This window comes from Arthrobacter sp. TMP15 (assembly GCF_039529835.1).
In the GTDB taxonomy this organism is placed as follows: Bacteria; Actinomycetota; Actinomycetes; order Actinomycetales; family Micrococcaceae; genus Specibacter.
Genome location: NZ_CP154262.1, coordinates 2,703,263 through 2,760,933, shown reverse-complemented (window position 1 = coordinate 2,760,933; position 57,671 = coordinate 2,703,263). Strand labels below are relative to the sequence as shown.

General features: G+C 57.6%; 50 protein-coding genes (2 of these 50 running past the window's edge). 29 read left to right on the top strand and 21 right to left on the bottom strand.

From position 1 onward, the window contains the following. On the top strand, positions 1 to 1,048 hold the 3' portion of the coding sequence (locus tag AAFM46_RS12345; protein WP_343318081.1) for a trypsin-like peptidase domain-containing protein. The gene continues 563 nt to the left of window position 1, outside the view; the window shows 1,048 of its 1,611 coding nt (coding positions 564-1,611); its start codon lies beyond the left edge, outside the window; it ends in the stop codon at positions 1,046 to 1,048. A gap of 101 nt (positions 1,049 to 1,149) precedes the next feature. Here the strand turns inward: AAFM46_RS12345 and AAFM46_RS12340 are convergent, their stop codons facing one another. Together AAFM46_RS12340 and AAFM46_RS12335 are read right to left on the bottom strand one after the other, a co-directional pair. Beyond that, positions 1,150 to 2,499: a permease gene (locus AAFM46_RS12340; protein WP_343318080.1), complete on the bottom strand. Its 1,350-nt coding sequence runs from the start codon at positions 2,497 to 2,499 to the stop codon at positions 1,150 to 1,152. Continuing rightward, the gene (locus tag AAFM46_RS12335; protein ID WP_343318079.1) at positions 2,496 to 3,218 is read right to left on the bottom strand and encodes an ABC transporter ATP-binding protein; all 723 of its coding nucleotides are present in this window, start codon (positions 3,216 to 3,218) and stop codon (positions 2,496 to 2,498) included. The genes AAFM46_RS12340 and AAFM46_RS12335 overlap by 4 nt, the downstream gene beginning before the upstream one ends. Positions 3,219 to 3,466: 248 nt before the next feature. On the opposite strand from AAFM46_RS12335, the gene AAFM46_RS12330 reads away from it, so the two are divergent. Next, positions 3,467 to 4,291, top strand: coding sequence for an electron transfer flavoprotein subunit beta/FixA family protein (locus tag AAFM46_RS12330; protein WP_283528503.1), 825 nt, complete (start codon positions 3,467 to 3,469; stop codon positions 4,289 to 4,291). Positions 4,292 to 4,301: 10 nt separating this feature from the next. After that, the gene (locus AAFM46_RS12325; RefSeq protein ID WP_343318077.1) at positions 4,302 to 5,270 is read left to right on the top strand and encodes an electron transfer flavoprotein subunit alpha/FixB family protein; all 969 of its coding nucleotides are present in this window, start codon (positions 4,302 to 4,304) and stop codon (positions 5,268 to 5,270) included. A 126-nt stretch (positions 5,271 to 5,396) separates the two neighbouring features. Here the strand turns inward: AAFM46_RS12325 and AAFM46_RS12320 are convergent, their stop codons facing one another. The 3 genes from AAFM46_RS12320 to AAFM46_RS12310 all read right to left on the bottom strand — a co-directional run bounded on the left by AAFM46_RS12320 (position 5,397) and on the right by AAFM46_RS12310 (position 7,889). Continuing rightward, the gene (locus AAFM46_RS12320) at positions 5,397 to 6,200 is read right to left on the bottom strand and encodes a methyltransferase domain-containing protein (protein ID WP_343318076.1); all 804 of its coding nucleotides are present in this window, start codon (positions 6,198 to 6,200) and stop codon (positions 5,397 to 5,399) included. 87 nt (positions 6,201 to 6,287) lie between these two features. After that, a complete protein-coding gene (locus tag AAFM46_RS12315) occupies positions 6,288 to 6,755 on the bottom strand; it encodes a tRNA (cytidine(34)-2'-O)-methyltransferase (RefSeq protein WP_283528496.1) in 468 nt (155 codons plus the stop codon). 105 nt (positions 6,756 to 6,860) lie between these two features. Then, on the bottom strand, positions 6,861 to 7,889 hold the full coding sequence (locus AAFM46_RS12310; RefSeq protein ID WP_343318074.1) for a DnaJ domain-containing protein: 1,029 nt from the start codon (positions 7,887 to 7,889) through the stop codon (positions 6,861 to 6,863). A 171-nt stretch (positions 7,890 to 8,060) separates the two neighbouring features. Between AAFM46_RS12310 and AAFM46_RS12305 the strand changes: the two genes are divergently transcribed. Beyond that, positions 8,061 to 8,783: a hypothetical protein gene (locus AAFM46_RS12305; RefSeq protein WP_343318071.1), complete on the top strand. Its 723-nt coding sequence runs from the start codon at positions 8,061 to 8,063 to the stop codon at positions 8,781 to 8,783. 54 nt (positions 8,784 to 8,837) lie between these two features. On the opposite strand, the gene AAFM46_RS12300 is transcribed toward AAFM46_RS12305, so the two are convergent. The 4 genes from AAFM46_RS12300 to folE all read right to left on the bottom strand — a co-directional run bounded on the left by AAFM46_RS12300 (position 8,838) and on the right by folE (position 12,689). After that, entirely contained in the window at positions 8,838 to 9,656 is an 819-nt protein-coding gene (locus AAFM46_RS12300) for a pyrimidine reductase family protein (RefSeq protein ID WP_343318070.1), read from the bottom strand. A 70-nt stretch (positions 9,657 to 9,726) separates the two neighbouring features. Next, positions 9,727 to 10,698, bottom strand: a complete 972-nt coding sequence (gene folP / locus AAFM46_RS12295; RefSeq protein WP_343318068.1) for a dihydropteroate synthase — start codon at positions 10,696 to 10,698, stop codon at positions 9,727 to 9,729. Next, positions 10,698 to 11,978: an FAD-dependent oxidoreductase gene (locus AAFM46_RS12290; protein ID WP_343318065.1), complete on the bottom strand. Its 1,281-nt coding sequence runs from the start codon at positions 11,976 to 11,978 to the stop codon at positions 10,698 to 10,700. Before AAFM46_RS12290 ends, folP begins: the two co-directional genes overlap by 1 nt. A 102-nt stretch (positions 11,979 to 12,080) precedes the next feature. Then, positions 12,081 to 12,689 (bottom strand): GTP cyclohydrolase I, encoded by a 609-nt coding sequence (gene folE / locus AAFM46_RS12285; protein ID WP_343318064.1) that lies wholly within the window; start codon positions 12,687 to 12,689, stop codon positions 12,081 to 12,083. 131 nt (positions 12,690 to 12,820) lie between these two features. Here folE and AAFM46_RS12280 point away from each other — a divergent pair, with 131 nt between their 5' ends. The 13 genes from AAFM46_RS12280 to AAFM46_RS12220 all read left to right on the top strand — a co-directional run bounded on the left by AAFM46_RS12280 (position 12,821) and on the right by AAFM46_RS12220 (position 25,910). After that, positions 12,821 to 13,567 carry a transcriptional regulator gene (locus AAFM46_RS12280; protein WP_343318063.1) on the top strand — a complete coding sequence of 249 codons (747 nt, stop codon included), beginning with the start codon at positions 12,821 to 12,823 and terminating at the stop codon, positions 13,565 to 13,567. A gap of 108 nt (positions 13,568 to 13,675) precedes the next feature. Continuing rightward, entirely contained in the window at positions 13,676 to 14,017 is a 342-nt protein-coding gene (locus AAFM46_RS12275; RefSeq protein ID WP_343318061.1) for a hypothetical protein, read from the top strand. Between the two features lie 23 nt (positions 14,018 to 14,040). Beyond that, positions 14,041 to 14,319, top strand: coding sequence for a hypothetical protein (locus AAFM46_RS12270; RefSeq protein ID WP_343318060.1), 279 nt, complete (start codon positions 14,041 to 14,043; stop codon positions 14,317 to 14,319). Between the two features lie 88 nt (positions 14,320 to 14,407). Further along, entirely contained in the window at positions 14,408 to 15,628 is a 1,221-nt protein-coding gene (locus tag AAFM46_RS12265) for a cysteine desulfurase family protein (protein WP_343318059.1), read from the top strand. Positions 15,629 to 15,715: 87 nt separating this feature from the next. After that, positions 15,716 to 16,855, top strand: a complete 1,140-nt coding sequence (gene mnmA, locus AAFM46_RS12260) for a tRNA 2-thiouridine(34) synthase MnmA (protein ID WP_343318058.1) — start codon at positions 15,716 to 15,718, stop codon at positions 16,853 to 16,855. Positions 16,856 to 16,926: 71 nt separating this feature from the next. Next, the gene (locus AAFM46_RS12255) at positions 16,927 to 17,544 is read left to right on the top strand and encodes a TIGR03086 family metal-binding protein (RefSeq protein ID WP_343318057.1); all 618 of its coding nucleotides are present in this window, start codon (positions 16,927 to 16,929) and stop codon (positions 17,542 to 17,544) included. Positions 17,545 to 17,679: 135 nt separating this feature from the next. Next, the gene (locus tag AAFM46_RS12250) at positions 17,680 to 19,320 is read left to right on the top strand and encodes an ABC transporter substrate-binding protein (protein WP_343318055.1); all 1,641 of its coding nucleotides are present in this window, start codon (positions 17,680 to 17,682) and stop codon (positions 19,318 to 19,320) included. Positions 19,321 to 19,456: 136 nt separating this feature from the next. After that, positions 19,457 to 20,545, top strand: a complete 1,089-nt coding sequence (locus AAFM46_RS12245) for an ABC transporter permease (RefSeq protein WP_283528466.1) — start codon at positions 19,457 to 19,459, stop codon at positions 20,543 to 20,545. Positions 20,546 to 20,548: 3 nt separating this feature from the next. Further along, a complete protein-coding gene (locus tag AAFM46_RS12240; RefSeq protein ID WP_283528464.1) occupies positions 20,549 to 21,511 on the top strand; it encodes an ABC transporter permease in 963 nt (320 codons plus the stop codon). Further along, entirely contained in the window at positions 21,508 to 23,217 is a 1,710-nt protein-coding gene (locus AAFM46_RS12235) for an ABC transporter ATP-binding protein (RefSeq protein WP_343318052.1), read from the top strand. Before AAFM46_RS12240 ends, AAFM46_RS12235 begins: the two co-directional genes overlap by 4 nt. 91 nt (positions 23,218 to 23,308) lie before the next feature. After that, on the top strand, positions 23,309 to 23,785 hold the full coding sequence (locus AAFM46_RS12230) for a chorismate mutase (RefSeq protein WP_283528459.1): 477 nt from the start codon (positions 23,309 to 23,311) through the stop codon (positions 23,783 to 23,785). After that, on the top strand, positions 23,782 to 24,924 hold the full coding sequence (locus tag AAFM46_RS12225) for a hypothetical protein (RefSeq protein ID WP_343318051.1): 1,143 nt from the start codon (positions 23,782 to 23,784) through the stop codon (positions 24,922 to 24,924). The genes AAFM46_RS12230 and AAFM46_RS12225 overlap by 4 nt, the downstream gene beginning before the upstream one ends. A gap of 68 nt (positions 24,925 to 24,992) precedes the next feature. Then, positions 24,993 to 25,910 (top strand): SGNH/GDSL hydrolase family protein, encoded by a 918-nt coding sequence (locus tag AAFM46_RS12220; protein WP_283528455.1) that lies wholly within the window; start codon positions 24,993 to 24,995, stop codon positions 25,908 to 25,910. Positions 25,911 to 25,953: 43 nt separating this feature from the next. Here the strand turns inward: AAFM46_RS12220 and AAFM46_RS12215 are convergent, their stop codons facing one another. From AAFM46_RS12215 to AAFM46_RS12195, 5 genes are all read right to left on the bottom strand, one after another. After that, the gene (locus AAFM46_RS12215) at positions 25,954 to 27,246 is read right to left on the bottom strand and encodes a DUF58 domain-containing protein (protein ID WP_343318050.1); all 1,293 of its coding nucleotides are present in this window, start codon (positions 27,244 to 27,246) and stop codon (positions 25,954 to 25,956) included. An 18-nt stretch (positions 27,247 to 27,264) separates the two neighbouring features. Continuing rightward, entirely contained in the window at positions 27,265 to 28,215 is a 951-nt protein-coding gene (locus tag AAFM46_RS12210; RefSeq protein WP_283528656.1) for a MoxR family ATPase, read from the bottom strand. A 128-nt stretch (positions 28,216 to 28,343) separates the two neighbouring features. Beyond that, complete coding sequence (locus AAFM46_RS12205) at positions 28,344 to 29,651, bottom strand: DUF4350 domain-containing protein (RefSeq protein ID WP_343318049.1); 1,308 nt, start codon at positions 29,649 to 29,651, stop codon at positions 28,344 to 28,346. Then, positions 29,648 to 30,322 carry a DUF4129 domain-containing protein gene (locus AAFM46_RS12200; RefSeq protein WP_283528449.1) on the bottom strand — a complete coding sequence of 225 codons (675 nt, stop codon included), beginning with the start codon at positions 30,320 to 30,322 and terminating at the stop codon, positions 29,648 to 29,650. The genes AAFM46_RS12205 and AAFM46_RS12200 overlap by 4 nt, the downstream gene beginning before the upstream one ends. 12 nt (positions 30,323 to 30,334) lie before the next feature. After that, positions 30,335 to 31,459, bottom strand: a complete 1,125-nt coding sequence (locus tag AAFM46_RS12195; RefSeq protein WP_343318047.1) for a hypothetical protein — start codon at positions 31,457 to 31,459, stop codon at positions 30,335 to 30,337. 919 nt (positions 31,460 to 32,378) lie between these two features. Between AAFM46_RS12195 and mtrA the strand changes: the two genes are divergently transcribed. From mtrA to raiA, 5 genes are all read left to right on the top strand, one after another. Beyond that, positions 32,379 to 33,053 carry an MtrAB system response regulator MtrA gene (gene mtrA, locus AAFM46_RS12190; protein WP_283528444.1) on the top strand — a complete coding sequence of 225 codons (675 nt, stop codon included), beginning with the start codon at positions 32,379 to 32,381 and terminating at the stop codon, positions 33,051 to 33,053. Between the two features lie 34 nt (positions 33,054 to 33,087). Beyond that, positions 33,088 to 35,049 (top strand): MtrAB system histidine kinase MtrB, encoded by a 1,962-nt coding sequence (gene mtrB / locus AAFM46_RS12185; RefSeq protein WP_343318046.1) that lies wholly within the window; start codon positions 33,088 to 33,090, stop codon positions 35,047 to 35,049. Further along, complete coding sequence (locus AAFM46_RS12180) at positions 35,049 to 36,824, top strand: LpqB family beta-propeller domain-containing protein (RefSeq protein ID WP_343318045.1); 1,776 nt, start codon at positions 35,049 to 35,051, stop codon at positions 36,822 to 36,824. Before mtrB ends, AAFM46_RS12180 begins: the two co-directional genes overlap by 1 nt. A gap of 221 nt (positions 36,825 to 37,045) precedes the next feature. Further along, positions 37,046 to 37,981 (top strand): phosphoribosyltransferase family protein, encoded by a 936-nt coding sequence (locus AAFM46_RS12175; RefSeq protein WP_343318043.1) that lies wholly within the window; start codon positions 37,046 to 37,048, stop codon positions 37,979 to 37,981. Between the two features lie 125 nt (positions 37,982 to 38,106). Then, a complete protein-coding gene (gene raiA, locus AAFM46_RS12170; protein ID WP_283528435.1) occupies positions 38,107 to 38,796 on the top strand; it encodes a ribosome-associated translation inhibitor RaiA in 690 nt (229 codons plus the stop codon). Between the two features lie 135 nt (positions 38,797 to 38,931). On the opposite strand, the gene AAFM46_RS12165 is transcribed toward raiA, so the two are convergent. Continuing rightward, a complete protein-coding gene (locus AAFM46_RS12165; RefSeq protein ID WP_343318040.1) occupies positions 38,932 to 40,161 on the bottom strand; it encodes an MFS transporter in 1,230 nt (409 codons plus the stop codon). 97 nt (positions 40,162 to 40,258) lie between these two features. Further along, on the bottom strand, positions 40,259 to 40,693 hold the full coding sequence (locus AAFM46_RS12160; RefSeq protein WP_283528431.1) for a MarR family transcriptional regulator: 435 nt from the start codon (positions 40,691 to 40,693) through the stop codon (positions 40,259 to 40,261). A 292-nt stretch (positions 40,694 to 40,985) separates the two neighbouring features. Between AAFM46_RS12160 and secA the strand changes: the two genes are divergently transcribed. Next, the gene (gene secA, locus AAFM46_RS12155; RefSeq protein WP_283528429.1) at positions 40,986 to 43,781 is read left to right on the top strand and encodes a preprotein translocase subunit SecA; all 2,796 of its coding nucleotides are present in this window, start codon (positions 40,986 to 40,988) and stop codon (positions 43,779 to 43,781) included. Between the two features lie 80 nt (positions 43,782 to 43,861). On the opposite strand, the gene AAFM46_RS12150 is transcribed toward secA, so the two are convergent. Both AAFM46_RS12150 and AAFM46_RS12145 read right to left on the bottom strand, forming a co-directional pair. Next, positions 43,862 to 44,434: an Rv3235 family protein gene (locus AAFM46_RS12150; protein WP_343318037.1), complete on the bottom strand. Its 573-nt coding sequence runs from the start codon at positions 44,432 to 44,434 to the stop codon at positions 43,862 to 43,864. 67 nt (positions 44,435 to 44,501) lie between these two features. After that, complete coding sequence (locus AAFM46_RS12145; RefSeq protein ID WP_343318035.1) at positions 44,502 to 45,284, bottom strand: hypothetical protein; 783 nt, start codon at positions 45,282 to 45,284, stop codon at positions 44,502 to 44,504. Positions 45,285 to 45,468: 184 nt separating this feature from the next. On the opposite strand from AAFM46_RS12145, the gene AAFM46_RS12140 reads away from it, so the two are divergent. Next, positions 45,469 to 46,029, top strand: a complete 561-nt coding sequence (locus AAFM46_RS12140; protein WP_343318033.1) for a hypothetical protein — start codon at positions 45,469 to 45,471, stop codon at positions 46,027 to 46,029. Positions 46,030 to 46,136: 107 nt separating this feature from the next. Here the strand turns inward: AAFM46_RS12140 and AAFM46_RS12135 are convergent, their stop codons facing one another. Continuing rightward, a complete protein-coding gene (locus AAFM46_RS12135) occupies positions 46,137 to 46,355 on the bottom strand; it encodes a helix-turn-helix domain-containing protein (RefSeq protein WP_283528420.1) in 219 nt (72 codons plus the stop codon). A 301-nt stretch (positions 46,356 to 46,656) separates the two neighbouring features. Here AAFM46_RS12135 and AAFM46_RS12130 point away from each other — a divergent pair, with 301 nt between their 5' ends. The 4 genes from AAFM46_RS12130 (at position 46,657) to AAFM46_RS12115 (ending at position 55,393) form a co-directional block, all read left to right on the top strand. Further along, complete coding sequence (locus AAFM46_RS12130) at positions 46,657 to 47,298, top strand: SAF domain-containing protein (RefSeq protein WP_283528419.1); 642 nt, start codon at positions 46,657 to 46,659, stop codon at positions 47,296 to 47,298. Continuing rightward, entirely contained in the window at positions 47,295 to 48,887 is a 1,593-nt protein-coding gene (locus tag AAFM46_RS12125) for a chromosome partitioning protein (protein WP_343318030.1), read from the top strand. The genes AAFM46_RS12130 and AAFM46_RS12125 overlap by 4 nt, the downstream gene beginning before the upstream one ends. Positions 48,888 to 48,944: 57 nt before the next feature. Continuing rightward, a complete protein-coding gene (locus AAFM46_RS12120; protein ID WP_343318028.1) occupies positions 48,945 to 53,813 on the top strand; it encodes an NAD-glutamate dehydrogenase in 4,869 nt (1,622 codons plus the stop codon). A gap of 101 nt (positions 53,814 to 53,914) precedes the next feature. Continuing rightward, a complete protein-coding gene (locus tag AAFM46_RS12115; protein WP_283528414.1) occupies positions 53,915 to 55,393 on the top strand; it encodes a PAS domain-containing sensor histidine kinase in 1,479 nt (492 codons plus the stop codon). An 82-nt stretch (positions 55,394 to 55,475) separates the two neighbouring features. Here the strand turns inward: AAFM46_RS12115 and AAFM46_RS12110 are convergent, their stop codons facing one another. Beyond that, entirely contained in the window at positions 55,476 to 55,724 is a 249-nt protein-coding gene (locus AAFM46_RS12110; RefSeq protein ID WP_038469266.1) for a WhiB family transcriptional regulator, read from the bottom strand. Positions 55,725 to 56,010: 286 nt separating this feature from the next. Between AAFM46_RS12110 and AAFM46_RS12105 the strand changes: the two genes are divergently transcribed. Next, positions 56,011 to 56,460 carry a hypothetical protein gene (locus tag AAFM46_RS12105; protein WP_343318023.1) on the top strand — a complete coding sequence of 150 codons (450 nt, stop codon included), beginning with the start codon at positions 56,011 to 56,013 and terminating at the stop codon, positions 56,458 to 56,460. Positions 56,461 to 56,488: 28 nt separating this feature from the next. Here AAFM46_RS12105 and AAFM46_RS12100 read toward each other — a convergent pair whose 3' ends face one another. Further along, positions 56,489 to 57,671 carry the 3' end of an FtsK/SpoIIIE domain-containing protein gene (locus tag AAFM46_RS12100; protein ID WP_343318022.1) on the bottom strand. Its footprint extends 3,113 nt past the window's final position, so only the last 1,183 of its 4,296 coding nucleotides appear in the window; its start codon lies beyond the right edge, outside the window — the gene reads right to left on this strand; it ends in the stop codon at positions 56,489 to 56,491.

Sequence of the window (57,671 nt, the reverse complement as noted above, 5' to 3'; positions counted from 1 at the left end):
ATCGGTGAATGAAGTTTCCGCGGCAGCGGCTAAAGCGATGCCTTCAGTGGTAACCATTTCTGCCACGAGCGGTTCCTCGGGCGGCACAGGCTCGGGCATCATTTTGGACACGGAGGGTCATATCCTCACCAACACCCACGTTGTGACCCTTGACGGGGCAGCCGCGCACGCAACTATTGAAGTGCAAATGAGCGACAACAAAGTTTATCCGGCCACCATTGTGGGCACCGACCCGCTGTCTGATCTTGCCGTGGTGAAGATTGATGCACCGAACCTTGTGCCTGCCACGCTGGGCAAGTCGAGCAAGATCAACGTTGGTGACACAGTGATCGCTATCGGTTCTCCGCTGGGCTTGAACGGCACTGTTACCGACGGTATTGTTTCTACGCTGAACCGCACCATCCAGGTGGCCTCCTCGGCTGTGCCGAAAACACCCAGCGATACCTCTAAGGACCCCTCCGACGGCGGCAATGGGTTCCGGTTCTCCCCTCCAGGGGGTGGGCAGGAGCCCGCAGCAGGCCAAGGCACAGTGAATTTGAATGTGATTCAAACGGATGCGGCCATCAACCCGGGTAACTCCGGTGGGGCCTTAGTGAATGCGCAGGGCCAGGTTGTTGGTGTGAATGTGGCTATTGCCTCAACCTCTAGCTCATCAGGATCCAGCGGCCAAAGCGGCAACATTGGGGTGGGCTTTTCCATCCCAATTGATCATGCCCAGCGGGTTGCTCAGGACATAATCAAAACGGGCGCAGCCACTCACGGCCAGCTCGGAGTTTCGGTAGGCGGGACCTCCTCTACCGGAGCCAAGAGCGCGTTCTCTACCGGCGCCACAGTGGCGGATGTGACGGCCGGAAGCGCAGCCGCCAAGGCCGGGTTGAACAAGGGCGATGTCATTACTCAATTGGGCAACCGCGCCATCAGCGACCCAGCGGACCTGACGGCCGCTGTTCGCGAACAAGCCGGTGGAGCCACAGTGAAAATGGACTTCATCCGCAACGGCAAGGCGCAGTCAGTGGACATTACCCTTGACACAATGCCGGCTAGCTAAATGCCGGCCAGCTAGCGGGCACACCGGTACTAGAGGAGTCCCTCTGCGCAAGGCCCAAACCTGGGTCTTGTGCAGAGGGACTCCTTAGTTGCCACTTGCGGCTAAGCCTGCCGCAGAACCTTGGTCAACACCGGAGCGGACGCTGCCAGACTCAACCACACCAACCCAATACCGGAGGCCAGCACGGCAGCAATGATTAGCAGCGACAAGGGTGCGATGATCGCGGCCATGCCCGTCAATGGAAACAACAGCATGGCCGCCAAGACTGCAGAGCCAACAGTGACAATTCGTACGGGGGAGAGCACCGCTCGTTTACGAGCCGCGTCCATGACAGTACGGGGCATGCCAAGCCGGTCAAGGCTGACATAGAGATCGGCCCTGTCCAAGATGGCTGCCGCCTGGTTTAACCCGGCACTGCAGGCAACCAGCAGGAATGAGGCCACTACGATAATTAACACCCCTGTGCGCATGTCATTGACCAGGTTCAGATCTGATGCGGTGCCTTCGATATTCGCGGAGCTGAGAAGAGCCAGTGCCGTACCGGCCACTACTGCTATGAAACTTGTCATCGACAGCGAGCTGACCTGCCGCCACGCGGCTTTGGGGGACTCAAGAATGATTCGGGCCGCCAAAAGTCTGGCAGGGGTAGCTGCTTTACGCAGGCTCCATCCCGCCAGCCACCTGAGCACCATGGGACCCATCAGGTTCAGCAACGCCAACCCACCGGCAAAGCTGGCGCAGATGATCAGGACCATCACGGCAACCGATCCGCTGGCAGTCATGGTGGCCATCCCCACATACAGTACGACGGCGGCGCCGGCACCCAGAGCGAATCTCACCCAGTGCACTGCGGGCGCCTTCGCCCTGGTGCGTACCCCCAGCGGAGAAAGAACAACTTGGCGCAAGCCGATGGCAGCGCTGATGGCGGCAAGCCACACCAAAGCCGCTCCCGTGGAGAGAACCACAACGGGGCTCAGCCAGAGTTGAGCAAGACCAAGGCCCTGACCTTGGAAAGGGATGAGGGCAACAACGGGCACAGCAGCTACATAAACGATGACTCCGGCACAGATACCTAGTGTGGCCACTGCCGTGGATTCCATAAGGGCCATGGCACCGACCAGTGACGGTGTTCCGCCGAGCAGGCGCAAAGTTGAGAGCCGCTCATCGCGGCGCCGGGCCGACAGGCGTGCTGCTGACCCGCCCAGGGTTAACAGCGGCAACACCAAAAGGGCCAAAGCCACCAGCGCCAATATCTGGTAGATGCCGACTGTGTCCGTGCTAACGCCAACTGCAGGGAATGTGAAAAAGCTCAACGCCCCGGCCAGCACTATCAACGACAGCGCCGTGACAAGAGCAAAGGCCACTGCCGGCAGGGCTACCACAGCCTTGTTTCCAGGAGCGGGTCGGGAGAGCATCCACGGAATCGAGAACGTTGTACGGATCTTTTTCACGCCTGATTCGCTGCCAGCACAGGGGTTGGGTGAGATAACGGTGTGAGGGAGAGGACGCCGTCGCGCATAAACAAGGTGCGGGCACATCGCGAGGCAACGGTGGAATCGTGGGTGACAAGAATAAGTGTGTTGCCGCGGCCGGTCGTGGCGCTCAAAAGAGCTGACATGACATCCGCGGAGGTGTGGGAGTCAAGGGCGCCGGTGGGCTCGTCAGCAAAGACAACGCGTGCCTCGGTCACCTGTGCCCGGGCGATGGCAACACGCTGGGCTTGCCCGCCTGAGAGCTCGCCAATACGCCGGGTTTCCATGCCTGCCAGACCAAGCGCAGCCAGCCAACCGGCCGCCTGCGCTTCTGCCTCGCGGCGGGAGATCCCGTTGAGCATGAGTGCCAAAGCCACATTTTCAACGGCTGTCAGTTCGGGAATGAGCAGCCCTGATTGGAAAACGAAACCAAAGGCTTCTCGGCGCAGCTGTGAGCGTCCTCTCTCGCTGAGTGCTGTGACGTTTGTGCCCGCGTAGGTCACGGTGCCGGCATCGGGGGTGGTGATGCCGGCAAGGGCGTGCAGAAGAGTCGTCTTGCCGGAACCTGAGGCACCCATGATGGCCACCGACTCGCCTAAAACAATGTCAAGGTCCACTTTGTTCAAGGCGATCCCGCCGCCATAGCGTTTGGATAGTGAGCGTGCGCTCAGAAGGGGTGAAGAAAGTGTTGAAGTCATGTTTTAAGTTTGTGCTTAGACGCTGGCTGCTGCATCGGGCCAGGGGTGGGAAGTGTTGGCGGCTTTCTCAACCCGAGGGAGGAGGCAGGACGCCTCGAAGCCAAGTGTTAAGGGCTACTGCGGGTGAAGAATTATGCCCAGGGATTCTGGCTCTGGGCCTGTTCGAACTAAGCTGGTCAGGTAGGCCAAGGACGAACCCGCTGCATCCAACCCCGCCAAGGGGAAGAGTGCAGGGTAACCAATCGTCCATGACACAAAGGACAGCAGTGGAAAATTCAGCACTGAACATTGTCGTACTGGTCAAATATGTGCCAGATGCACAGTTTGATCGACACCTCACAGGTGAGGACCACAGCATCGACCGTGGTGAGAGCATCCTGTCAGAATTGGATGAATACGCACTTGAAGCGGCATTGGCTTTGACCGATGCCCGGGGCGGCGCCAAGGGCGGGAACACCGTCACGGCTCTGACACTTGGCCCGGCCTCCGCCGCCGTAGCCGTCAAGAAGTCGTTGCAGATTGGTGCAACGGAGGGTTTGCATGTCAGCGACGAAGCGCTCGCAGGCTCCGATGCCTCAGCCACCTCACTGGCTTTGGCTGCGGCCATCAAATCTCTTGGCCCGGTAGACCTCGTGATCACCGGTATGGCCTCAACCGACGGGGAAACCTCCATCATCCCGGCTCAGCTGGCAGCCCGTCTGGGCCTGGCCCAGATCACCTTCGCCTCGGCACTGGATGTTACGGGCAATACCGTCACAGCCCGCCGTGACGGCGATGACTTCTCAGAAGAGATCCAGGCCGTGTTGCCTGCGCTAGTTTCGGTGACAGATCAAGCCAACGAGCCGCGTTACCCCAACTTCAAGGGCATCATCGCTGCGAAGAAAAAGAAGGTGACAACAGTGTCCCTGGCTGACCTGGGGTTGGCACCATCCGCCGTCGGACATGCCGGGTCATTGACCCAGGTCACCTCGGCAGCAGAACGCCCCGCCCGCACGGCCGGCACTATCATCACTGACTCAGGCGATGCCGGTATCCAATTGGTTGACTTCCTGGCCGCTGCGAAACTGATCTAAGGAACCATTCATGACTGCAATTGTTGTTTACATTGATCAGCTCGATGTCCCGGGCAAGCTTTCAAACACTGTCGCGCAGCTTCTGACCTTGGCTCGTGGCGCCGGTGAACCAGTGGCTGTTGTGGCCGGTCCGGTTGGAGCCGAGGTGTTGGCGGAGCTGGGCGCCTATGGAGTACAGCGGGTGCTGCACTCGGAGCAAGCCGAGCTGGGCGAGTTCCTGGTTGCCCCCAAAGCAGATCTTGTGGCGCAGGCCGCCGCTGCTGTCAGCGCCAGCGCCGTACTCCTTGATAACAGTGCTGCCGGAAAGGAAATCGCCGCCCGCACCGGTGTCACACTGAACGCCGGTGTCATTACCGACGCCGTGTCCCTGATGTACGACGGCGAAGCCTTCGTTGCGCACAAGTCTGTCCTTGCCGGGTCCTATAGTGTGCAGGCGCGGGCTACTTCAGCGCTCGGTGTCTTCACTGTTAAGGCGCACGCGGTTGAAGCGAACCCGGCCCCAGAGGCGAGCGTGCCCGCCGTTGAGGTGGTAAACGTGGCTTTTGCCCCGGCGAGTCTGAGTGCCCGAGTGACAGCACGGACACCGCGACCGGCTTCGGGACGGCCCGAACTTGAAGATGCCCGCATTATTGTGGCTGGGGGCCGCGGCGTTGATGGTGACTTCACCCCCATTGAAGAGCTGGCGGATGTCCTTGGAGCTGCTGTGGGTGCCTCACGTGCAGCTACTGATGCAGGCTGGATCTCGCACGCCTCCCAGGTGGGTCAGACAGGCAAGAAGGTTGCTCCTGCGCTGTACATTTCTGTTGGAATTTCAGGGGCCATCCAGCAAAAGGCCGGAATGCAGACGTCCAAGCTCATCGTGGCTGTTAACAAGGACTCGGAATCTCCGATTTTTGAGATTGCGGATTTCGGCATTGTGGGCGATTTGTTCCAGGTCCTGCCGCAAGCCGTTGCAGAGATTAAAAAGCGCAGGGCATAACCGGTGAAGTGCGCAGTGTGTAGCTAGGTTAACTAGCCAACACCACAACTGCCGTGGTCAGACGCTAAAACGTTTGACCACGGCAGTTTCTTATGTGCCCAAAATTTCTTGTGTGTCCAAGATTTCTTAGCGGGGGACCGATGCCGTGGCGATCATGGCGTCGGAGTTCATTTCAATGCGCGGGCCCACTGATTGGATGAACTCGCGGCGAACCCTGGCGATTGCCTCAGGATCCCGGGGCAGGAAAGTCCGCCAGCCGCTGCCCATGACAAGGTTCCAGGCCATGGCGTCATCAACTGTCAGTGTGAGGGGATGTGTGGATACTGACACGTCTTCGAAGCCGCGCGCTCCAAGCCACGTGGTTAGTGATTCCACGGTGGCCACGCGTGCCATGTTTTGGTTTGCCAGTGGAACCACGTTGGCCAGGCGTGGACGTTCCTTGATGGCAGCTTCAAAGATGCGTGTGGCGAACGGTTCCAAGGCGCCCTCAATCCACGTGCTTGTCACGAGGCGCCCGCCGGGACGCAACATTGAAGCCAAATGCTCCACTCCTGCCTCCATGTCGGCAAAGAAGAACATGCTGTAGGAGCACAGGACAGCGTCAAAGGTGCGGTGTCCGCGCCATGCTGTGACGTCTGCTTCCGTCAAGGTTGTGTTCAGGATGCCATTCTCGGCCAGGTTGGCAGCGGCAATGCGCAGCAGACCGGTGGAAAGGTCAACGCCGTCCACACTACCTTCGGGGCCCACGGCCAACGCGGCAGGAATGGTGGCCGCACCTGTGCCGCAGCAAGCATCCAAAACTTTCTCACCCGGCTGCAACATGGCTTCAGTAACCACGCCCCGGCCCATCGGATCCCAGAGTTTCTCTGACCACGCCTCAAATTGCAGTGCACCGTCGGTGAACGCCAAGCCAGGATCGCGAGCGGACATGCATGCCTCCAATTGATGAAATAAATTCTAATGAGCCTTGAGTTATGGCCCGAAAGCTATAGTTGCGGGCCGCCAACAAATTTCGGCTTAGCGCTGTGCGCCGGCGAAGTTGTTTTGGCGCCACGCCTCAAAAACTGCGATCGAGGCTGCATTGGCCAGGTTCAGGGAACGTAATGAGGGAAGCATGGGCAGCCGTACTCTGGCGGTGACGTGCGGATCCTGTTTCACTTCAGCTGGCAGCCCCTCGGATTCGCGGCCAAACATCAGCACATCTCCGGGCTGGTAGGCAATCTCTGTGTAGCTTCTCTCGCCATCGGCAGTGAACGCAAAGACCCGTTCGGGAGCCAGCGCGGCCCACGCCGCTTCGAGACTGGGGTGAACTCTCATCACCGCAAGATCGTGATAATCAAGTCCGGCTCTTCGCAATTTAGCGTCAGAGAAGTCAAAGCCCAAGGGTTCGACAAGGTGCAGCTCGGCACCAGTGATGGCGGCCAACCGGATGGCATTTCCGGTGTTGCCAGGGATCTCAGGGGTCAGGAAAAGGATGCGAAACACTGTTTTATCCTACCGCCAGGCACTAGCCGGTTGTAACCAGAAGGACGCGAGGGGGCTCATTTGAATTTTGGCCCGTTGCGCAGAGGCGGGCTCAGGATGCCTGCTCTAGTACATGCCGCCCAGGAGCCTGTCCAGAACGTGTAAATCAACCACGTTGGGAGAAGGCCCTGAGGCTAAGAAATGCTTGACCTCACGCACAAAACGGGCAGCGTTAGCCACATTGAGCGTGTTTGAACCATCTGGGTCAGTGCCCTTGGCGTAATCAATAACCGGTTCGAACAGGTTTCCCGTCTTGCTGTGCACACAGACCCAGGCTGTGACATTGCATTCGGGGAAGAGTTCTTGCATCTTGCGTGTGGCGGGGATCAGTTGTGGCGGTGCTGCAACCTTGCCGCCATGGACCAGCATGCTCCCGTCCCAGCGGAAGGCGCCGTCGGGCACCAGCATTGAACCAATGATCGCGATTCGGTACCCCGAAACCAAAACATGATCCAGATAGCCACTGCCCATGGGAGCACTGAGACCGTTGATGAGCCTTGCGGCCGGGATGCCCGGCAGGACCTGCTGCATTATGAGCTGGGCAGTCCGCGCTTCCCGGGCCAGTCGCGACGCCGCACCAAAGACGCCACGTTTTCGCGGTGCACCGTGGACAGGTTGCGCCGCAGTCATCCGTGGCATCAGCGGAGTTTGCTGCTGTGCTGAATTCTCTACTGAACCGCTTGAGGGCTCCTCGTAGGCGGGGATATAAACGGCAGGGTCACCGGCCGTGCGTCGTGTTTCAGGGGCGCGGCGGGTATTGAAAGCCCCAAAACTGTTAGCCGCACCGGCAGCAGTTCCTTCACGCACGGAAGAGCCCTCCGTTCCTGGAGCGCCGTATGAGCCGGTTCGCGTGCTGGCACCTGCCGAAGTACCCGGGCGGCTTGGTGAACCGTAGGACCTGTCATACGCCTGTCTGCGGACAGGGTCAGAGAGGACCTCGTAGGCTTCTGCAATTTTATGAAAGAGTTCAGGGGCACCGCCCCTGTCGGGGTGGGCAGTCTTGGCTGCTTTGCGGTACGCGATCTTGATCTCTTGCTCCGTGGCAGAACGTGCAAGACCGAGAACTTGATAGTGCGTAAGGAACGTCTCGCCCACGGGTGGCCTTTCGCTAGCCCTGTTTTGCCAAGAGTTCAGTCTAGCCGCAGAAGCGCTTTGTTCCCCTCCATGGTGCTGTCTCCCCGGGCCGCTGCTCTGGTGTCTCTGCTCTGGGGCGGCGGTGACTTGAGATGTGGCTGAGGATGGGGCGGGATCTGTACAGTGGATCCTGTGGATCAACCAAAGGGGCCGAAGAAGCAAACGCTTGCGGCTACAGGAGTAGTCTTTCTGATGATTGCGGCGCTGACCGGGTGCAGTATTTCGGTTCCGTCCCAGTCTCCTCCCAGCATTGCACCCTCAGCTGCACCTACCAGCTACGCTCCGCCAACTATTGTTCCCGGGCATGACGCTGCCGCTGTGGCTGGCGCGCCAATGACTTTCGAAGCAGGCAAAACGCTTGTCCCCGGCGTGCCGGTTGGTTTTAGTGACGTGCTGGGCCAGCCACCCCAGGAGTATTCGCAGACACCGGGGCCGCCTGAGTGGAATCTGGTGAAGAACAACGTGGCCGGCCAGACCCAATATACCAACGCTGCGGGCTGCCAAGTAGCGTATTGGATCGCTACCAACCAGGGCCCTCTGATCACTCACGGTGATGACAAATCCTCCACACTTGAGTTAATGAAATACCTCATTCCATCGGTGATGGAAGAATCCTTGCCGGAGGCGCTGCTGCCCTGGGTGGCCGAGGCAGGAAAAGCAGGACCGCTGATTTCCTTCTTGTCCTTCGGCACCAAAGCTGGCAAAGATGTTATGGCAAGCACTGTATGGGGGCGCATGCTGGGAAGTGCTGATACCTCTTTGTTGGTGAGCTTGGCCTGTCCAACAGATGAATTGTTGGCAGCCACCACACCCAAGGTGATGGCAAAATTGTCGGTTGCCCCGCCGTCGAACTAGCCGGCGCGCCGGGGAGTTCACTGGCGGCTAAAGCTGGTTCGCCGCAGCTTGATGCTAAGAAGCCGGGGGCTGCGAGTTGTGGCTTACGTAGCGCAGGAACAGCATTGAGTCAGCTTTGAGAACCCTTGTCAACGTCATATCAGCGCTTGCCACGGGTTGACTTTTAGGCACACCGCCTTCGCCGCTAGTATCAGAATCCCGGTCGGCCCCGTGCGCGATTCGCCCGGCTGACCCGCCCACCAGGAGCGGAGAGACAGTCAAGGAAAGCTCATCCACTTTTCCGGCTTTAGCGAAGGTATTGAGCAGAGTCGGTCCGCCCTCGGAGTGGATCTTTTTAAATCCTCGCTCGGCAAGTGCAGAAATGATCAGTTCCACCTCGAGGGTATCCTTGCCCACCATGACCAGATCGGCCACCTTGGACAGGGCGCTTTTGCTTTCTTGCGGGGCAGACTCAAGTGTCAAAACCAACGGGCGAACGGGTGCCCTGGTGAACACTTCAAGACCGGGATTCAAATTTAGAGAACCAGAAACAATCGCCAAGGGTGGGTGCTCCGAGAGCCAGTTCTCCGCACGCCACTTTTGTGCCGACTCGCTCAGCAATTGACCGCCATAACCTTCTACCCTGATGGTTTGAGCACCCACCAAAATAACATCCGCGGTTTGCCGTAACAATGAAAAAATACGTTGGTCCCACGCATTTCCCAGTTTCCCTGAGACGCCATCCATGGAAGCGGCACCATCAATACTGGCAATAAAGTTAAAGCTCACCCATGGTTTGCCACGCAGGCGTCCTTCCGGAGGTGGCGCGAGCAGTTCCTGCTCCAGATCTGCTCCGGAGAGAATCGAGGGGGTGGGGAAGATCCGCTCAATCATGAAAATCTCCTTAGTGACTTGGCTACTTTGCTATTTGGCTATTTGGCTATTTGGCTATTTGGCTACTTGGCTACTGGGCGATCGGGCGGGCCGGCTGATTGGCCTCGCCCATATTGTGCAGAAGATACGCCGGTTCCCGCCAACCCAAAATTGTTTCGGTCATGCCGATGGCTGAGCTGGCCGCAGCAACATTGTGCATTCGTAGAATCCTTGCGCCACCTAAAATGCAAATGACGCCAGCAGCCAAGGAGCCTTCAAGGCGCTCCGTCTTTGCTTGGTTGAGACTTTCGCCGATGAAATCTTTGTTGGACACGGCGGCCAGAGCCGGAAATCCTAAAGCGGCGATTTCGTTGAAGCGGCGCGTAATCTCAAGGGTGTGCAGGGTGTTCTTATTGAGGTCATGGCCGGGGTCAATGATGATCTTCTCGGCAGGGACACCCAACGAAAGGGCAAGCTCAACCCGCTCGGCTAAGAACGCCGCAACCTCACTAACAACGTCGTTGTAGTACGGCCGCGGGTACACGGTACGCGGCTTGGCCAGTGAATGGGTGATGACTAAATGTGCGCCAGATTCTGCCACCACCGATGCCAGCTCCGGGTTGGAGAGACCGGTGGTGTCGTTAATGACGTTGGCGCCTGCCGCAATACTGCGGGCAGCCACTTCAGGCAAAAACGTGTCAACTGAAATGATCACATCACTTGCCGCCGCCACGGCAGCAATCACCGGAACCACTCGCTCACTTTCTTCCTCAGCACTCAAAGCAGGCCCGGGAGCAAAGGGAACGCCGCCAATATCAACCCAATCGGCTCCGTCTCGCACCGCCGCAAGCGAAGCGTTAACCGCGGCATCCAACGCAAACGTGGTCCCGCCGTCGTAGAAGGAATCAGGGGTGCGGTTGATGATGGCCATCAGGGCCACCTGCCGACTGAAATCGATGGTGCGTGGTCCAAATTGATGGATGGGATGCAAGAGCTCCGGGGTATAAAACGGCGCTGCTGTTGCGGGGGCTTCCGGCGTTGCGGAGGTCCTCGTAGTTGCCATCAAATGTCCTCAATAGCAGTGTGTTCATCAGCCAGCTGGACTTTGTTCACCGTGCGCGCTGAGATGATGAGGTCCTTGATGGCATCCTGGACATCCCAAACGTTTACGTTCATGCCGGCAACAACGCGGCCTTCAAGTAGCCAGAAAGCAACAAACTCGCGCTTTTCCAAGCTCCCGCGGATGACGAGTTCGGCATCCTTGGTCAGGGCTCCAAAGCCGGAATACTCCATGCCCAAATCAAACTGATCAGTATAGAAGTAGGGGATGTCGTCAAGGACGGCGTTCTGACCCAGCATTGATTTTGCCGCAACTTTGCCACTGGCAATGGCGTTGGCCCAGTGCTCGGAGCGGGCGTAGGCTCCGGTGACCGGGTGCAGGGAGTTGGCCACATCGCCTGCGGCAAATACATCCGCTGCGGAAGTTTGCAGGCTGGCTGTGACCTCGATCCCGTTATTGATTGTTAATCCGGCGTCCTTGGCCAACCCTGTGTTGGGGACCACGCCCACAGCCACAATGACAATGTCAGCTGGCAGCGTCACACCTGTGTTGGTCAGAACTGAGGTCACGGCACCGTCACTGCCTTGAATTTTCTCCGCGGTGGCAGGCAGTTCAAAGCGGACGCCGGCTTCCTTTTGCCTGTTGGTGAAGACAGCACCCAACGTGGAGCCAATGGCAGTTGATAGTGGAACATCTTCCAGACCAAGCAATGCCACATGGTTGCCGAGTTCTGTTGCTGTGGCGGCAATTTCCATGCCAATCCAGCCTGAGCCAATCATTACTACATTCTTGTTTCCGGCAGTGAACAGCTCTTTCACGGCAACGCTGTCTGCCTTGGTTCTGAACGTGTAAACACCCTTGAGGTCAACGCCAGGGAAGGGGATATGACGCGGTGCGGCCCCTGTTGCCAGAAGCACTTTGTCATAGGCAAGCGTAGTTCCATCGGCGAGGGTGACGGTGTGCGCCTGGGGATCCAGTGCAGTTGCTGCAGTTCCTTTCAGAAGCGTGACATTGTGTTCGGGATACCAGCTGGCGGGAAGCGGCAGCAACGAGTCAGCGTCCTCTTTGCCGGCCAGGAAACCCTTGGAAAGCGGCGGACGCTGGTAGGGGGTTTCCGGTTCGTCCGCCACGATTGTCACAGCACCGGCATAGCCTTCTTTCCGCAGCGTTTCCGCAGCGGTGGCCGCTGTGAGGCCACCGCCGATGATCACCATACCCGCATTCGGGGTGGGGGAATCGGTGGCTGAATCGGTGGGGGATGAGGTGCTGGGTGAGGTGGTCATGATCGAAACTCTTTCCGGTGGAAATTTATGTCTCTTAGATAAAACTTGGTGAAAACTAATGCTCTTAAACCAGCCCCGCATCTGCCAGTGGCCAGAAAAGCATTACTGCGGGAACTGCCCGCGCAATGGCCCGCCCTGGGATAACAAACCAGTGAAAACCGATGTGCGGGTGGTGGTGCCGGAGGTTTGCACCCCGCGCAACGACATGCACATGTGCTCCGCCTCCATGACTACGCCTACTCCGCGGGGCGCCAAGGTGTCCTCGAGCCAGTCTGCCACCTGCTGGGTGAGTCGTTCTTGGACCTGCAGATCCCGGGAGAAGAGCTCAACACCGCGGGCCATCTTGGACAGGCCAAAAAGACGATCCCCTGGCAGGTAGCCCACATGAGCCACACCCCGGAACGGCAGCAAGTGGTGCTGGCACAATGAATGGAAGGGAATGTCCTTCACCAGCACTAGACCTTGGTATCCGTCGTCATTGGGAAATGTGGTCCATGTTGTTTCGCGAGGGGTCAGCATTTCTGCGTAGGCGGCTGCCACCCGGCGGGGAGTGTCCAAGAGGTGAGGATCGGTTTCATCACGGCCCAGTGCCCGCAGGAATTCGGCAATGGCGGCCTGAGCACGCGGCAGATCAATGGAAGATGGGCCCACCAACGACTCGGCATCGTCGTAAGTGAGCAGATCTGGGAGGGAAGCACTGGAGATGGACATTTCCAAACCTTTCTAAAGCTTGTATTATTGACTTTAGAAGCGCAGACTCAAAGCGTCAAGTAAGTCCAAACAATACTTAACCTGCCATGCAGCGGAGCATGCACTGGCAAGAGAGCACAAGGCCAGCGGTCATGAACAACGCGGAGCAAACCCCCTCCACTCTCCACACAGCCAAGCATCTTGGCGCCAACACCACAAGCGCCAACACCACAAGGGCCAAGCTTGACGACGCGCAGCGCCTGCAAGCCGTGGCATCACTGGGGGACCCTATTCGCAGAACAGTGTTTGAGCTGGTGCGCGATTCCGGAGAAGCTCTTAGCCGCGATGACTGCGCGGAGCAGCTGGAACTACCCAAGAGCACCATCCGTGCGCACCTTGACCGGTTGGTGGATGAGCACTTGCTACTCGTAGAGTTTCGCAAAGTGGGCGCTAAGACCGGGCCAGGTTCGGGACGGCCCACCAAGCTGTACACAGTGGCGCAGAACGAGGTTAGCGCCTCCGTTCCGCCGCGGCACTATGATCTTGCCGCAGGCGTGCTTGCTGCAGCTGTCCAGCACTGCATTGATACAGGGATCGGTATTGCTGCAGCCCTGGTAGAAGTTGCCTTCGAGGAGGGTCGCCGTTTAGGGGCTGAATCCGGCAATATCCATCAATTACTGGCCGCCACGGGATACAGCCCCGAGCCCGACGGTGCCGGCGGCACCATCATGGCCAACTGCCCGTTTCATAGCCTGTCCAAAGCTCATACCAACGTTGTCTGCTCACTCAACGGCTCGCTGCTCAGCGGCGCTCTAGAGGGATGCGCGGACACCTGTCACGACCTGGCGCCAGATGCAGAAATCTCTCACTGCTGTGCCCGGCTCGTTCCCAGGGCTTAGAGTGCGGCGGCTTAGAGTGCGGCGCCCACCACAGAGGTAATGGATGCGCTCTGGAACCATGGAATCGCCAGGGTTAGTTGAGTCCACGGGCGCCTGTAGGGTGAGCCCATGGAACAGGTTGATGGAAGCACCGGCCAGTGGATCGCTGACGCTTTGGAGCGGTACCTGAACAAGGAACGCTATGAACAGTGGATTGGCACCGTCGCGGCAACCCTTCCCGAGCATTTCCAGGCTTATGCCCGGATCCTGCACAGAGTCAACGTGGGCCAAACACCGGTTCTGCGGTGGGCTGATGTTGCTGCGGAAAAGAAAACGCTTGTTCATCCCGAGGTGCAGTTCCACTCGATGGCACGGACCGGCCTTTACAAATCGGTGGTGATCAATGGGGTGGATTTGACCCTGGTGTCACCGAAGGAGTTCCTTGTGCCAAAGCTGGGAAGCTCAATGTAGCTCACGGACTGCGGCAGTATTTTGTGTTTCACGGCACGAGCGGTGATTTGGCCAGCCCGCCGTGGTTCGATACGTGGCTTGACGGCGATGGTGGCTCTAACTTTCAAACCGCCAACCTGGCTTGGCCAGCGGATAGGTCCTGGTGCACGGCCACGGAGATCGACTTTGACTCCACCCTGGTGGGCGGTACAGCAGAGCTCATCGCGGCGATCATCACGTCACCGGATTTGGAGGCACTAGAGGTGGGGGCCGCTACGAGCCTGGGGTTCAAAGCAGACACCATCAACGGTTCACAGCAATAAAAGTCCACATGATTGCCCTTCGAGGAACAAAGGGTAAGGGTACAACGCCGCGGAAACTGGTATCGGCCTCGTGGCGTAGAATTGCTCTGTGCCCGTGTACCTTGATCACGCGGCGACCACGCCTATCTCGGCCCCTGCCCTCGCCGCACTCACCTCCGTTATTGCCCGTAGCGGCAATCCGTCATCACTGCATGGCTCCGGCCGCCGCGCCCGTGCAACCGTCGAAGCCGCCCGGGAAACCATCGCCAAGGCTGCCGGCGCCCACCCCACGGAGGTGATCTTCACCTCCGGTGGCACCGAGGCTGACAACCTTGCTGTCAAGGGTTTGTATTGGGCACGTAACGGCGCCGAACCGCAGCGCACTCGTATTCTTGTCTCAAGCGTGGAACATGCAGCCGTCCAGGACACCGTGGAGTGGCTAGCTGCGCATGAGGGTGCTCACGCCGTCTGGCTACCCGTGGATAGCAATGGCAGGATCCTGATGGATGCCTTGGAAAAGGAGCTGGACCGCGGCGGTGCGGACTCGGTTGCGCTGCTTACCTGCATGTGGGCCAACAATGAGGTTGGCACTGTTCAGCCGATTGCCGAGATTGTGGCGCTCGCAAAGAAATATGGCATCCCCGTTCATTCGGACGCCGTCCAGGCTTTCGGCTCCATCGCTGTGAACTTCAAGGACTCAGGCCTGGCCGCCATGTCCATCAGTGGCCACAAAATTGGTGGCCCTGTTGGTGTTGGCGCGTTGCTGCTGGGCCGTGCCGTGAAACTGACAGCTGTCCAGCACGGCGGGGGACAGGAACGCTCGGTTCGCTCCGGCACGCTGGATACGGCCGGTATAGCGGCCTTCGCGGCAGCAGCCCAAGACGTCACCAGCAACTTGGAAACAGAAAACGCGCGCATTGGCGGACTTCGCGACCGAATCATATCCGCTGTCCGTGCAGCCGTTCCGGAGGCGGTGCTCCGCGGCCCTGACCCGATGGATGACCCGGCTCAGCGGCTCCCGGGAAACGCGCATTTCACTTTCCCCGGCTGCGAGGGAGATTCGCTACTGTTCCTACTCGATATGGCCGGGATAGAATCCTCCACCGGCTCGGCCTGCACAGCCGGGGTGCCTCGACCCTCCCACGTACTCCTGGCCATGGGTTTGGATGAGAATACGGCCCGTGGGGCACAACGCTTTAGTTTGGGGCATACATCGTGCCCGGGAGACGTTGACGCCTTTGTGGCGGCTCTGCCAGACGCCCATGCGCGAGCAAAAACGGCCGGGATGGCTGGGCATCAATCCTCCATCCAAACCGCCAGCACACAGTAATTAAAACCGGTAATCACACCTGCTGCACCAACAACGGCAGCTGTACCAAATTGATTTGATTTTTTTGCACCAATGGAAAGGTATGTAATGCGAGTATTGGCAGCCATGAGTGGCGGGGTTGACTCCGCCGTAGCCGCAGCCCGGGCCGTAGATGCCGGGCATGACGTGGTGGGCGTCCACCTGGCCCTCTCACGGATGCCGGGCACCTTGCGGACCGGCAGTCGAGGTTGTTGCACTGTGGAGGACTCCAATGATGCGTGGCGTGCCTGCGACCTGTTGGGCATTCCCTATTACGTCTGGGACTTCTCCGAGCGCTTCAAGGAGGATGTGGTTCAGGACTTCATCGACGAGTACACCGCCGGGCGTACCCCCAATCCCTGCATGCGCTGCAATGAACGGATCAAGTTCGCTGCTCTGCTGGAAAAGGCCATAGCGCTGGGCTTCGACGCCGTTTGCACCGGCCACTATGCCAAGGTCATCACCAACGCCGACGGGAGCCCGGAACTCCACCGCGCCGCAGATTGGGCTAAGGACCAGAGCTATGTGCTCGGTGTGCTGACCCATGAGCAACTTAAACACTCCATGTTCCCGCTTGCCGATACCCCCTCCAAGGCAGAGGTGCGCGCCGAAGCCGAGGCCCGTGGTTTGTCAGTGGCGAAGAAGCCTGACAGCCATGACATTTGCTTCATTCCAGATGGGGACACCGCCGGATGGTTGGCTGAAAAAATTGAAATGAGCGACGGTGATGTTGTTGATGAAAGTGGTGCCAAGGTTGGCGGCCACACCGGCTCCAACCAGTTCACCGTAGGCCAGCGTCGCGGGCTTAAACTCGGCACCCCCGCCGCTGATGGCAAGCCTCGCTTTGTGCTTGAAATCCGGCCCAAGGAAAATAAAGTTATTGTGGGCCCACATGCGTTGCTGGCCATTGAGGCGATCCAAGGAATCAAGGTTTCTTGGGCCGGGCTGCCCATTGCCGAGGTCGCCACTGGCGCCGAATTCGATTGTTACGCCCAGGTCCGTGCGCATGGCGACCCCGTGCCTGCCCGCGCTTTTGTCACTGAAGTGATGGACGACGGCGTGTCCCGCCAAGTCCTGGATGTCACCTTGGTCGAGCCGTTACGCGGTGTGGCGCCGGGTCAGACGATCGTGCTGTACCAGGGAACACGGGTGTTGGGGCAGGCAACTATCGACACGGCGAGGTCATTGGCACGGCCGCAATTGCCGTAGCGCTCCGGGCGCTTGTGGTGCTGGCGTAAGCTTCCCTTAAAAGGTGACTTGCCACACGGAAGGTTTACACAATGCCCCCGCATACAATTCCCAACCCGCTGCAATTTTTGGAAAGTGCGCTTAATCAGTGCGCCGAAACCATCAGCGCCATCTCCTCAAACCAGGCAGACTGGCCTACTCCATGCGTTGATTGGAGTGTTCAGGATCTCCTGCACCACCTTGTGGTGCAGGACCTGCACAAATTCACCATCATGGCTCGCGGGCACAACGTTGACCCACCAAACCCCGAAGCAATGTTCGGCGCCGATTGGTCCACGCGTTTTAGCGATGGAGCCTCACTGCTAATGCGGGCTTGGTCTAGCGCCGACCTCAGCGCCCAAGTGGCTTTGCCGGGTGGCGGAGAAGCACCCTTGCGCAGCCGTATTGGCCTGCAAATATCCGAATTTACCGTCCATGCCTGGGACCTGGTGAAAGCTACAGGTGTGCCCATCATTTTAGACCCTGTCCTTGCCGATCAGTCGCTCGCGTGGGCCCAGCGGATGCTCAAACCAGAGTACCGAGACGTTGAGAGAGGAATTGGGCCGGAGGTTCGAGTCCCCGTCGCAGCCGACCCTTATGCAAGGCTCGCAGGCTGGTTTGGTCGCAGTCCGTACTTTAAAGCCGGACCGCGTGCAGCCTCGCTTAGGTAACCTTCTGGTTGCAACTTTGGATTTGATGCAATCTGGCGTAACAAAGTCTGGTAAATGTTGACTATCAAAGATATGAGCCGGGTCACACAATGAAGTGTGGCCCGTTCCATGTTTGGCACAAGAGAAAGTTTGTTGATGGTTAAGAATAAATTTGGATTCAAATCGGTCATTGCCGTCGCCGGTGTTTCCGTCTTGGCGATGACGGCATGCACCGGACCCGCTGCCAATGATGGCGGCTCCGAAAGTGGGGGCGCCTCAACCGGCGCTCCGGTAGTTGTTGGTACCACCGACAAAACCACCTTCCTGGACCCGGCCGCTTCCTACGACAATGGTTCGTTCATGGTCATGAACCAGATCTACCCCTTCGTGCTGAACTCAGCCGCGGGAAGCGCGGACCCCAAGCCTGACTTGGCGGAATCGGCGTCGTTCACGTCTCCTACCGAATACACAGTGAAGCTCAAGACCGGCCTGAAGTGGGCCAACGGCTCCGAACTTGATTCCAAGGATGTGAAGTTCTCCTTCGATCGCCAGTTGAAGATCAATGACGTCAACGGGCCCGCAACGCTGCTTGCAAACCTGGACAGCGTTGAAGCCCCGGACGCCACCACAGTGGTGTTCAAGCTCAAGCTCGGCAACGATCAGACGTTCCCGCAGGTACTGACCAGCCCGGCCGGACCCATTGTGGATGATTCTGTGTTCAGTGCTGATGCCGTCACCACGGATGAAGACATCATCAAGGGCAAGGCGTTTGGTGGCCAGTTCACCATAGACACGTTCAAGAAGAACGAGCTCATCTCCTTCAAAAAGAACCCGGACTACAAGGGTTTGCTGGGTGCAGCCAAGTCCGATTCAGTCATCATGAAGTACTTTGCCGATTCCAATAACCTCAAACTTGAAGTTGAGAAAGGTGGCATCGATGTTGCGTGGCGCTCCCTGACAGCAACGGACATCGACAGCCTCAAGACCAAGAAAAATGTCAAGGTTGATATTGGCCCCGGTGGCGAAATCCGCTACATCGTCTTTAACTTTGACACCATGCCGTTTGGTGCCAAGACGGCCAACGCCGATCCGGCCAAATCACTGGCAGTGCGCCAGGCCATGGCAGACTCGGTTGACCGTGCAGCGATCGCTGACCAGGTTTACAAGGGCACTTACCTGCCGTTGTACTCCTACGTACCGGCAGGTTTCACCGGGGCCATTGAGCCGTTGAAGGAAGTCTACGGAGACGGCAATGGCGGCCCCGATGTGGACAAGGCTACAAAGGCTCTCGCCGATGCTGGCGTGGAAACTCCTGTGACTTTGGACCTGCAGTACAACCCTGACCACTACGGTTCTTCTTCAGGAGATGAGTACGCTGCCATCAAGGCACAGCTCGAGGCAACCAAGTTGTTCAAGGTAAATCTGCAGTCCACGGAGTGGGTTTCCTATTCCAAGCAGCGTACAGCTGACGCCTATCCCATGTACCAGTTGGGTTGGTTCCCGGACTATTCCGACGCTGATAACTACTTGACGCCGTTCTTCAGCACGGATAACTTCTTGAAGAACCATTACAGCAATACCGCTGTCCAGGACATGATCACCGAACAGCTGACCACTAATGATGAAGCAAAGCGCACCAAGCTGATTGAGGATATTCAGACCGCCGAGGCCAAGGACCTTTCCACACTGCCTCTGTTGCAGGGTGCTCAGGTTGCCGTCTCCGGTGTTGATGTCAAGGGCACCAAGGACACCTTGGATGCATCGTTCAAGTTCCGTTTGGGCGTTCTGTCTAAATAATGCCAGCCATGCATTCATAGGCACTTGGCGCAAGGGCGGGGCTTTCTGCAAAGGATGCCCCGCCTTTTTCACGAACCGTTCCTGCACGGAACTACATGGAAGCCCTGGCTCTGTGCATAAAAAGAAATAGGCGTACATGACCGCAATGATTGACCTGCCGGCGGAAGAACCCGCCGCGTTGGTACCCAGAAGCAAGAAGTCAGGCGGTGGCCTGGGCAAATACCTTGCCGTCCGCTTTGTCCTGATTTTCCCCACCATTTTTATTCTCGTCACCATGGTCTTTTTCCTGATGCGGCTCACAGGTGATCCCATCACGGCCGCATTGGGTGGACGCTTACCACCTGATCAGCTGGAAGCCCGCATTCATGAGGCCGGTTATGACCGGCCACTTTTTGTGCAGTATTTCGAATACTTGGGACAAATCGCCACAGGCAACTTTGGCCGCACTATCTCTGATAATCAGGAGATCAGCCAGATGCTGGCCACTTACGGCTCGGCAACTCTTGAACTCGCCTTCAACTCTTTGATCGTGGCCCTAGCCATCGGTATCCCGTTGGGCATGCTGGCAGCGTACAAGCGTGACAAGTGGCACGACGCTATTTTGCGTGTCCTGGCTATTTCCTTCTACGCCACCCCGGTCTTCTTCGCCGGGCTGTTGCTGAAACTGCTCTTCTCCGTCTGGTTGGACTGGTTCCCTGTGGCCGGTAGAGCTAACATCTCCACCGAAATTTATATGACCCAACTTCAATCTCCTACGGGAATCTATTGGATAGATGCCCTGCGCAGCGGAAATATGGACGCTTTTTGGGATGTGGCGCAGCATTCAGTACTGCCCGCTGTTGCATTGGGTTTCCTGACAGCCGGAATTTTCTTGCGCCTGGTTCGTACCAACGTCATCGGCACGCTCAGCAAGGATTACGTTGAGGCCGGACGCTCCCGCGGCGTCAGCGAATACCGTTTGCTGACCAAGCATGCTTACAAGCCGGCGTTGATCCCCATCATCACCGTCATGGGCTTGCAGATTGCACTCCTGTTGGGAGGGGCGGTGCTGACAGAAACCACTTTCGAGTGGAAGGGGCTGGGGTTCCAGCTGGCCCACTACCTCACGGCGCGTGACTTCGTGGCAGTCCAGGGCATCGTGGCCCTGCTCGCCGTCATCGTGGCCCTGACCAACTTCATTGTGGATGTCATCGCCGCGCTCATTGACCCGAGGGTGAGGTACTAAATTATGGAGCGCAAGCAGTCCCTTTTCTCTCGTCTGCCCATCATTTCCCAACTAAAAAAGAGTGTTGGGCTCCAACGCGGCATGCTTGTGGCGGGCATCATCATGACATTGATGTTCCTGCTCACCGCAGCTCTGGCGCCGTTGATCTCTCCCTACGGCCCCACTCAACGCTTTAATGAAGCCCAGTCTCCGCCGTCATCCGTTCACCTTTGGGGGACAACGGCGGGAGGCTACGATGTCCTTTCCCGCACCCTGTGGGGGGCACAAACAGCCGTTTTGGTGATTGTGGTGGCGGTTTCGCTGTCCATTTTCCTGGGTGTGATTCTTGGCTTGCTCTCCGGCTACATTGGCGGCTGGCTGGACCGAATCCTGGTGGTGGTCGCGGATGCGATCTACGCTTTCCCCACACTGCTGCTGGCCATGGTCATGTCCATTGCTTTGAGCCAGGGTCGTTCGGATATGTGGTCCGGGATCTTCTCTGCGGCGATCTCCATCACTGTGGTGTTTATTCCGCAGTACTTCCGTGTGATCCGGGCGGAGACCATTCGCCTGAAAGCCGAACCCTTCGTGGAATCGGCTGTGGTTGTGGGTGCCTCAAGCGTGCGCATTATGGCCCGACATATTTACAAAAATGCCACCCGGACGCTGCCGTTGATCTTCACACTGAATGCCTCCGAAGCCATTTTGACGTTGGCAGCCCTTGGCTTCCTGGGCTTCGGCATTGAACCCTCCACCGCTGCGGAATGGGGTTATGACCTTAACCATGCTCAGTCAGATGCCACCTCCGGTATTTGGTGGACAGGGGTGTTCCCCGGTGCTGCGATTGTGTTGACGGTACTTGGTCTGACCCTGTTGGGCGAGTCCATGAATGACTTGAACGATCCACGCCTGCGCGGGCGTAAACGGGCTGCGAAAAAGGCCCGGAGAAGCAAGCTTGCAGATCAAAAGGAGTTGGTACAGGCATGAGCGGCTCCACACAGAACAGCCCAGCGGTGGTGCCCGCAGTGGCGCCCGTACTGGAGATCTCCGATCTAAAAATCAACTTCGCCACCGATCAAGGGGACGTACACGCCGTTAAGGATGTTTCCTTCAGTGTGGCACCCGGTGAGATCGTGGCCATTGTGGGCGAATCCGGCTCGGGTAAAACGGTTACGGCCAAGGCTATTCTTGGTCTTCTACCGGAAACCGCCCACAGCAGCGGGGCGGTGATCATCAGCGGCAACGATGTCATCACGGTCAGCCCCCACCAACTGCGTCAGATCCGCGGACGTGATGTGGCCATGGTGTTCCAGGAACCATCCACAGCTCTCAACCCCGTTTATACGGTGGGGTGGCAGATCGCGGAGGGACTGCGGGCACACAGGCCACAGGGCAAACGGGTAGGGAAGAAGGAAGCCCGCAAGCTAGCCATTGAGGCTCTGGGAAAGGTGGGCATCCCGGAACCGGAAAAACGTGTTGACTACTATCCGCACCAGTTCTCTGGCGGGCAGAAACAGCGAGTCGTCATTGCTGCAGCGTTGGCCTTGAACCCGGGACTGATTGTGGCCGATGAACCAACCACGGCACTCGATGTCACTGTTCAGGCTGAAATCCTTGAACTCCTGCGTGATTTGCGTGATAAATACGGTACTTCCATTGTGCTGATTACCCACAACATGGGCGTTGTGGCAGATTTGGCGGACCGGGTGGTGGTGATGTTTGAGGGCGACGTTGTGGAAGAAGCCAGCGCTGAGGTACTTTTTGCCGCCCCGAAGCAGGAATACACCCAAAAGTTGCTGGCCGCCGTGCCCCATTTGGGGCGAAACTCCGCCTCAGCAGGCTTCACCGAACGTGCATTTCAGGACAACGAAGTGCTTGTGGAAGCTCGCGAGCTGGAGATTGAGTACCCGGGGCGCCTGGGTAGTGCCGCCTTCAAAGCGGTGGATAAGGTTTCTTTCACCATCAGAGCCGGCGAAGTCTTTGGGTTGGTGGGGGAGTCCGGTTCGGGGAAAACAACCATCGGCCGTGCCATTGCCGGGCTGAACCGGACAACCGGAGGCTCACTGAAGGTCCTGGGCTATGAGATGCGGAACTACAAAGAGCGCACGTTCCGTCCGCTGCGTAAGGATATTGGGTTTGTGTTCCAAGATCCGGCCGCATCCTTCAACCCACACCTGACCATTGGCGAATGTGTGGCCGAGCCACTGATCATCCATACCGATCTGTCAGGTCCGGCCATCACCAAAAAAGTCCAGGAACTGCTTGAATCGGTGCAACTACCGGCTGTTTACGCCAAACGATTCCCGCATGAACTCTCAGGTGGCCAGCGTCAGCGTGCATCCCTTGCACGCGGGCTGGCGCTTAAGCCCAAGCTGTTGGTCGCCGATGAGCCTACCTCGGCACTGGATGTTTCAGTGCAAGCCAAGGTGCTTGAACTGTTCCGGGAAATTCAAACCGAGATGGGATTCGCCGCGCTGTTTATCAGCCACGACCTCGCCGTGGTGGATATTTTGGCCGAATGGGTGGGGGTTCTTTACAAAGGCAAATTGGTGGAGCAGGGGATCGGCTCCCAGATCATGGGCAGTCCCAAGGACGACTACACAAAGCGGCTACTAGCCTCCTTGCCCGTCCCTAACCCCGCAGAGCAGGCGAGACGGCGAGTGGCACACCAGGGACTCCTGGCGGCAAAGTAGCTCGCATGTTTTTGCCCAGCGAATAACGTTTAGGCGGTGCCTTAAGTGGACAGGAGTTTTCTCCGCCCGGTGCACCGCCTAAACTGTCCCTATGACCGAACCGAGCCACACGCAGCACCTGTCCGTGGAAGATTTTGACCCAGCCGCCAGCTCACTCACGGATGCTGTGGACCCCGCCGTCATGGCAGAGCTGCTTTCTATTCGCTCGAGCATCGATAACTTTGATGCAACTCTTGTTTATCTGCTGGCTGAACGGTTCAGGGCCACCCAACGGGTGGGGATTCTCAAGGCGCGGCACCAGCTGCCCCCGGCTGACCCCAGCCGTGAGAAGGCTCAGATTCAGCGGTTGCGCGCCCTGGCGGAATCCGCCAATCTTGACCCCGCGTTCGCTGAGAAGTTCTTAAACTTCATCATCAGCGAGGTCATCCATCACCACCAGGCGATTTCGCAGAGCCACTCGGATGTGGCAGCCACCGGAGTTGTTCCCGTGGTGAGCCTTGACGGCCAAGGGTTTGTCGCCGATGCCCCCACCTCAATCACGGACGACGGCGGCGCAGCCCTTAAGTGAGTCCCTCACCTAATCAGTCCCAACAGCCTGGGATAACACACCAGGCACCGTTCCCGGAGATCGTCACAGCTACCTCCTTGGGCCAATGGCCCGGCACGGACCCGGTGGAGGCTACTAAGGTTTCGCTGGGGCTCCTGGGCTCACCCCACCTCCCTTGCCTTGTTGACCTGCCCGCACGCGGGGTAGGTTCTGACCCCATTGGTCGCACAGCTGCTTTGCTCGTTGAATTGGCCGTTGATATGCAACCCTACGGCTGGCGCTTCGTTGACAGGGCCGGTCATGACCACCGCCGTGCCGTTTCCGCGCTGTCCACTGATGTTAACGTGTTGGCTGACGTTGCCGGAGATAGCGGAATAACGCCTCCTGAACTTAAAGTCTGTATCAGCGGACCGGTTTCCTTGGCTGCGGCAATCCATTTGCACTATGGCGAACGGTCTCTGCGCGATTACGGGGCAAGACGGGATATTGGCCAGTCGCTGGCCGCAGGACTAGCCATCCATGCACAGAAGTTGGGTGCCGCTGTTCCCGGGGCTGCGCTGACACTGCAAATTGACGAACCCGCTGTGGCTGCGGCTTTGGCGGGTACAATCCCCACAGCGTCCGGATACAGGACGTTGCGCTCAATCCCTGTCACGGAGCTACGGCAAAGCTGGAGTGCATTAGTAGGCGAAGCCCGGAAAGCAGGCTTCGCCAAGGTTGCCATTAACTTAGCTCCTGCCAGCGCCTCTCAGGACGGTAGCGCGGGTGTGGAGGATGCAAGTTCGGCACGAGCCGAATCAGCCAGCTGGCGCGTAGCCCTTGAAACGGCTCTTGAATGCGGCATAGATGCGCTCGCTATTCCTTTGCACATTTTGGACACCGGACACTGGGAACAGCTGGCCGGGGCCATCGAATCCGGCATGGGTGTGTGGGCTGGAACTGTTCCTGGCCGATCGGGCCAAGCACCGCCGTCGTACGCTGCTTTAGTGGAGACGGTCATGCGGCCCTGGCGCGGATTGGGATTGAACAAATCGGCCTTGAATCAGCTACGTATAACCCCTGAAACCGGCCTGGGAACCATCACTGCGCCGGAGGCTCGGGCAGTGCTAAACCGGGCACTTGAGGTAGCGGAGGAATTGAGCGTAATTCGTTACCAGTAGTTGGATGAATGTTAACTTCTGTTGCATATGCTTGCCTTTCTACAGCTCGGTCAGGAAGGTTCATTCCCATGGTTCACGGCAGGTTCGCACGCGGTGCGGTTCTTCTTTTGACACTGGCCGTGTCGCTGGCGCTCAGTAGTCCAAGCTCAGCGGTGCAGGGACAAGCCCAAGCAGAGTTGCCAGTGTTGGATGCTGTAGCGGTTGAAGGTGCGGCACCGCGGGCCAAGGCTCCGGCACTTCCCGAACACAACGCCGTTGACGATGGTGGCAGGGCTACCACACCGATCATCAAGGAAGAGCAGATCACGGTGTGGGACCTGCCGCCCGGTTCCCCAGTTTTCAACCCGGTGTCGGGCCGCACTGAAGTCATAGATCCGTCGATTGCCAGAACAGCTTTACTTTTTGGAGATTCTCAGGCCGGCGGAGCCTCAGGCGTGACCGGGGCTGAGACCTGGGTGCAGAAAGGTCTGCGGAATTCCGGCTACAAGGTCCGTTTTGTGGGTGCCGGCGGGATTGGGTTTGTGGCTAAAACATCAGCCTCAGCTAATTATCCTGATTCCGTGGAGAGCGGAGCTGTGGTGCTCCCGTATGGGAATCCGGCCCTGGTCGTTGTGCAAGGCGGGGGCAACGATGCGGCGGCCAAGGTTCCTGACGCGCAGGTGCTGGCCAATGCGGAGCGTCTTCTGCGGGACTTAAAGTCCAGCTATCCGGTGTCCGAATTCTTGATCGTGGGCACGTTGGCCAAGGGAGAAGCAGGCTCCCGACGCAGTCACGTCGATGCGCTGTTGGCCAGCTTTGCCAAGCGTAACGGGGTGTTGTTTCTCAGCGCCGGGGACTGGGTGACCCGCTATGCCGTCACGAACAAAATGGCTGATGCCGTGCATCTGAACGCAAAGGGGCATGAGGTCCTGAGTAAAGTGCTTGTTTCCAAACTAGGAGCGTTGCAACTCCAGATCCCCCAACAAAGCACACAAAAACAAGGGTAGTCATTTCCACGACCTAATCTTGTGCAACGGCGGTTTTGACTGCTTAGAGTCGTCCTGCGGCTTTGAGCCTGATATACATGTCTGCCAGCTGGGGCGGAAGCTCCTGCGGAGGAGCATCAACTACTTCCACCCCGGCTTGCTTGAGGACGGCAGTGATGGCTGCTCTGCGGTTCAGCGCATGTTCGGCGGCGGCAGCACGGTAGGTTGTTGTGGTGCTGGAGCGGTCAAGCCGTGCCTGATCTACCGCAGGATCGCGAACAGCGGCAACCACCACCACATGCTTTTGAGCCAGGGCCGAGGCGAGGGGGATCAGGTTGTCCTCTGCCGCGCCGGCGTCCAAGGATGTCACCAGTACCACTAGGGCCCGGTGGGCTGTCACGTCGCGGATCTGTCCGGTGATTGCTGAGGCGTTTAGTTCAATCAGTTCAGGTTCCAGCGGGGCGAGGCTCTGCACCATGGCATTGAGCATATTGCCCTTGCCAGTGGAGGAAACCTTGGCCCGTACTCTGCGGTCGTACGCCACCAGGCTGACTCGGTCACCGCCGCGTTCAGCCAAAACCGCCAAAAGCAGTGACGCTTCGATGCCTGTGTCCAGGGCAGTCTCGTCTTCAATGCGGGTGGCTGAGGTCCGTGAGGTGTCAAGGACTATCACTACACGGCGGTCTCTTTCAGGACGCCAGGTGCGTACTACCACCTCTTGGCGTCTTGCGGTGGCGCGCCAGTCGATTGAACGCACATCATCGCCACGCACATAGTCACGCAACGAATCAAATTCAGTTCCGGCACCACGAAGCTGTACTGCGGCTCTCCCGTCGAGTTCGCGCAATTTGCGTAACTTGGAGGGCAGGTGGCGCTTTGAACTAAACGGTGGCAGCACCCGCAACCTACCCGGTGCGCTAATGGTGCTTTGCCGTGCAGCCATCCCCAAGGGGCCAAAGGAACGGATGGAAACATGGTGTGTGAGTAAGTCTCCGCGCCGAGAAGGGGATAACAATACGCTCACCGTTGCACGTTCCCCCGGCTGGATCCGGATTGAAGACAACGCGTTGGAAGCTCCAGCTGATGGTTGCCACCCGTCCTTGACCCAAGCGCGCAAAACCTTCTTTGATTCGTTGGCAAGGCGCAGCACAGAAACACTTTGATCCCCCAACCGGACCCCGGCCGGAAGGCTTCGGCGAAGAGCCACCAGACGAGGGGATGCGCTAAAAATCAGGTCAAAGAGCAAAACGAGTATCAGCACAGCCAACGACAGCAGCCAGGTGACTACCCCGGGCCACATAATGATCGGCACCAGGGCTGCCAACGCCAAGAAAAAGAACCTGCCCGAAATGGCCATTGTGTTCTTATTCCGCCGTCAGCGCGGCACTGGCACAGTGGCCAAAATCGAGAGAAGGATGTCATCCACCGCAACGCCGTCCATCTCTGCTTCAGGGCGCAAGGCAACCCTATGGCGCAGCGTGGGAAGTGCCAGGGCTTTAATGTCATCGGGGGTGATGAACCCTCGGCCCGAAAGCCAGGCGTAGGCGCGGGCTGATTTGAGAATGGCTGTTGCCCCGCGAGGGGAGACTCCCAGTTGGAAGGACGGGGCGGTGCGGGTGGCTCTGACCAGGTCAACCACGTACGCCAGCAGCTCTCTGTCAACACCCACCTGGGCTACTTCCTTGCGTGCCTGGGCCAGTTCGGCGGCGCCAGCCACGGCACGTACACCTGCGCCCTGCAAATCCTGCGGATCGAAGCCGAGACTGTGCCGGCGGATCACCTCAATTTCATCCTCACGTCCCGGCAGGTCCATGGTGAGCTTGAGCAGAAAACGGTCCAATTGAGCTTCGGGCAGCGGGTAGGTGCCCTCGTATTCAATAGGGTTTTGGGTGGCGGCAACCATGAACGGTGAAGGTAAACGCCGTGAAATACCGTCAACGGAAACTTGGTGTTCCTCCATGGCTTCCAACAGGGATGCCTGGGTTTTAGGTGGTGTCCTATTGATCTCATCGGCAAGCAGGATATTGGTAAAAACCGGACCCTCCCGGAAGGTGAAAGCAGAGGTGCTGGCGTCGTAAATCAAAGATCCCGTGACATCGCCGGGCATCAGGTCAGGAGTGAACTGAACGCGTTTGGTGTCAAGGCTCAGCGCCGCTGACAATGCCCTGACAAGCAAAGTTTTGGCCACACCCGGCACCCCCTCCAAGAGCACGTGCCCACCGGCAAGGAGGGCAATGAGCAACCCCGTGACAGTGGCATCTTGGCCTACTACGGCTTTGGCCACTTCACTGCGCACGGCCAGCAGGGACCGCGCCGCAGGGCTCATAACAAACGAACCCTGGGCGGGGGCGGCGTAGGCTTCCGGGTTTTGCTGGTGCTGGACTTCGTGGACTTCTTGGATTTCCTGGGCTGCGTGAATGGGTGCCGGAGTTGCGGACTCCTGATTGGGAAGGCTCATCTCTGTGCCACTTCTTCCTCTAATGCCGTGAGTTGCACGGCCATGGACAACATGTCTTTTTCAGTGGTTGGTGCTTCGCCTAGCAGCAGCGCATGCACTTGTTGGTGCTTGCGCCCGGTAGCGGTGGCCACCGCTTCCACCACGGCTGTTGGGTCAGCAGAAATACCGAGTCGGAGCTGGCGAGCCAACCGGGTTAGCGTGCCGTGCTGGAGTGTGCGCGCGGCCGTATCGGTAGCCCTTGCGTTCTGGTAGAGCCGGGCCCTGCCGGAGAGGGTTTCGGAGGCCTTGACAATGACGGGAAGAGGCTCGCTCACCAGTGGCCCATACCTTCGCCCACGCCAGAGCATCCCAAGTGTGGCAACCAGTAGCAGCCAGGCTGACGCTGGAAAGATCCACTCGGGAGTAAATTCGGAAAGCGAAGGCTGCTGCTTCGCCACGGGAATGTCCTGCACGGAGGCTGTGTACCAGAGCAGGTTTGGTGTACTTCCCAGCAGTGTGAAAGTCAGTGCAGCGTTGCCACGATTAGCAAGATTTTGGTTAATAACGACGCCGGGATTACCCAACACGGCGATCTCACCTGAGCTGTTGGTCGCCAGGTAGCCGCCTGCAGCACTGTGTTCATCGGAACTAAAACACGTCTCGGTGCCTGTGTAGAGGCGGTGCGGAACGTTCGCTGTACTAGCTGGAGATCCAGTGGCCAAAGATCCAGTGGCAGGGGAACCTCCGTCAATGGTTCCTGCAGCCAGCGCAGCCGGGTTGGTGCAATGGGCGGCAACTGATGGCGTGCCAGCCGTTGTGCCTGTGCTGGAAAGCTCGGAACTTAACTTCTTCACGGCTAGCGGGCCCGGTGTAATTGCTACCAATTTTCCGCCCCAACTCTGCACCGATTCTGAGAGTTCGGCTGTTTTTTCGGGGGTGAGGAGATTATTCGGATCGTAGAAGAGCACTGTGCTGTTGCCATTCCCATTGGCGGCCAGTGCCAGGTTGGTTTCTGTGAGGGAAGCAGTAGAGGTGACATTGACGCCTTGGTTGCGCAGCACCGAGGCCGCGGCCTGCGCTCCTGCTGGGGCGGGATTGGTGATTGAAAGCGTTCCCAAGGAACGCTCGCCAGTGCCGGCAAGAATGACTCCAAGCAGTGAAAGGACAATGAAAACAACAGCGCAGAGCAACCAGAATTTATACTTCTTCCACCATTGGCCTGCTCGTTGAGCTGTGCTGAGACTCTCTGCACGAAACACGCTCGGATCGCTGTGGGCGGAGTCCAGCGGTGTGTCCGTTCGGTAGGTTCCTTTGGTGGCGCTCATAGCTGCGCCTCCTGGAATCCCCGGGAATATAAGGGTTTTGTCCGAGCGACGGCATGGTCAGTGCCTACTAATTCCTCATACATTTCTCGCGTGGGCGGCACATGACCGTAGCGCACGGCGTTGAACAGTTCGGCGCTGTGGCCCAGTAGGCCGCCCTGTTGTGGGAACGCCAGAATTAGTTCAGCCATGATTTCCACGGCTGTGCGGCCTGGGGCGGTGATGCTCACGTCCCGCTCCTCGGCAGCACGAACAATGGCCCGAAACTGTTCGGTGACGGCGGTGTTGAAGTCCGCTTCACGTGCCGCATGCTGTGCCAGTGTCCGGTGCTGCTCGGCGGTCAGTAAGAGCACATCGGCAAAGACAGGCTCCTGGGCAGCATTTCTTCTATTGAGCCGGGGCCTGATGATAACAATGATGGCAATAATGGCCACTATTATCAGGCCGGCCACAATGGCCAGGCCCGTGTGACCGCTGGCAACACCGACGTTGTTCAGTAGTTCCTTTAGTGCTTTGGTGATGAGCGCCGCGAGCTGTTCTGCCCACCCTGGCTTGGCATCCTGATAAACCTTTTGAGCCAGTTCATCCTGCGCCCACCGCCGAGCCTCCTCGGCATCAGGGGTCACCGGAATCTCGGCCACGCACATGGCGGTTCCAAGCAGTGTCAAGACCATAGGGGAAGCTGCCTACGATCCGTAGTTTCCGGGCTGGTATGGCGTTTCTACACCAGTAGTGCCGTTTGAATTGCCGTACGTTGTATTTCCGTAGGGGGCAGAGTTTTCGCTCACTAAAGCGCCAGGAACAGGCGAACCGGGGATTCCGCCGTCGTCCTTGCCTGTTTCCGATTCCTTGAGCAAAGCAATGTCAAAACCATCTCGGCGCATGCGCAAGTCCACGTAAATCAGCGCCATGACACCGGTTTGGAAGGCCAGGGTCACCGCTCCAACCACCGCGCTGACAATACTTGTTAGGGCCTGGGAAATGAGCAGCACCGTGATGGTTTGATCGGTGGTGGGCTCACTACCGAGCATCAGTGGCATGACAAAGCTGACCAGCATGCTCACAGGTGTGGTGATAACCCCGCCAATGATGCCGGCGATGAGAGCGGCCAGAAACGAGGTGCCAAAGGTCCGCCACCAATTTCGCTTCGTCAGCTGCCAGGAACGCTTGATGCCGGCGATGGCACCCACATTTTCAACAACAATGGCGGCCGGGGCAAGCAGGACCTTGGTGCCAATCCATACGGCCAGCACCACGAACGGCAAGCTCAGCAGTATGGACAAGGCAATGACACCTAAAATTGCTGAACCCGAATCCTGTGGGTCCAATGCCACAATCAGTCCCACAACGATTGCTGCGTAGGCCGCAACGGCCACAACGGTGGCAACCGCATAGAGGACGGCCAGCAGAAGTAGGCTGCCCACTCGTGGTTTAGTCAGGCGCCACATTTGCCCGAAGCTGGTTTTACGGTTCAACACCGAGCGCAGCACCGGTACCACCAATGCGCCCTGTAGAACCATCTGGATCAGCACGGCAAGGAAACCGGTGAGCAGCATAGAGAGCGAGAGCGTGAGTAATCCACCGCCCAGAGCTTCCATAGCCGCGGGATCGTTGCTCTGTAGGCTGGATTCCATGTCGAAAATATCGGTCATGAAACGGCCGAAGATGATGAACATGACGGCCATCGTCACAGCAACCGTGGCAAGTTGGAAAATTAATGCTGAGCCAAACATGGCTTTTCCATTGCGGCGAGCGGCTTGAAACGCGCCATCCAAAATTTCGCCCAGGCCCAAGGGTCGCAAAGGAATCACACCAGGTTTTGGCGGTGGCAGATAATTGTTGAAACCGGGAGCCATACCGGGCTGGCCGTACTGGGGCTGGCCGTATTGGGGTTGGCCATACTGCGGCTGGCCCCATTGGGGTTGCTGAGGCTGAGAGTATTGGCCCCATTGAGGTTGCTGGGGTTGCTGGGGCTGTTGCCCAGGGTGCGGCGGTTGCTGACCCTGCTGGCCCCATTGGGGTTGCTGAGGCTGAGAGTATTGGCCCCATTGAGGTTGCTGGGGTTGCTGGGGCTGTTGCCCAGGGTGCGGCGGTTGCTGACCCTGCTGGCCGTATTGGGGTTGCTGGGGCTGAGAGTATTGGCCCCATTGAGGCTGCTGAGACTGCTGCGGCTGCTGCGGCGGCAGCGGGGGAGGCGGCGGTGACTGTCCCGGCTGGGGGCTCTGGCCCTCTGGCCCGCTCTCTGGCTGCTGTGGTTCCTGTGGCATCATGTTCCCCTCAAAGATTCCCCCGTTAAAACTCCGGTGGCGCGAATAACTGCTGATCTTTACCGCTTGATTGCGTGTGTCACCGCGATCACCGGCCAAGAAGCCCGTTGTTCTGCCCCGTCCATCATCAAACCCTATCGGGAACAGCCAAATATGTTCTGTGAATACCCTAGGTATTGGAAAAAATTTAGCCGTTTGGGTACTGGAGCCGAGCCGATCTGCCCTTTTCAGGACCCGTTCACGGCTCAGCGCAACCGGGCCAAATCCGAAGCTGCGGCAAAGGCCTAAAAGAACATGGGCCCCACGTCTCATTGTGCTGGCAGACGTGGGTGAAAAGTTAGTGGACAGCAAGGATACGCAAGCGCTGCCAAAACCAGGAAATATGGACCCAAAAATCGAGAAGTGACACCCCCGGTGGAGCGCCGATGGGGACATTGCGAAGGTAATAGGCAAATATAGAGGTATGAAGGCACGCATTTTAGTTGTTGACGATGACGAGGCGCTATCCGAAATGATCGGGATAGTGCTCCGCAATGACGGGTTCGACCCCGTTTTTTGCGCTAACGGAACAAAAGCACTTGAGGTATTCCAAGCAAGCAACCCAGACTTGGTCTTGCTTGATTTGATGCTGCCCGGAATGGACGGCATAGAAGTGTGTCGGCTTATTCGTGCCGAATCGGATGTGCCTATAGTGATGCTGACGGCCAAATCTGACACTTCTGATGTTGTCCGCGGTCTTGAATCAGGTGCCGATGACTACGTCGCCAAACCCTTCAAGCCCGCTGAGCTGGTTGCTCGTGTCCGTGCACGGCTGCGCCCGGGGGACGTCAAGGCTCCTGAAACGCTGGTAATCGGTGAGATCACCATTGATGTGGCAGGGCACTCGATTCACCGGGCAGGTGAAAAGGTTTCGCTGACCCCTCTTGAGTTTGACCTCTTAGTTGCGCTTGCCCGCAAGCCCTGGCAGGTTTTCTCCCGTGAGCTGTTGTTGGAACAGGTGTGGGGCTACCGGCATGCAGCGGACACTCGGCTGGTCAACGTCCATGTGCAGCGTCTGCGCTCCAAGATCGAGCGTGATCCGGAAGCCCCCGAGGTAGTTCTTACCGTTCGTGGTGTGGGCTACAAGGCCGGGAATTAAGCGCTGACGCTCATGCGCCGTCGGTGAGCTAACTATGAGTCAAGACCAGGGCAGGAACGACGCCGTTATGCAGCCTCCTGTGGAAGCCCCACCCAGTGCTGAAACTGGTGGGCAAAACGATGGCACCGCAGCGCCCAAAAACTCTTCTGGAACACCCCTTGAGAATCAGCTGCACATGATTATGAGCAAAATTGGGCTTGGCCTGCGTACGGCAGGAGGGGTCCTGTGGTCCTTGGCAAAGAAGTTTCGTCGTGCCTGGTCAAAGCGTTGGCGCACATCGCTTCAGTTCCGCACAGTGATTACCACGTTGCTCATTGCCTCGGTGGCGGTGGTTGGAGTGGGAGGTTATCTTGCCGGGCAGATCTCCAATGGACTTTTCAAAGAACGCCTCACGCAGGCTCAACATGAATCCGCCCGGGGTGTCACCCAGGTGCAGCAGGAATTTTCCAATGCAAGTGTGAGCGACCAGCCCGGAGTTGCCACACTGGTCAAGGACACGTTGAAGCTGCTCGAAGTGGGCGGCGCGGATGACAACCGCAAGTACTTATTGGCTAAAATCCCTGGCCAAAACAGTAAGTTGGCTGTGGTGTCATCCGACTCCGGCGGGGTGACCACGGCCATCATTCCCAACGAGTTGCGAGCGTCGGTCCAAGCTGATCCAGATGGCCAATATTGGCAATCGATAGCACTGCCCACTGGCAGCTCCGGGGTGCATTCAGCCGTGGTTGTAGGCGGCCAGGTTGAGCTGTTAAAAACCAACTACGAGTTGTACATGATCTATGACCTGAACAGCGCACAAGTGACATTGGATTACATCCAGTCCGTGTTGTGGTTGGCAGGCGGCATCCTGCTGATACTTATTGGTGTGATCATTTGGTATGTGACTCGTACGGTGGTGAACCCGGTCAGCCAGGCCGCGGCCGTTTCTGAGAAATTGGCTGCCGGCGAGCTGGAAGAACGCCTCGTCGTCAAGGGTGAAGACGAGATGGCCAGACTGGCAACCTCTTTTAATAAGATGGCCACATCCCTACAGGATCAGATCGTGGCATTGGCAACACTCTCGGAGATGCAGCAGCGCTTTGTCTCGGATGTTTCTCATGAGTTGCGGACCCCTTTGACAACTGTCCGCATGGCGGCACAGGTGCTCTTTGATGCTCGTGATGAGTTTGAGCCCATCTACAAACGCTCGTCCGAGCTACTTTTCCATCAGGTTGAGCGCTTTGAGTTGCTCTTGGCTGACTTGCTGGAGATATCCCGCTTTGACGCCGGCGTGGCAGATCTAGACGTGGAGTCGCTGGATATTTTCTCGGTTATCCATTCTGTCATTGACGGTGCAACACCGGTGGCAGAGGCTAATTCAACGGAACTTTCCGTTGTGACTCGTCTGCGAAACCACAAGTGTGTGGTTGAAATGGACTCTCGCCGAATTGATAGGATTTTGCGGAACTTGGTGCTGAACGCCGTGGAGCATAGCGAAGGTAAACCGGTGAAGATCTTTGTTTCTGCGGATGAGAGCGCCGTCGCAATCGCCGTGCGGGACTACGGCATTGGCATGTCGCCGTCCTCACTTGAACACGTATTTTTTAGGTTCTGGCGTGCCGACGCTGCGAGAGCTCGCACCACCGGAGGGAGCGGGTTGGGTCTCTCGATCGCCATGGAGGATGCGAAATTGCATGATGGTTGGCTTGACGCGTGGGGCATACCGGGTGAAGGTTCGTGCTTCCGGCTGACGCTTCCGCGACGCAGAGGCTACGTACTGGACCATTCTCCTGTCCCCTTGCCCCCTGACGGTGGACGAGCCGGTTATTCGGTATCACTGGCCACCGGGCCGGTACTCACCGAAACCGGGGCCATGCGTGTTGTTGGAGCACTGGGTGCCTTGAAGCCGCCTTCCGGGCATGTATCCATTGGTAGTTCACAGGCACACAAGACTGAGCTGGGCCATTCTGAACGGACCGGTTCAGGGAGCTCCAACTCGGAGGCAGAAGAGCTGTGATGACCCGTTTTTTGAACTCATTCCAACCGGACCCCCGGCTAAAATCGCGCCGATACGGAGCCGTACCGAGGCGGCACTGGCTGGCCGCGGGGTGGGTGATGGCCGTCGTCGTGCTCCTGGCCATGGCGGGCTGCGCAACCATTCCCACCCACGGCCCGGTGGGCAAGAGCGATCCGTTGACGCCGCGCAATAACTCCGTTTACATTGATTTTGAACAATTTGCCCCCGGGGATGGCGCTTCCCAAGAGAGCATAGTTAGAGGCTTCATTGAATCCGGTACCGGTATCACCGATGATTTCCAGGTGGCGCGGCAGTATTTGGCACCGAAGCTTGCACAGTCCTGGGCGCCTGATAAAAGCACCCTTGTCTACAAGGACACATTCTCGGTATCCCCGGGGGCGGAGAAAGACACTTTTGTCCTAACATTTGATGTAGTTTCAACTGTGGATGCCACGGGTGTGCTGACCCCGGCTAAAGAGGGTGCCACAGAGAGTTTGAATATGAAGCTGGTGCAGGTTGATGGCCAGTGGCGCATTTCCGAGGCCCCCGACGGCGTGGGTCTGACTCAAGCGAACTTTGAAACACTTTTCAGCCCGCTGGCACTTTATTTCTACGACCCCACCTTCACTTATGGAGTGCCGGACATTCGGTGGCTGGTCAGCAGGTCCTCACGGACCACAACCACCATCGTGAAGGCCATGCTCAGTGGCCCGGCACCCTATTTGCGTGGCGCGGTTGTTAGTGCTTTTCCAAACGGAATCTCCCTTGAGCGGGATTCTGTGCCCGTGAACAACGGTCTGGCCAAGGTGGGGCTGAGCGCAAAGGCGCTACTGGACACCAGCGTGAAGCAGCGCCAACAAATGCACGAACAGCTTTTGGTGACACTGCAAAAGAGTCTGAACACAGTCACTGAGGTGCAATTCTTGGCCGATGACAGACAAGTGGACATGGGCGGAGCTACCGATGATCTCAGCGCCATGGTCATCGATAGTTCGGTATCAACCGCTCAGGTGGCACTGGCCAAAAATGAGCTTGTCACTTTCAACGGCACCAAGGCAGCACCGATTCCAGGGATGGTCTCGGTGGCCGCGTTGGCGCCTGCAACGCCGGCAATTTCCTATTCGGGTAAGGAATTTGCTTTCAAGTCCGGCGCCGGAAACCAGATTTACTCGGTGGTGCCAGGTCAACAGCCCGTTGTTGCCGTTGCGGGGGTGGCGCTGACACCACCATCCTTTGCTCCCAACGGCTGGCTTTGGTCAGCTGCCGGGGACGGCTCCGGCGATGTGATTGCCATTAACCCGAACGACGACGGGAAAATGGGCCCCCCTGTCCTACTGCGCGTTCCTTGGTTGGTTGGTCAGGAAGTGAGCACCCTGCGGATTTCACGGGACGGTACAAGAGCGCTGGTGATCTCCCAGTCGAACGGTGTAAGCCGGGTCAGTATCACGGGGATTTTTAAATCTGGAGATGTCCCGAAGGAACTAACTCCACCCCTGAACCTGCCGCACACCGGGACACCAAGCCTGGGTGTGTGGACGGGAGAGTCCAGCGTGGCTGTGATGGCGCCGTCGGCCGCTGATCCGGTGACCATCGAGATCCTCGATCTAGCCCGGGGCCCGCAAAAACTGGACGAACTGGTGGGCCTTGAATGGCTCACCGCCGGTTCAGGGTTGCGGAACATCCATGCACAATCGGCCGCCGGATACTTCGCAAATGTCTCCAGCAGCTGGGATCTGATAGCGAAGGACCTCAGGCAGGCGTCGTTTGCCGGGTAGCTGAGTAACTGAGTAACTGAGTCGCTGAGTGGCTGAGTAGGTGGGCGGCTCTGCAGCTCGGCGGCTCGGCGGCTCGGAAGTGCAGGAATTGGAGGAGGTGACCCTGCATGCGAAGAACGCATCAGCCACCAATTCCCCCACAGCCGTGCGTGGGGAGTGAGTGGTCCACAAAGGATAGCGGGTAGCTTTCCTGAAGGCTCTGGCAGGGCCACGATGTTGTTATGGATAGTAACTACCAAGGTGCGCAAGAACTGGGCTTGGCGCCGCTTCCGGTGACACATAAGGGGCGCGCTACCTCGCGTTGGCTACGGTGCTTATTGTGGTGCGGGGTGGCATGGAGAGATTTTCTCTATCTGATTTTGCCCGCCGAGTGTGTTGTCTGTGAGCGTGAAGATCACTCCCTGTGCCCCGCCTGCGCAAGTGCGCTGCGTCGCCAAACGGCCTCACCATTCAGGGCCGAGGACGCCGCTGACGCACTTGTGAGCGTGTTGGGTGATTGCCAACTCCCCGTGGTTGCTGCCGGTGAGTACAGGGACACGTTGGCGGCGGCCATCCTGGCGTACAAAAATCATGGCCGAACGGAATTGCGCGCACCATTGAGCCGGTGTCTGGCACGAGGACTCTGGTATGCATTGGGGAACATTGCCCTGTGCCAGCCAATACTTGCCAAGGGGAATTCTCCGGGGCAGCTGTGGCTGGTTCCGATCCCCAGCACGGGAAGTGGTTGGCGGCGCCGAGGCTATGACCCTGTAGCCCTGCTACTGCAATCGATGGTGCGAGAGGGCAGAGTGCCGCCGGCAGTGGTCATTGCCCCGGTATTGGGTATTAGGGCAAAACTCCCGTGGCACCGACGGCACCAGAAAGGGCTAGGGCGGGCGGCGCGTCGGCGCAACGTCCGTAACACGATGAAAATTCACCGGAGAGGTGGCCGGAATTTTCGGCTATCAGCGAATCCGTGGAGCCAGGGGGTGGTGCTTGTTGACGATGTGCTCACTACTGGTTCAACTCTTCGTGAAGCGGCTAGAACACTAGAACAAGCGGGATTGAAGGTGCGTATGGCGGTAGTCTTGGCAGCGGCCCGGGCTCCGGATTACAGCTCCAAAAACGTGGGAGCGAAAGGACTCGCCGAAAATAGTTTGGTCGTAAAAGATGAATAAAACCGGACGGTGAACTAACGTAAGTAAACGGGTACCTCTTCAAGAGGAAACCGCCCGTCGGAGGTCGGTTTGCAGCACCGATTGCTAGCCGGCCGCCGTGTCACCGAAGATGTTTGGAGGGCACCATGGAGTTCATGATCACCGGCCGCAACTTGAGTGTTTCGGATCGTTTCCGCGAATACGCTAGCGAGAAGCTCGGGAAGATCGAACAGCTGGCCGACAAGGTTCAGCGCGTCGATGTGAAGGTTTCCAAGGAAAACAAAGCTGCAGATGCTCCACTCACTGTTGAAGTCACGGTTCTTGGCCGTGGCCCCGTGATCCGGGCTGAAGCCGACGCATCGGATAAGTTTGCAGCGTTTGATCTGGCCTACGGAAAATTGTTTGAGCGGCTCCGTAAGGCCAAAGACAAGAAGACGGACCATCACAGCAAGCACGGAGTCAGGTCAGTCAGCGAGGCTACTGCATCACTAGTTCCCGTGAGCAGTTCCGAACCGATCTACGCCCAAACACCTGCGGAGCCAGTCGCAGAAAAGTCGCCCTACGATATCGAAAATGATATCCCTGCAGGCGATTCACCCGTCTTGATCCGGCGCAAGGTGTTCCCAGCAACGGCACTATCCCTTGACGACGCAGTGGACAACATGGAAATGGTGGGTCACGATTTCTACCTCTTCGTTGACTCCGCAACGGGCATTCCCTCTGTGGTTTACCGCCGTAAAGGCTGGACCTACGGTGTCATTTCCCTCGATGACAACGCCAAGGGTGCCGAGGAAATCTCCGCCTACCGTTCACCCGATGAGCCAGCCCGCGTCTAAGTAATTTGGTTGAAGATTTTTTGAAGAAGTGAAGCACTAAAATACAACGCCGGCACTAAAGGCGGGGTTCCACTCCCACCTTTAGCGCCGGCGTCGTACTTGCTAAGGCAGAAAACTAAACCAACTGTGGTGCGCTCAGATGCCCGCCGGTTCGTGAGCGATGAGATATTTGCGTCCTGCCACAATGACCACAGCACTGACAATCACCATGGCGGCAGCCGTGTAGAACGTGATTGAAGAGTTGGTGTATTCGGCGATCTTGGTGGACAGAAACGGTGCCAGCGCCCCACCCATCCAACGCACAAAGTTATAACCGGCGCTAGCCACAGGGCGCGGGGAGTCGGAAACGGACATGGCCATTTCTGTGAACAGGGTGTTGTTGATTCCAAGGAGGGCACCGGAAACAACTGTGAGAACTACTACTGTGCTCACCGAGTGTCCGGCTGCAAGAGCCAGGCCAAGCAAAATGATTGCCAGAGCAATCAGCGAACCCGTCAATGCGCCCACGGCCCCGAAGCGACGCTGCACAATCGGTGCTACGAAAACTGAGAACACGGCCACGGCCACGCCCCACCCAAAGAACACCGCACCAATCCCGTAGGCATCAAAGCCTAGGATGAAAGGCACGAACGCCAGGATTGTGAAAAATCCGTAGTTGTAGAACAAGGCACTGCCGGCTGTTGTCCGTAGGCCCTTGTGGCCCAAGGCAATAAGCGGGTCGCGCAGCCTGGTTTTCAGGGCTGGAGTTGGGGTTTTGGGAAGCAGGATCATGATGAGAATGAAAGCCACGGCCATGGCCGCAGCCGTGCCAAAGAACGGTGCTCGCCACTGCCAGCCACCTAGCATGGCTCCCATCAGCGGGCCAAGTGACAGGCCCAGACCCAAGGCGGCTTCATACAAGATGATGGCGGTTGCCGCTCCGCCGGAAGCCACACCCACCATGACTGCCAAGGCTGTTGCTACGAAGAGCGCGTTTCCTAAACCCCAGCCGGCGCGGAAGCCAACCAGTGCATCGACGGTGTCAGATAACCCTGAGAGACCAGCGAAGATGACAATAATTCCCAAACCCAGTAAGAGGGTACGTTTGCCGCCTAGCCGTGAGGACACAAAGCCTGTGACCAGCATGGCGATGGCAGTAACAAGGAAGTAGCTGGTGAACAATAGCGAAACTTCGCTGGCGGTGGCCTGCAGATTTTCTGCAATGGCGGGCAGAATGGGATCAACCAGGCCAATGCCCATGAACGCGAACACCGATGCTCCGGCAACTGCCCACACAGCTTTGGGCTGATGAAGCATGGACTGCTTTTCTTTCGTGAGCGTTAATTCCTTCTCGCTGGCAGTTGTATCTGCCGTGTTCGCTTGCACTTCTACTCCTAGTTTGTTGAGGGCAATGGTGGTTTGTTAGTACTTGTTGCTGCGGATTCGTTGTTCGCCGGTCAAGCTCCGCGGGGAGGCCACTTGCTCAGGGGGATAAAGCCTCGTTGAGTTTGGCAATGGCAGGGATAGCCCTGTCGATCGCTTGACGTTCACTGGGGAGCAGGAACGCAAATGCTGCGGCAACTTCCTTATTGCGCCGCAGGTTTGCGGCCTCTAGTTTGTGCCTGCCCAAAGTGGTGAGCCGAACTTCCACTACACGGGCATCATGATCATTGGGAGTCCGCTCCACAAGACCGTTCGTGGCGAGTTTGGTGATTTGCTCCGTTGCGCTGGGAACGCGAATGCCAGCGTTCCGGGCAATATCGCTGACCCGCAGTGGCTGACCGGCAAGCATATTCAGTGTGCTGACCTGGCTTGTGCTTAAGTCCCCGTCAGCTTCTATGGCGCGCACTACGTAAACTGCCTGACGCAGTATTTCCCGGTAGCGGGCAGCTAAATCCAAAGCTTCACTGTTACTCATGCTTAGGTAGCCTAATAGTTAGGTTACCTAAGAGTCAAGTTTTGTGTCTCGAAACAAGCACTATCGAGTGTTGCTCGAGTTCCCGGCTTGGTGAGAAAGATGCCCAAGTTGCACGGCTGAAGGTTCCGCTGGGGGAGAAATTAACGCCGTGCAGGATTACAAATCCACTAATTCCAGCCAACTCTGAGAGTATTGCCGAGTGCCACACAGCAAAAACTGGCAGATTAGCCTGCATCTTCTCACGTAGACTGAACACGCTACTTTTAGGCAGCAATAGATTGGGAGCAATTTCGTGCCATCACTTCTTGAGCGGGTCCTTCGCACAGGCGATCGCAAGACGCTTAAACGGCTCAATGTCCTTGCGGACGCCATTGATTCGCTGGAGGACTCTTTTCAGACCTTCACCGATGCAGAACTTCGCGAGGAAACTGACAAGCTCAAGCTCCGGCACGCAGATGGCGAGTCGTTGGATGATCTGCTTCCGGAGGCTTTCGCCACCGTGCGTGAAGCATCCTCCCGCACATTGGGCTTGCGCCATTTTCGTGTCCAGCTCATGGGTGGTGCTGCCCTGCACTTGGGGAACATTGCCGAGATGAAGACCGGTGAGGGGAAGACCCTGGTTGCAACAGCACCGGCGTATCTAAACGCACTCACGGGCAAGGGCGTTCACGTGATTACCGTCAACGACTACCTTGCGCAGTACCAGTCAGACCTGATGGGACGAGTTTTCCGGTTCCTGGGTCAGACCAGCGGCTGTATTGTCTCCAACCAGGACCCCACCGTGCGCCGTGCCCAGTACGCTGCCGACATCACCTATGGCACCAACAATGAGTTTGGCTTTGACTACCTGCGCGACAATATGGCTTGGAGCAAGGATGAGCTGGTTCAGCGCGGGCATAACTTTGCGATCGTTGATGAAGTGGACTCCATCCTCATCGATGAGGCCCGTACACCGTTGATCATCTCCGGCCCGGCGTCCGGAGACGCCAACCGTTGGTATGGCGAGTTTGCCAAAGTTGTACTGCGCCTCAATGACGAAGAGGACTACGAGGTTGACGAGAAAAAGCGCACCGTCGGTGTTCTCGAAGACGGCATTGAAAAAGTTGAGGATTACCTTGGCATCAGCAACCTTTACGAGTCCGCCAACACCCCGTTGATTGGTTTCCTGAACAACGCCATTAAGGCTAAAGAGCTGTTCAAGCGCGACAAGGACTACGTCATCATGGATGGCGAAGTTCTCATCGTTGATGAGCACACTGGCCGTATTCTCTCTGGTCGGCGGTACAACGAAGGCATGCACCAGGCCATTGAGGCCAAAGAAGGTGTGGAGATCAAAGCTGAGAACCAGACTTTGGCCACAGTGACACTGCAGAACTACTTCCGTCTGTATGAGAAACTCGCCGGCATGACAGGCACCGCCGAGACCGAAGCTTCCGAGTTCATGGGCACGTACTCGTTGGGGGTTGTTGCAATCCCCACGAACAAGCCCATGTCGCGTGTGGACCAGGCGGATCTGGTGTACAAGAACGAGGTTGTGAAATTTGACGCGGTTGTCGCTGACATCGCTGAACGTCACGAGTTGGGCCAGCCTGTTTTGGTGGGCACCACTAGCGTTGAGAAGAGCGAGTACCTGTCCAAGAAATTGGCAGAGGCTGGCGTCAAGCACGAGGTGTTGAACGCAAAGAACCACGCCCGTGAAGCCGCAATCGTAGCGCAGGCCGGACGCCGTGGAGCTGTCACCGTCGCCACGAACATGGCGGGCCGTGGAACGGACATCATGCTCGGCGGAAACGCCGAGTTCAACGCTATTGCTGAGCTGGCTGCTCGCGGACTGGACCCGGAAGAAACTCCGGAAGAGTACGAGGCAGCCTGGCTGGACGTTTTCGAGGAAGCAAAGCTAGCCGTCAAGGACGAGCATGAGGCCGTTCTTGAGGCCGGTGGGCTGTACGTTCTGGGTACCGAACGTCACGAGTCCCGTCGTATTGATAACCAGCTTCGCGGCCGTTCCGGACGTCAGGGAGACCCTGGAGAGTCGCGATTCTACCTTTCATTGACCGATGACCTCATGCGTTTGTTCAACTCCGGTGCTGCCGAACGCCTCATGTCGCGATCGTCCATGCCCGATGATGTTGCGCTGGAATCCAAGCTGGTATCGAAGGCGATTGCCTCCGCGCAAGGCCAGGTTGAGGGCCGTAACGCTGAGCAGCGCAAGAATGTTTTGAAGTACGACGACGTCCTGAACCGTCAGCGTGAAGCCATCTACAGTGACCGCCGCCGGATTCTGGAAGGCGGGGACCTGCATGAGAAGGTTCAACACTTCCTTGAGGACACCGTCAATGAGATTATTGACGCGGCGCTGAGCAATGGCCATCCCGGTGATTGGGACTTCTCAACTCTCTGGAGCAACCTTCGAACCGTTTACCCGGTGAGCGTGTCAGTGGATGAGATCGCTGAAGAGGTCGGTGGCGAGGGCAGGATCACAGCTGAAACTCTCAAAACTGAGCTGCTCAGTGATGCCAAGGTTGCCTACCAGGAGCGCGAAGCCGCCCTGGGCTCATCGACCATGCGTGAACTTGAACGCCGCGTAGTGCTTTCTGTGGTGGGTCGTAAATGGCAGGAACACCTCTACGAGATGGATTACCTCAAAGAAGGTATCGGGTTGCGGGCCATGGCTCAGCGTGACCCGCTTGTTGAGTACCAGCGCGAAGGGTACGAGATGTTCCTGTCCATGATGGCCGGCATCCGCGAGGAAAGCGTTGGTTTCCTGTTCAACCTTGAAGTTCAGGTGGAGAACGCTCCGGAAGCAAGCGTTGGTCTTGTTCAAGAGGCACCCTCGGCATTGATGGGTCGGGTGGGCTCCGCAGGCTCAGGCACTGCCAGTGACTCATCCGAGGCCGCTGAGGAGAGTTCGCCCCGGATCACCGCTCCTGGGCTTCAAGCACCTGAGAAGCCTGCGCAGCTGCAGTTTAGTGGCCCGGATGCGGAAGGTGAAGCCGAAACGCATATTGAGCGCCGTGGTAGCGGCTTGCCGCCGTCGGCCACGCGTCCGGCGAACAAAAACAACAACAAGAAGAAGAAAAAGCGCTAGTCCCCATCGCTTTGCCAAGAGCCAGACGCCAACGCGTCTGGCTCTTGTTTTAGGCAGGTGGTTGATGTGGGGATCTTTCCCTAGCCAATCTGCAAAGCAGTCACTTTCCACAGCCCACCCAAGAGTTCGAACCGCATGGCGATGGCTCGGAAACGCGTCTTGTCGGCGATCACCACTGTAGTTTCAAAGATCCCAGGCGAGACGGCACTGCAATGCACCGAATGGACTTGGGGCTGGTGATGGAGCATATGAACGTTCTCTGGCGCGTGGCTCTGGCGACGGCATTCAGCTTTTTGGGCTTCGGCATGCAGCCGTGCACGGGTTGCCAAGGCGTTAAGGCACAGGGCATCTAGCCACCGGACCAGTTGCTGTACGGAGCGGACACCGCTGAGAACTTCAAGGGCGGCTTGAGCTACCTTGCATGACATTGAGGCCACAACGGCCCGCTCTGCCCCTCCTGGATCCAGTATCCCAAGGGCGCCTGAGGTGTCACTGTCTGGGACTGCCCGTGCTCGCCTTAGACGTTCCTCCCGTCCAGGGAGTTTTATCACCTCTCCTTCGTTGAGAGCGTCGGTGCCAGGAGTGATGGTGTTGACGGGCTTAACCACTAAAAGCGTGGGGTTGGACGGTGATGAGGTTGCGGTGGTACTCACGTGGTGCTCCTTTGCGGTGGTGAGGACACTTGTGTTCAGAGGTTGGGGCTTTTCGGGATCGGCGGGATTATGGTGCGTGGAGTATTTGGCCCGGATGGATGATGTTGGGGTTTGGCCCAATAGTTGCCTCATTGGCCCTGTACCAAGCAGGCCAGGCGAGTGCCACATCGACATCATTTGAATACGGTCCCAGTGCCTTGGCAACAATGCTCCACAGGCTGTCACCACTTTTCACCACCACATCGCTGCTGTTGCTGGCCTCGTGACCTGCGCCAGGTGGTGCTTCTGACCCGGTTTCGTTGCTGTCTATCGGTGGTGATACGGGAGCTTGCCGGGTTGTTGGTCTCATGAGCAGGTCAGCACCAATCGCTGGTGCCTGGGGAGTCCACTGGGGTGCCACGGGTGGAGCGGGCGCACTCGGGGGCTGTGCAGTACTAAGTGACGGCGAGGTGGCTACAGTTTGAGCATGCCAGAGAGGATCAACTCCTGGGCCCTCGGCAGCCCCAGCCAGGGGTGCAGCCAACAAATTTAATCCCATGATGGCAATAATGAGCCGCCGCATGAAGGCTGGCGAACAGGCCGCCGTGAATGCGGCGAGTCTGGCGGCGCCCAGAACATGGGCGGCACCGCAGATGCACGCGCAGACGAAGCCAAACAACCAGCAGCAAAGTAGGAGTATCCCTGAGCCTGCACCAGCCAAACCCAACAACTCGGAGAAGTTAAGCGGGGAGGCTACCCCGCCACTGTTCCCATGCAGCCGTAAAAGCGAATGGCCACTGAAGACCAACGAGGCGCCCAGAAAGAGGGTTGCGGCGGCCATGGTTAGGTCTGCGACAGTTTCTCTTCTCATGATGCATCTCTTTAATCTACTTTGAACTGATTTGATAGTGTTTAACACTATTTGAGGGTGTCTAAATCATTTTGACTTATTTAGAGCTCAAATGTCTATAGCTTGGGCAGGGTTTGTGGAAAGTTGCTTGCAAGCCCGCTGTCGAAGGGTTGACTGGTTGGGTAGCCGCGCCTAACGTGGCGCCATGCGATGGGATTTACTCTTTGGTGATTTCGAAACCCAGATGCACGCGGCCACGGCGCAGGAAATGGAACGGCACATCAATGAACTGGCGAGAGTTGAGGCTTCACAGCTAACTTTGGCTGAGGCGTTGCGTGGTGGCATAGGCGTTCAACTGACGGTTCTGATGTGTAATGGCATAACGGTTCACGGAGTTGTGCGCAGGGTGGAGCCGCAGTGGACCCTGCTCACGGAAGGCAACCGTTCCGTTTTGGTGCCCTTGGCTAAGATTCTGCGCGTGCAGGGTGTAGGTGCCCAACGCGGCAAGGCTTCATCCAAGGTTCCGTTTACGTTGGCAGCTGCACTGCGTATTCTTGCCAGAAACCGTTCATCAGTTGTTCTTGATGTGGACAGCACACGCCCGGTGAACTTACGCGGTGTCTTGGACCAAGTGGGTGCGGACTATGTTCAGCTGATGCAATTGACCGACGGCGTGAGTCGGGAACGTGGGAACAATCAGGGGAGTGTGGTTGTGCCCCTGGCGGCGCTGGTGACTGTAACGTCCTCAACGGAGGATCAGTTTTGAGTTCCCACTTAATGCACTCACCGGCTCTGTCGTGTGGCTTGTCGTGTGGCCTGTGATGCCACCGGAGAGCGCCTGACCTCGCTCGAAGAGCACACTAGCTGTGGGATTTAGCTGGTTCGTGGCGGACTATCAGCCGCCAGCATGTCACGGGCGGCGGCATGGCGATCGTCAATAAACTGCTCAAATTTTGCTTCATCCACGCGCCATTGCCCGCGGCCACCTATCTGGAAGGCCGGTAGTTCACCGCTGTGCACGAGTGCGTAGCATGCAGCGGCCGAGATTTGCAGCTGTTCGGCAACGTCGGCCAGTGTTAGGAAACGGGGCATGGAACCATTGTCCACCTTTTGACCTTATTTGACGAGGTTCGACGCTAATAGACATCAAATCAGTCGTTATGTACTTGGGGGAGGTACGGAAAAACTAGCTCCATGCCACTGTTTTATCCACAGAAGCAGAACATTTCAGCACAGGGGCTATCAACGCGAGCTGATCGGCGGTACAAATAGTAAACGGCAGTAGTGCTCACGTGGCTGCCCACATTTGATGTGAAAATGGCGGTCTTGAACCGGCGGTCTTGAACCGTCGGGTAGGCACAACGTGACGACGGGTTCCTCGAGTGGAGAGTCGATGGCTATGGAGACGCAGAGCTCGTCCGCTCGATTGACCAAGCCGTCCTGGAAAGATCCGCGACTGATGATCGGTATCCTGCTGGTCCTGGCCTCCGTGGTGTCAGTGGTGGCGTTGGTCACGAGCGCAGGAAAGACAGTGCCGGCTTACGTGGCCACAGACGTCCTGGTTGTGGGACAAAAAGTCACGGCAGAGTCGTTGACCATTGTGCAGGTTCAGCTCGGTGACGCAGATGGTAAGTATCTTGACCCCAACGAAGTACTTGACCAGGGCGCCGTAGCCATCCGCATGGTGCCCAAGGGCGAACTTGTTTCCCGCTCCAGTATTGGGAACACAGACGCACTTGACCGCAAGCCCGCCTCAGTCACAATCGATGAGCCATTGCCCAAGGAAGTGGTTGTTGGTTCCCGCGTGGACGTTTGGGTTGCTTTACCGGATGAAAGAAACGGCTACCAGCCGCCGGTGCTCATGCTGCCCGGTGCGGAGGTTGCCGCCCTAAACGTTTCATCTTCCTCGTTGGGATCCGGTAAGAACATGCAGCTGATGGTGCTCGTCACGGATGTGCAGATGCCTAAATTTCTGGGGGCGGTAGCCAATAAAGCCAAAGTTGCAGTGGTATGGAATCCTGGAGCTGCCCCATGAGCGTGATCACCGTGGTTGCGGTGGGGGACACAGCCGGTGGCGTCATTGATGAACTGATGAAACAGCACCATGAGCTGCGGATAGTGCGGCGTTGTCCAGAGTTGGTGGAGCTTCTTGCCGCCTGCCAAAGTGGCCTGGCGCAAGTAGCGGTTGTAGCCGCGTTCTCCAGCGAACTTTCGGCAACACTTGTTGACCGGCTCACGGCAGTGGGGGTCAGTATTGTCGCTGTGGCCCTCTCATCGGAAGAGGCTCAACGCTTGCGTAGCATAGGGGCCACGGTCGTCACCGAACAGGTCACGGCCCAGGAACTGCTGACGGTTGTTCACAGTGCCCTTGAGGGACGTAAGCATCCCGGGTACTCGGGATTTTCTGTTCCGGCACAGGTAACCGCACTGGCTCCCCAACAGGATTTAGGCTCTCAGCTACCGTTCCCCACGGCCCCACCCGGAGCCGTACTTGACGCTGAACCTGCCAGCGGCGCTGTTCACCACGCCGGCGAGGTCCCGAGCGGCAGCCCGGAAAATGCCGCGGCAGAGACAAGAAAAGTAGAGAAAAAGTCTTCGGCGGCCAAGCGCCTGCGTCCTGGACATGGCGGTGCGGAGCCGCGCGGTGGAGCCACACGCGGTGGAGCCATTGTGGAGCAAGTCAGAGACGCCACCGAAGTAAAGCAACACAAATTGAGGCGGCGGAAAGCAACAATTGTGCAAGGACCGCCGGAGCAGGGTTCCGGCCCTGGGGCACTGGTCGCCGTGTGGGGTCCCATTGGATCTCCCGGCCGGACAACTATCTCCATCAACCTTGCAGCCGAACAGGCTGCTTCGGGACGGCAAGTGATGCTGATTGATGCGGACAGCTACGGGGCGAGCGTTGCAGCGGCCCTGGGACTGCTGGATGAGGCCGCGTCCTTCGCCCACGCCTGCCGCGCGGCTGACCAAGGGAGCCTGACCCTGGCAGACTTGGCTAAAACGGCAACACAGGTGGTGTTTCACGGAGGTACCTTCTCACTGCTGACGGGGCTGACCCGGGCTGATAGGTGGCCGGAATTGCGGGCAGCAGCGGTGGCTCGTGTTCTGAGGTTGGCCTGCGAACTCTGGGACCTGGTCATTGTAGATTGTGGTTTCTCGCTGGAAAATGACGAGGAGCTTAGCTATGACACTGTGGCTCCGAGGCGTAATGCGGCCACTTTGACGGTCTTGGGGCAGGCGGATCTGGTCTATGCGGTGGGCAACAGCGATCCCATTGGAATTCCGCGGCTCATCCGCGGGCTGAGCGAACTAGCGCAAAATTATCCGGCCGTTGAGGTGCGTGTTGTGGCTAATAAGGTGCGGCGCAAAGCGGTGGGTGGGAATCCAGAGAAGTCGTTGGCTCAAGCGTGGGAACGTTTTGGTCCAGCCCAGAGCATCAAGCATTTTCTGCCATGGGATCCTGAACTCACGGACAAAGCACTTCTTGAGGGCCGTCTTTTACAAGAGATCGCCGCAGAAGCGCCCTTGCGTCTCGCCATTGCCGACATGGATTGTGCAGCTGACCAACGAATGTTGAAAATTGCTGTAGCAAAAGCCACAGCAAGGGTTGAATATCAGGGCTAGGCTCAGTGGGAGGATCGCAAAGAGGCGGTCTTAACTCTTTCACGGAGGCGTTAATTCATGTCATTGCACTCACCCAGCCATCAACCTGTACGGGACCAGAGCCGTTATGGTGGCCAGTCGTTCCTGAATGACTACTTTGTGCAACTATCCGATGAGGATGCTGCTCGCTACGATCCCGAACTCCTCAGCGCACGGGCGTTTGCCCACCAGGAGCTCGCAGCCAAGCGCACGTCAGGCCAGGCTAAGGTCCTCATCCACGATGAACCGGATGCCAGCGTTGTTTATATCATCACCGATGACATGCCGTTCCTTGTTGACTCCGTCAGCGCAGAACTCTTGCGACAGAAACTTGCCATCCACCTCGTGACTCACCCTGTCTTTGTCGTTGCCCGCGATAAGGGAAGCAATGAGCTTACCTCTGTAACAAAAGTTCCTTCCCACGCGGGAGTTGCCAGCGGCGATACCTCTGCGATGCCAAACATCTCCCACCTCCTTGGAGACGGTGACAATAGTGCTTTCCTAGAATCTTGGATTGCCGTTGAAATTTCCAAGATCAGCGAGCCCGCCAAGGAGGAACTTCTTGCCGGACTCGAGAAGGTACTAGCAAACGTCCGCGCCGCCGTTGAAGACTGGCCGGCCATGCGAGAGAAGGCTCTGAGCCGAGCCGAAATTTTGGCCACCGCCTTGGCCGGAGAGTCCCTGGTGGACCTCCGTGAAGCCGAAGATCTCCTGCATTGGATGGAGGCAGATAACTTCACCTTTCTTGGTTACCGTGAATACGACCTGGATAAGCGAGACGGCGAAGACGTGTTGGTCAACCGTGAAGGAAGCGGCCTAGGGCTCCTGCGCGACGGTTCGAGTCACCCCACAGTCCAGCACCTAACAACCACTGGTCGACGCAAGGCGCGTGAGAAGCGCGTGCTGGTTATCACCAAGGCCAACTCTCGCTCCACAGTGCATCGCGGTGCCTACCTTGATTACATTGGAGTTAAGTCCTTTGACTCCCAAGGCAATGTCAATGGCGAGCAACGCTTTATTGGGCTCTTCTCCTCAGCCGTTTACACCGGTTCGGTACGCAACATCCCTGTTGTGCGAGAAAAAGTCGACGCCGTTTTGCGTCACTTTGGGTTCCCGCCCAACTCACACTCGGGCAAGGACCTGTTTGCAGTTCTTGAGACCTACCCGCGCGATGAGCTGTTCCAAATTGAGGTTGCTGACCTGATCGAGATTGCCAACGGCATCCTGCGGCTGGCCGAACGCCGTCGCACAAGGTTGTTCCTGCGTCCCGATATCTACGGGCGCTTTATGTCCGCTTTGGTGTACATTCCTCGTGACCGCTACACAACAGCTGTGCGCCACCGGATTGAGGAGGAGCTCACCCGCACCTTCAACGCCAGTTCGATCGACTTTGAAGCTCGTATGAGTGAATCGGCACTAGCCCGCTTGTTCTTCCGTATCCGTCTGTCCAAGGACTACAGGGTTCCGGCCGATCTTCACGTAGCCGAGCTGGAACAGCGCCTGGTTCGTGCAGCCCGGTCATGGCCCGAAGGCATTGCCAAGGTACTGCGTGATTCCGAGCATCTCGAGGTCGCCGAACGCTTGGTCGAGAAGTGGTCCGAAGCATTTCCGCCAAGCTACAGGGTCGATTTTGAGGTCGAGGATGCATTAGTTGACATCACTCGCTTTGAGAACTTTGACGCCCAGTACAAGAGCGCCATTGAAGCCGGCCTAGCCCCGGAGAAGTGCGCACCGGGCATGCATGTTTACCTGCCTGCCGGGACTGGTCTGGACGAGGACGCTCGAGTCAAGTTATATATGGCTCATCCGAAAAGTCTCAGCAAAATCCTGCCGTTCTTCCACAACCTTGGCATTGAAGTCCTTGAAGAGCGGCCCTTCGAAGTTGAAACCGCGGATAAACGCGATTTCTTCCTCTACGACCTGGGCCTGAAATACCCTGCCGGTGTTGATCCAATAGCCACGGCAGGACTGCTCACGCAGGCCTTCGCCGCAGCCATCACAGGACTGAGCGAGTCGGATAACTTTGACCGCCTGGTTCTCACGGAGGGGATGCACTGGCGCCAAGTCGTCATCCTGCGCGCATACGCCAAGTACCTGCGCCAAATGGGCAATACCAACTCCTATGGATTCATTGCTGACACCTTATTGCACAACGTGGCCGTCACTCGTGCGCTCGTTGAACTATTTGAGGCACGTTTCGACCCCGCTGTTGAGGACGCTGATCGCTCCGCGTTGCAGGCCGAAGTTCATGGCCGCCTGGACGAAGCGCTGGAAAGCGTTCCTACCCTGGATGCGGACAGGGTTCTGCGGACCTTTGCCAACCTTGTTGATTCAACGCTGCGGACCAACTACTACCGCGACCGCGACTACCTGAGCATCAAATTTGACCCGTCAGCCATCGAAGGACTGCCGGCACCACGGCCCATGTTTGAAATCTGGGTTTACTCACCTCGCGTGGAAGGTACACACTTGCGCTTTGGCAAGGTTGCCCGTGGCGGGCTGCGCTGGTCAGATCGTCGGGAAGACTTCCGCACGGAAGTACTGGGGCTAGTGAAAGCACAGACAGTGAAGAATGCTGTCATTGTTCCCACCGGAGCTAAGGGAGGCTTCTTTGCCAAGGCACTCCCCAACCCAGCTGTTGATCGTGGGGCCTGGATAACAGAGGGCAAGGAAAGCTACAAGACATTCATCCGCGGGTTACTTGACGTCACCGATAACTTGGTTGTCACCGCCGAGGGCGAAGTGGTTGTTCCCCCGGAAAACGTGGTCCGCCACGACGAGGATGACATCTACATGGTGGTAGCGGCCGATAAGGGAACGGCCTCGTTCTCCGATACTGCGAACGCCATCTCTGCAGATTACAACTTCTGGCTTGGCGACGCGTTCGCCTCGGGCGGCTCCGTTGGTTATGACCATAAGGCCATGGGCATCACCGCTCGCGGTGCGTGGGAATCGGTGAAACGCCACTTTAGCGAGTTCGATCTGGACACCCAAACTCAGGAGTTCACGGCAGTTGGCGTGGGGGACATGTCAGGAGACGTGTTTGGCAACGGTCTGCTTCGCACCCGTCACGTACGCTTGGTTGCGGCCTTTGACCACAGAGACATTTTCCTTGACCCCACCCCTGCAGCGGGTGCTTCCTTTGACGAGCGTCAGCGGTTGTATAACTTGCCGCGTTCATCGTGGCAGGACTACAACAAGGACCTCATCAGTGCAGGTGGCGGCGTTTACTCACGCACGCTCAAGTCAATCCCCATTTCCCCTGAAGTGTGCGCCTCTCTTGGACTACCCGAGGGAACTGTGAAACTCAGCCCACCAGAGTTGCTTCGCGCAGTGCTCCTGGCACCCACTGATCTGCTGTACAACGGCGGCATCGGCACCTACATCAAGGCAAGCACTGAAAGCCATGTGTCAGTGGGAGATAAAACCAATGACGCTATCCGTGTTGACGGCGCCGACCTGCGTGTGAAGATCATCGGTGAAGGTGGAAACCTTGGCATGACCCAGCACGGCCGCGTAGAGGCAGCCCTTCACGGGGTCATCCTAAACACTGATGCCATCGATAACTCGGCCGGGGTTGACTGTTCAGACCATGAAGTGAACATCAAGATCTTTGTTGACCGGATGGTAGCGGCAGGAAAGCTGGATCCCGCTGAGCGCACCGAGTTCCTCATGTCCATGACCGATGAAATTGGACATCTGGTTCTGGAAGATAACATCGCGCAGAATATTTTGTTGCTCAACGACCGCCAGCGTGTTGTTGAATGGAGCCCCAGCTACGAACGATTCATGGACTGGTTGGAAGAACATGCCGACTTGAACCGTGAACTTGAGGCGCTACCAAGCAACGCAGAGTTGCAGGAGCGCTTGAGCGCCGGGCAGGGACTAACCTCCCCTGAGCTGGCAGTCCTGCTCGCCTACGCCAAGATGGAACTGGCAACGGCTCTTAGTGATAGTGACCTCGCCAATGACCCTTGGTTCAAATCAACGCTGCGTCGTTATTTCCCAGCAGCAGTAGCCGAGCGCTTTGACGCGGAGCTGGACACCCATCCGCTGCGCAAGGAGATTATTGCAACGGTAGTGGCAAACGACATGGTCAATGTTGGTGGCATCACTTTTGCCTTCCGTGTCATGGAGGAGTCCTCAGCCAATGAGCTTGTAGTAGCCAAGGCCTTTGTTGCGCTGCATGAAATCTTTGACTTCGCCTCGATGAATGCAGCGTTGCGTGAACTGCCGCCGGCCTTCCCGACTGAGCAGTGGTGCACAGTTCATCTGGATATGCGCCGCTTACTTGACCGCTCCGTGCGGTGGCTGGTGAACGAAGGCATTGGGCAGCAGAGCGTTGAAGACCTGGTCAACCGTTTCAAGCCGGTTGTGGGTGCCTTGGGCACGCACATGGGCGACTTCTTCCAAGGCGTTGACGTGGAACGGGTTGCAACGTGGACTAGCCGGGCTGCATCCTTTGAGATGCCGGATGCGTTGGGTAGCCGCTGGGCTGAATTGTTCGAGACGTACCCGCTGCTGGATGTGGCAAAGGTGAGTGAGGCGCTATCCGAAACGCAGGAAAACGTGGCCAGTGTCTACTACGCCCTGTACAACCGCTACGGAGTGGATGCCTTGCTTGAACGCATCACGGCGCTTCCGCGCAATGATAGGTGGCAAGCGCTGGCTCGTGCGGCACTGCGTGATGATCTGTATGCGACAACCGCTGACATGACACGCAACGTCATGGAAAGCACCGAAAAGGGAATGTCCACGCCGGAGCGAATTGAGGTGTGGGAGAAAGCCAATGAGGAACAGTTGGCCCGTGCCGTTCGGATGTTTGCGGAGGTAAACGAGCTTGAACAAGATGATATGGCTTCTTTGTCTGTAGCATTGAGGCTCTTGCGTTCAATAGTGCGGCGCTAGAGAAACCGTCGTTGTGGGCGGTTGCAATTGCATGGTTGCAACCGCTTGTGCGGTGCCTGCTGTCTGCAGCGGGCACCGCCACCCATCTTTAAGGAGCCAGCATGGCAGTCTTTGCCGACATGATCAGAGATAGCTCAGGGCTGGGCCCGGGCGATGCCGAATGGCTGCATTTACTGGTCGGTGATTGGCAGATGATCGCTGATTTATCCTTCGCGGACCTGGTCTTATGGTTCCCATCAAACAACCACGAAGGCTATGTGGCCCTGGCCCATGTACGCCCCTCTACCTCCCACACCATGTTTCATGCGGACTTTGTGGGGGAGCGGATCCAACCGCTGCTTGAGCCGCTGGTTCAGCTGGCATGGAAAAGCCAGAACATTGAACGCTCACATGAAACGAAGGTCTGGCACGCGGACATGGCTATGCGCGTTGAGGCCATCCCTATGGTCCGCAACGGGCGCACACTGGCTGTGATCACCACACACATGGACCTGTCCAGTTCACGTATGCCCTCAAGACTTGAATTGACCTACCGCCAATGTGCCTACGATCTACTGAAGATGGGCACTTTGGGACTGTGGCCAGATTTTGCCTCGCCCACGGGTTCCAGGCGCGGTGCTCCTCGTGTGGGTGACGGGTTGCTGCGTCTTGACGTTGATGGGATTGTTCAGTACGCAAGCCCCAATGGTGTCTCAGCCTTCCGTCGGCTAGGTGACGGGGAATCATTAGAAGGTCGTTCACTAGCGGAGGTGACCACCGGCCTGCTTAAGGACCGGCGAATGGTGGATGAAACGTTGCCGCTGGTTGTCACAGGACGAATGCCGTGGCGTACCGAGATTGAGTCGCGAGGAGTAAGTCTTTCTCTGCGCGCCATTCCGTTGCGAGATGCTACCGAGCGGTTTGGCGCCTTGGTTTTGTGCCGCGACGTTTCTGAACTTCGCCGCAGGGAACAGGAGCTGGTGTCAAAGGACGCCACCATCCGCGAAATCCACCACAGAGTCAAAAATAATCTTCAGACCGTGTCAGCTCTTTTGCGTATGCAGTCCCGGCGCATGCAAAGCGAAGAAGGCAAACAGGGCCTGGAGCAGGCCATGCGTCGAGTCTCAACGATTGCCTTGGTCCACGAAACCCTCTCTCAGGGCCTGGCTCAAAACGTTGACTTTGATGAGCTCATTGACAGGCAGTTCAGATTGTCAGCCGAGGTGGCTTCGCCGTCACAGCGTGTACGTACTGAAAAAGAGGGTGCATTTGAGGAGCTGCCCAGCGATTTCGCTACTCCGCTGGCGCTTGTCATCAATGAACTCGTGGCCAATGCTGTTGAACATGGCCTGCAGGACCGCGAAGGGACAGTGTGGCTCAACGCGCGTAGGTATAAGAACGAATCAAATGATGACGCATTGACCGTGACCATAGCTGACGACGGTGTGGGCCTACCTGAAGGAAACATTACCGAGGGGCTGGGGCTGCAGATTGTGCGGACACTTGTTACCAGTGAATTGGGCGGCACCATTGAATGGTCACCTCGGGAGGGAGGCGGCACGGTGGTTGAGCTACAGATGGCGCTGATCAGTCGGCATTAAACAAACAAACCCGCAGCGGAGAGGAAAAATTCGTGACTAGCACGGTTTTAATCTCTGCTGCGGGTTGGGTGAAGAAGTTAAGCTAGCTGGCGCGACGGGCGCGGGCTGCACGACGCTTCATGGCGCGGCGTTCATCCTCGCTCAAGCCACCCCAAACTCCTGCGTCTTGTCCTGATTCAATGGCCCACTTCAAGCAGGTGTCAATCACGGGACAGCGACGGCATACGCTCTTTGCTTCCTCGATTTGTAGCAAGGCCGGGCCAGTGTTTCCCACAGGGAAAAACAGCTCCGGGTCCTTGTCGAGGCAGGCTGCGCGACTACGCCAGTCCATGCTGATCACTCACTCCTTTTAGAACGGCGGGCAACTTGTGAAAAAATTCACTTTTGGCCACATAAGAAAAGGCCCGTCTTGGGCCTGTTTAGGTCATTGAGTTAATCGTGTCATGTTAACTCTGCGTAAACAAGAGGTAATGATGGAAATATTAGCTTATAACCGTGAGGGTTACATCACAACAACTCATTGCCTTCGGCCGGCGCCGAGAGTCGCTACATAGCCCACGTCAAGCTATATCCGGTAGGGTACTCTTGTGCCAAAAGATCCTGAAAACCCTGCCAAAATGCCCCATTTCCAAGAGCCTGAGCTGGTGGAACCCAGCGTCCCAAGTACCGAATTGTCTCGCCCAGTTGGCGTTTACGTGGTGGCAATCGTTGTTGGTATTGAAGCGCTGGCGATCGGGGCTATGGGCTTATACTCGATCTTCTCCGCGTTGACTCAGACACCACATTCCATGGCCAGTGCCGTGTTTTTAATCGTGCTGCTTCTAGCGTTGGCAGCAGGGCTTGGCGCCGTGGCCGTTAATGCGTTTAGAGGGTTTCGATGGACCCGCTCGGCGGCGTTCGTTTGGCAGTTGTTGATGGTGGCCATTGCCGTGCCGGCACTCTTTGCGGGCACCATTGGGCTGGGACTTTTGTTGTTGCTGCCGCCTGTGGCCACAGTGTATTTTCTGTTTACGCCAAAAGTGGTTGCTTTTTCACTGCGCACTGGGGCAGAAAACAACGTCATGTAATACTCCGGCCCTCCTGTTCTGGACCATTTTAGAACCTCACTTCCGGCACGCCCATTTCTGGAGACGGAAACTGGAACCAACGCCGGTGGCCGTGGTCAAGAAGCACACCTCGCCCAAGTGGTTCAGCACCCGCAGTGTCCAACCGAACACCAAAGAGGTCTCCATCACTGGGACGCTGCGGTCTGAGCACTACGCCCTGCTGAGCAGCCCTGAGTCCCCACTCCAACGGCAACGCTGAAACGGCAGGGCCGGGGTAGGTGAATGCGGCGACTATTGCCGCTCCGGACGCCAGGCTTCGAGTTGCTTGGAGCAGTTCTTGAGCGCTCAGAGAAGCAGCATCGTCCAGCCATAGAATGGAACCCGCACCTGTCTGGTCCATCGAAACATGTTTCATGGAACTCGGTCTTTTAGATGTGGTTGTGAAATCACAGCCTGAAGAACCATTAAGCAGCGTTAGCGCATTAATAAGGCTTGTTTTTCCCGCCGAGGGTCCACCAATCACGGCCAAGACGCCACCCGGTACCAGGACAACCTCCACCACCTGATGGCCGTCGCCACCCAGTCCCAAAGTAATGCTCCGTCCAGAGGCAACAGGGGCAGTAGTTGCGTACTTATTACCGCCAGTCACTGCCGTCATCTGTGCCATGGAGAGAGTGGTGGGCAGGGGCTCGATGAGTAGCGTGCCGGTGGCACGATTCCGCTGTGCCAGAGCGGGAACGTCACCACTTCCTGGGGCTTTGCCGAGTTGGGCTATTCGCATTGAGGTACCGCCGCCGGGTCTGCCTTGGGCGTTGATGGGTCCGGCAATGGCGGCCCTCCCTGGCATTGGATTGAAGCGCGGGAGTTTGGGCCAGAGCATGGTGGTTTCGGTAGTGGTGCCGCAGCTAAGAAATGCCCTATTGGGAACGGCTGCGAGAAATGCGGCAGTCAAGAGCTCACGGCCTCCGCTGACCACCACAACCAAATTTGGTTGGCTGAAGCGGACTAGTTCAGCAATGCGATCTTCAGCGTCTTGCCATGGGCTGGATCTGAAAGCAGTCACCCACCGGCCCCAATCGGTAATACAAAGGACAAATAACTTGGTGCTTGTCTTGGCCGTCTCTGCCAGCCTGCCCACTAGATGCCAGGCTGTTCGCAAGTTTTCTGGTGTTATGCGGCTACCCACCCAAGGGCAAGCGGCGAATGACGCTAGAGAACCATCGCCGTCAAGG

Excerpts from the sequence above, each read along its gene's own strand:
- AAFM46_RS12335 (WP_343318079.1), bottom strand. The coding sequence starts at position 3,218 with ATGACTTCAACACTTTCTTCACCCCTTCTGAGCGCACGCTCACTATCC.
- AAFM46_RS12330 (WP_283528503.1), top strand. The coding sequence starts at position 3,467 with ATGACACAAAGGACAGCAGTGGAAAATTCAGCACTGAACATTGTCGTA.
- AAFM46_RS12300 (WP_343318070.1), bottom strand. The coding sequence starts at position 9,656 with ATGATTGAGCGGATCTTCCCCACCCCCTCGATTCTCTCCGGAGCAGAT.
- AAFM46_RS12290 (WP_343318065.1), bottom strand. The coding sequence starts at position 11,978 with ATGACCACCTCACCCAGCACCTCATCCCCCACCGATTCAGCCACCGAT.
- AAFM46_RS12140 (WP_343318033.1), top strand. The coding sequence starts at position 45,469 with ATGCGATGGGATTTACTCTTTGGTGATTTCGAAACCCAGATGCACGCG.
- folP (WP_343318068.1), bottom strand. The coding sequence starts at position 10,698 with ATGGCAACTACGAGGACCTCCGCAACGCCGGAAGCCCCCGCAACAGCA.
- AAFM46_RS12145 (WP_343318035.1), bottom strand. The coding sequence starts at position 45,284 with ATGAGAAGAGAAACTGTCGCAGACCTAACCATGGCCGCCGCAACCCTC.
- AAFM46_RS12255 (WP_343318057.1), top strand. The coding sequence starts at position 16,927 with ATGCCCCCGCATACAATTCCCAACCCGCTGCAATTTTTGGAAAGTGCG.
- AAFM46_RS12125 (WP_343318030.1), top strand. The coding sequence starts at position 47,295 with ATGAGCGTGATCACCGTGGTTGCGGTGGGGGACACAGCCGGTGGCGTC.
- AAFM46_RS12235 (WP_343318052.1), top strand. The coding sequence starts at position 21,508 with ATGAGCGGCTCCACACAGAACAGCCCAGCGGTGGTGCCCGCAGTGGCG.
- AAFM46_RS12175 (WP_343318043.1), top strand. The coding sequence starts at position 37,046 with ATGGATAGTAACTACCAAGGTGCGCAAGAACTGGGCTTGGCGCCGCTT.
- AAFM46_RS12240 (WP_283528464.1), top strand. The coding sequence starts at position 20,549 with ATGGAGCGCAAGCAGTCCCTTTTCTCTCGTCTGCCCATCATTTCCCAA.
- folE (WP_343318064.1), bottom strand. The coding sequence starts at position 12,689 with ATGTCCATCTCCAGTGCTTCCCTCCCAGATCTGCTCACTTACGACGAT.
- AAFM46_RS12135 (WP_283528420.1), bottom strand. The coding sequence starts at position 46,355 with ATGCCCCGTTTCCTAACACTGGCCGACGTTGCCGAACAGCTGCAAATC.
- AAFM46_RS12325 (WP_343318077.1), top strand. The coding sequence starts at position 4,302 with ATGACTGCAATTGTTGTTTACATTGATCAGCTCGATGTCCCGGGCAAG.
- AAFM46_RS12320 (WP_343318076.1), bottom strand. The coding sequence starts at position 6,200 with ATGTCCGCTCGCGATCCTGGCTTGGCGTTCACCGACGGTGCACTGCAA.
- mnmA (WP_343318058.1), top strand. The coding sequence starts at position 15,716 with ATGCGAGTATTGGCAGCCATGAGTGGCGGGGTTGACTCCGCCGTAGCC.
- AAFM46_RS12105 (WP_343318023.1), top strand. The coding sequence starts at position 56,011 with ATGCCCCATTTCCAAGAGCCTGAGCTGGTGGAACCCAGCGTCCCAAGT.
- AAFM46_RS12220 (WP_283528455.1), top strand. The coding sequence starts at position 24,993 with ATGGTTCACGGCAGGTTCGCACGCGGTGCGGTTCTTCTTTTGACACTG.
- AAFM46_RS12215 (WP_343318050.1), bottom strand. The coding sequence starts at position 27,246 with ATGGCCATTTCGGGCAGGTTCTTTTTCTTGGCGTTGGCAGCCCTGGTG.
- AAFM46_RS12250 (WP_343318055.1), top strand. The coding sequence starts at position 17,680 with ATGGTTAAGAATAAATTTGGATTCAAATCGGTCATTGCCGTCGCCGGT.
- AAFM46_RS12205 (WP_343318049.1), bottom strand. The coding sequence starts at position 29,651 with ATGAGCGCCACCAAAGGAACCTACCGAACGGACACACCGCTGGACTCC.
- raiA (WP_283528435.1), top strand. The coding sequence starts at position 38,107 with ATGGAGTTCATGATCACCGGCCGCAACTTGAGTGTTTCGGATCGTTTC.
- AAFM46_RS12120 (WP_343318028.1), top strand. The coding sequence starts at position 48,945 with ATGTCATTGCACTCACCCAGCCATCAACCTGTACGGGACCAGAGCCGT.
- AAFM46_RS12180 (WP_343318045.1), top strand. The coding sequence starts at position 35,049 with ATGACCCGTTTTTTGAACTCATTCCAACCGGACCCCCGGCTAAAATCG.
- AAFM46_RS12115 (WP_283528414.1), top strand. The coding sequence starts at position 53,915 with ATGGCAGTCTTTGCCGACATGATCAGAGATAGCTCAGGGCTGGGCCCG.
- AAFM46_RS12280 (WP_343318063.1), top strand. The coding sequence starts at position 12,821 with ATGAACAACGCGGAGCAAACCCCCTCCACTCTCCACACAGCCAAGCAT.
- AAFM46_RS12200 (WP_283528449.1), bottom strand. The coding sequence starts at position 30,322 with ATGGTCTTGACACTGCTTGGAACCGCCATGTGCGTGGCCGAGATTCCG.
- AAFM46_RS12160 (WP_283528431.1), bottom strand. The coding sequence starts at position 40,693 with ATGAGTAACAGTGAAGCTTTGGATTTAGCTGCCCGCTACCGGGAAATA.
- AAFM46_RS12110 (WP_038469266.1), bottom strand. The coding sequence starts at position 55,724 with ATGGACTGGCGTAGTCGCGCAGCCTGCCTCGACAAGGACCCGGAGCTG.
- mtrA (WP_283528444.1), top strand. The coding sequence starts at position 32,379 with ATGAAGGCACGCATTTTAGTTGTTGACGATGACGAGGCGCTATCCGAA.
- AAFM46_RS12210 (WP_283528656.1), bottom strand. The coding sequence starts at position 28,215 with ATGAGCCCTGCGGCGCGGTCCCTGCTGGCCGTGCGCAGTGAAGTGGCC.
- AAFM46_RS12275 (WP_343318061.1), top strand. The coding sequence starts at position 13,676 with ATGGAACAGGTTGATGGAAGCACCGGCCAGTGGATCGCTGACGCTTTG.
- mtrB (WP_343318046.1), top strand. The coding sequence starts at position 33,088 with ATGAGTCAAGACCAGGGCAGGAACGACGCCGTTATGCAGCCTCCTGTG.
- AAFM46_RS12245 (WP_283528466.1), top strand. The coding sequence starts at position 19,457 with ATGACCGCAATGATTGACCTGCCGGCGGAAGAACCCGCCGCGTTGGTA.
- AAFM46_RS12130 (WP_283528419.1), top strand. The coding sequence starts at position 46,657 with ATGGCTATGGAGACGCAGAGCTCGTCCGCTCGATTGACCAAGCCGTCC.
- AAFM46_RS12230 (WP_283528459.1), top strand. The coding sequence starts at position 23,309 with ATGACCGAACCGAGCCACACGCAGCACCTGTCCGTGGAAGATTTTGAC.